Here is a 57,671-nt window from a genome sequence, read left to right on the forward strand (position 1 = left end):
GCTTGTCGCCGTCATGCGCAAAATCATTGTAAGGGCAAACGCAAGGATGCGCATATATCATGCAGCGGTCCTTGACACTTAACACCGCTGCATTTTTTGTGCCCGGATTTCATCAACGCCCACCGCCTTTGAACAGGCGCGACAGATCCTGTGTGAACTACCGCACATTTTACCCAAAATAGTGAGCGAAATTACAAACATAACAGCCTGAATTTGCTGCGGCGCAGCAACGTCAAATTCCGCCTATAATATTGATATCATTGCACAATCACCGTCCCTCACGAACTGGCCCGCGGCTTGCTGATTACGGCACAGCACCAAACGGCGTTTTAGAACGACGCCAAAAAGGCGCGCTAATGGGAAAACAGATTTAATCAATCAAGGGAGACGTATTGATGCGTCCTATCAGCAAAAGCATTCTTGCTGCCGGCGTTGCTGCCGCAGCACTTCTGGGGTCCAACCTTGCCGCTTCCGCACAGGAAGTCATCAAGTTTGCGCACGTTGTTGCGCCGAATACCCCAAAGGGCCAGGGTGCGGATTACTTCAAGAAACGCGCCGAAGAAATTCTGGGCGACAAGGTCAAGATCGAGATTTATCCGAACTCGCAGCTGTTTGATGACAGCAAGGTTCTTGCCGCCATCCTGCGCGGCGACGTTCAGTTCGGCGCACCGTCGCTTGCGAAATTCGGCAAATGGACCAAACAGCTTCAAGTCTATGACCTTCCGTTCCTGTTCAAGGACATGGATGCGGTTTCCTGCTTCCAGAACGGTGAAAAAGGCCAGGAACTTCTTGGTGCCATGGCGTCCAAAGGCCTGACCGGCGTTGGCTACTGGCACAACGGTCTGAAACAGCTTTCCGCCAACAAGCCGCTGCGCATGCCGAGCGATGCCGAAGGCCTGAAATTCCGTATTCAGTCGTCTGACGTGATCGCTGCCCAGTTCGAAGCTGTCGATGCCGTTCCGCAGAAAATGGCGTTCTCGGAAACCTATTCCGCGCTTCAGACCGGCGTTGTTGATGGTCAGGAAAACACCTGGTCGAACATCTATTCCAAGAAGTTCTTCGAAGTTCAGGACTATATCAGCGAGTCCAACCATGGCCTGCTCGACTATATGGTCGTGACCTCGACCAAGTGGTGGGAAGGTCTGGATCCGGAAATCCGCGAAGGACTGGCACAGGCGATGAACGAAGCATCCGAATATGCCAACAACCTGTCGGCGGATCTGACCGCAGAACAGCGTCAGGCGGTGATTGATTCCGGTGAAACCGAAGTTCTGCAGCTGTCTGATGCCGAGTTTGCCGCATGGCGTGACGCCGTCAAACCGGTCTGGGAAGAATTCGCAGACGATATCGGTCAGGACATCATCGACGCTGCTGCGGCGTGTAACTGATACCGCACCGCTTCCAATCCAACATTATCGGAAAAGGACCGTTTACGATGATCTCAACGGTCGTTAACCGGCTGGAGGAGGGCATTATTGCCCTCCTGCTCGCCGCCATGACGTCGCTTACCTTTGTAAACGTCATCATGCGTTATGTTTTCAATTCCGGCCTGACCTGGGCGCTGGAAATCACCGAATTCCTGTTTGCCTGGCTGATCCTGTTTGGCATGTCCTATGGGGTCAAGGTCGGCTCGCACATCGGTGTTGATGCGCTTGTTCGCCTGTTCCCCAAAAATGTCCAGCGCGTCATTGGCCTGATCGTGGTCGCGGCCGGCATCCTTTATTCAAGCTGGCTGATCATTGGCGGGTGGGAGCTTGTCAGCTTCAACCACATGCTTGAAATGGAAGCCGAAGACAGCCCGGTCATGCTGTGGTTCGTCTATCTGATCATGCCCGTGGGCGCGGCCTTGCTGGCGTTCCGCCTGGCCCAGGTTGGCTGGCGCATCATTACCGGCAAACAGGTCGGCTTCAATCTGGCAGACGAAGCCCGCGAAGCCATCGATCAGCTTGGCGCGAGCACCGCGGATGACGACAAGTCCGCCACCGCTTCGACGCAAAAATCATAAGCCGGACGGGGGAGACATTTAAATGACGATTGCATTCCTGTTTATCCTGCTGTTTGGCCTGATGGCATTTGGCGCGCCGATCGCGATCTCGCTCGGTGTCGCATCGCTTTCGACTATTCTTCTGTTTGGCGATGACAGCCTGGCCACACTGGCAGAGAAACTTTTTGGCGGCATGGAGCATTACACCCTGCTTGCCATTCCCTATTTCATTCTGGCATCGGCGTTTCTGTCGACCGGCGGCGTTGCGCGGCGTCTGATCCGCTTTGCCATTGATACCGTCGGCTGGTTCCCCGGTGGCCTTGCCATGGCATCGGTTCTGGCCTGCATGCTGTTTGCCGCTGTGTCGGGTTCCAGCCCGGCGACGGTTGTTGCCATCGGCTCCATCGTGATTGCCGGTATGGTGCGCGCGGGCTACCCGCAAAGCTTTGCCGCCGGTGTGATCTGTAATGCCGGTACGCTTGGCATCCTGATCCCGCCATCGATTGTCATGGTTGTTTATGCTGCCGCGACCGAGGTGTCGGTGGGCCGCATGTTCCTGGGCGGCGTTATTCCGGGCATCATGGTCGGCCTGATGCTGATGACCGCGATCTATATCGTCGCCCGCATCAAGAAACTGCCAAGCCAGCCGCGCCCGACCCTTGGCGAATGGGGTGGTGCACTGTTTTCCGCATCGGGTGGGTTGTTGCTTGTCATCCTGATCATGGGCGGCATTTATGGCGGTGTATTCACCCCGACCGAGGCCGCGGCTGTGGCGGCCTTCTATGCCATGTTTGTCGCGGTCCTGTTTTACCGTGACATGGGCCCGATCAAGGAACTGTCCTGGGTACCGGAAAGCGGCAACACATCCATCGGCAGCCTGATCGCACATAACGTGCCGCAAATGGGCAAGGCACTTGCTTTGCTGCCGTTTGACAAGGAAATCCGTCACGTCCTTTTGGATGCCGGCAAAGTCACGATCATGCTGATGTTCATCATCGCCAATGCGATGCTGTTTGCCCATGTTCTGACCTCGGAACGCATCCCGCACACCATTGCCGAAACCATCATCGGCTGGGGACTTCCGGCGTGGGGTTTCCTGATTGTTGTGAACATTGTCTTGCTGATTGCCGGCAACTTCATGGAACCAAGCGCGATCCTTTTGATCATGGCGCCGATCCTGTTCCCGATTGCCATGCAGTTGGGCATTGATCCGATCCATCTGGGCATCATAATGGTGGTCAATATGGAAATCGGCATGATCACGCCGCCGGTCGGATTGAACCTGTTTGTGACATCGGGGATTACGGGAATGCCGTTGCTCAAGGTCGTCAAGGCCGCCTTGCCGTGGCTGATGATCCTGCTGGGCTTCCTGGTGCTGATCACCTATGTGCCAGCGATATCGACCTGGCTTCCGACGACCCTGATGGGGCCGGAACGGATCATGACCCACTAACGGGTCTGCATCGAAAACCAGCATCACGACCAAGGGCGGCATTCAAACGGATGCCGCCCTTGATCTATTTCAGTGATGCAGCTCGTCACACGCGGTAGTATTATACATCGCCAAAACAACCAAAAAGAACGCAAGCCAAATGCGTCCTGCAAAGGAGTGGTATCGATATGTCCAAGATGAACTTCAACGACTATGGCCGCTGCATGGCGACCTATAACAGCTGGCAGAATGGCGTGCTGTTTGATCTGTGTGAACAGATCGGTGATGTCGAACGACGTCTGGATCGCGGCATGTTCTTTGGCTCCATCCACAACACGCTGAACCATATTCTCTATGTCGATCTGCGCATTCTGACCATTTTGCGCACCGGCGAAGCAGGCCCGTTTCAGCCGACCTCAATCGTCGCCGATGACTTCGAAACCCTCAAAGCCATGCGTGATGAAGTCGACGCCGAAATCATCGAATTCGTCGAAGGTACGGATCACAGCTGGCAGGATGAAATTCGCGAACTGCCATTTCCCGATGGCGTGACCCGTAAACTGCCGCGCCAACTGTTTCTCGTGCAGCTGTTTAACCATCAAACCCATCATCGTTCGCAGATCACAAGCGAACTGCACAAGATGGGCTTTGATTACGGCAATACGGACGTGCCCTACACGCCCGACCTACCGCTTTACTAGGAAGCGACCTTGGAAACGCTCCGGAAAATCTGGCGCAAGCAACAGCTGGAAGAAGCCTGAATTTTATGGATAATATGGGGACCGGGATCGTATCATCCCCATCCACGCACGCCTGCCCCTTGATCGCTTAATGCACCAGTATCATGTGCAAACCTGATATCCTGTGGCCGTCATTCCGCCCCCGCCGCCAAACACTGAACGGAATTTATTGCGCATGTCCACGCCCCAGCCCGGTGCGTCGCTTAACCCGAAAAAGCTTGCCATTTTGCTTGCTGCATTGGTTGCGACCGCGCCGTTCGCGATTGATACCTATCTGCCAGCGATTCCGGCGATGGCACGCGACTTCGGCGAAGCCACCCATGCTGTTGAAGTTTCCGTCAGCACCTTCTTGATCGGATTTGCATTAGGACAGTTAATCGGCGGACCTCTGTCCGATCGGGTTGGTCGACGCCCCATCGCATTGTTGGGTTTGACAATCTACATCATTACCAGTGCGATCATCACGACAGTCGACAGCGCCCTGTCACTCAATGTCATGCGATTTATCCAGGCAATTGGTGGCGGATTTTCGATTGTGATTGTCGGGGCATCCGTTCGCGATCTGTTTGATGGCAAGGAAGCAGCGCGCATGTTTGCGCTGGTTGCGGTGATCATGATGATCGCACCGCTTGTCGCACCAACCATCGGCTCAGCCTTGCTGGTCTGGTCAACATGGCAATCAATCTTTGTCCTGCTGATTGTCTATGGCAGCGTGATGCTTGCCATCGTTTACCTGAAACTGCCCGAAACAACCGCGATGCGTCGTCGCCATCCCGGGCCGGTACGCCGTGTGTGGTGGACCTATCTGGAAGTGCTGCGCACGCGCAAGGCGGTTGGCTTTATGCTCACCCATGCCGGCGCCAGTGCGGTGATGTTCAGTTTCGTAACCGACAGCCCGTTTATGTATATCGATTTCTTCGGTGTTCCAGAGGCATATTTCCCCTATCTGTTCGGGGCCAATGTTGCGGTGATTATCATCTGCAACCGGCTCAACAATCCGTTGCTCAAACGACTGGAATGTCATCAGATTCTAAAAATTGGCACCGGCATTCAACTGGTCGCCACCATCGGCTTGTTCATTGCAATAAATGTCTTTGAGCCAAGCTTGTGGACGGTGGTGCCTTTCATCATGTTTTCCGTCGGATTGATCGGACTGACCGCGCCCAATGCCACGGCGTCCTTCATGCAGTATTTCCCATATATCGGCGGCACGGCGACGGCCCTTTTGGGGACGATCCAGTTTGCCACCGGCGCGGTTGCCGGTATGGTCATCAGTCATTTTCATGACAACACATTGTTGCCATTGACCATTTCGATGCTGGGCTTTGCAATTTTTGCCAATCTGATGGTTCATTTCATCGCCGAAGCCAAACAAACAGAAACCACTGCCTGATCAGGCGCCGAGTTCTGCACGCAGCCAGTCAACAAGCGCTTCGGTCGCCGGGTCGGACACCTGTCCGCGCAACCCTCTGAACACCGATATGCCTGCCGGATGGAAAACCTGCTCTGCGCAGGGGCGTATCAAGATCCCCTGATCGAGCATCTGCTCCACGGTTCTTTGCCAGCCAAGGGCGATGCCCTGCCCGGCAACGGCCGCCTGCAAGACCAGCGGATAGCTATCGAAATCCTTGGTTTTTAGATGGGCAATATCGGTCGCGCCCACCTCATCAAGCCACCCGTCCCAATCAAGCCAATCCTGCGGTACCACCCGGTGCGATAACAAAACATGACCGGGCAGGTTTTCCAGCGCCAAGGGCGCCTGATCCGGCCCAAGATAATTCGGACTACAAACCGGGAAAACAGCATCGGACGCCGTAAAGGCCAACGGATAGGAACCGTGTCTGCGCCCGGTGGTTTGCAACGCGACATCAAAGGGTTGGTCGGCATCGACAATCGGCGTGACCGAACTTTTGACCCTAAGTTCGATCTCGGGATGTTGATGATGAAAATCCGACAGGCGTGGCATCAACCAATAAAACGCTTCGCACAGCTGACAGAACAAAACGATCTCGCCAGATGATCCGGACTTGCGCAAAAAAGTGGCCTCCTGGGAAATATCGCCCAGTGCCAATCCAACAATCCGGCCGAAACGACGCCCCTCCTCGGTCAGGAAGACGGCCCGGTTGCGACGTTCAAACAACACGGTGCCCAAATCCTTTTCCAGAATTCGGATCTGCTTGCTGATCGCGGCCTGCGTCAGACCAAGCTCGTCAGCGGCCAACGTAAAGCTTTCATGCCGCGCGGCCGCCTCAAACGGCAAAAGCGATGTCAGGGGCGGCAAGTTTCGCTGCCATTTTTCCATAACCAAAACTCATGAAAAATAGATCAGAAGTCGTTTCAGACTGACGGCATTTGGCGATAGATACAACCCCATGCACTCAAAGATGGGTAAATTCATGGAAAACATTATTTCACGCAACACTACATTCCTTGGGGTTATCCTGATTACGTCTGCAGTGTGCCTGCTTTCGCTCTCTGACGCGCTGGTGAAACTGCACAATGACCGGTTCAGCATTGCCCAACTGATTTTTCTGCGCTCGGCACTGGCCTGCGTCTTCCTGCTTGTGATCTGGCGTTTCAGAAAACGCGGCACCAAATCGCTTCTGAGGCCGACGCGCTGGGTCATCGTGCGTAGCCTGCTGCTCTGTGCGATGTGGTTGCTTTATTATTGCGGCCTGCCCGACATGTCATTTGCTGTCGCCGCGGCGGCACTTTACACCGCCCCGCTCTTCATGGCGGTATTTGCCCGCCTGATAATCGGCACACCGATTGACCTTCCCGATCAGGCCGCCTTGGGCGCAGGCTTGATCGGGGTTGTCATGGCCGTTCAACCAAGCCCCGAAAATCTTTCACCAAGCTTGCTGCTGCCCTTCGGGGCGGCCGCGTGTTACGCGATGGCGGCGGTTTTAACCCGGGCCCATTGCCGCAACGAGACATCGCTTGGCATGGCGATCAACCTTAATCTGTGCCTGGCTGTTGGTGGCGGCATCGCGCTGATGGGGCTTGAATGGATGGGCCCGACGACGTCGACAGCGACCACCACACCGTCATTCCTGATGGATGGCTGGCGCGCCCTGTCCCTGGTGGATTTCAGTATTGTCTGCCTTCTAGCCGTCTTCATGACCTATATCGCGATCGCCGTCGCACAGGCCTATAAGACATCGACCTCGGTCACTGTCGGTCTGTTTGACAACGCCTATCTGGTTTTCGCAGTCATCTGGAGCATCCTGTTTTTTGATGATCTGCCCAATATCATGAGCTTGGCGGGAATTACCTTACTGACGGGGGCTGCGGTTGCGTCCGCACTCCCACGCCGCAACATGCGACTGAAAACGCTGTAAAGCCACATATACCGTAATCGGGGCGCCTATTTGCCGGTAAAGACCGCTTTGCGCTTTTCAAGGAACGCGGTGTAGCCTTCCTTGAAATCGGCACTTTCAAAGGCACGGTAGCCTTCATCAAATTCACGCGCATCAATCGCCCCGCCCTGGCGCAGGCGATTGAGCATGTTTTTATGCGCACGCTGCGTCAGCGGTGCCCCGCCGGCTATGCGCTTGCCGGTTTTGGCGACTTCCTCGTCAAACGACTCAACGGCAACATGACGGGCGATAAAACCGATCTCACGCGCCCGGGCGACATCAAAGACCTGCCCTTCCAGCAGGATTTCAAAAAGTGCTGCCTCACCGAGCAGATCAAGCATGATCTCAAGTTCCGGATAGCCCAGCGTCGCACCCAACTTCATCGGCGGCACGGCAAATTTTGCGTTATCGGCCGCAATCCGCAGATCACAGGACGCCGCCAACACAAAGGACGCCCCCATGCACGGACCATCAATCGCGGCGATCACCGGATGGGTGCAATTTTGAATGGTTTGAAGCGCTTCGGCATGGAGCATCCCGTAATCACGTGCTTTCTCGAACCTGGATCGCTCGCGCACAAATTCATGGATATCGGCCCCGGCGCCAAACCCGGCCCCCTCGCCGCCGCGAATGATCACGCAGCGCAGATCCAGATTGTCCGACAATTCCTGAACAATCCTCGCAAGCTCGCCCCACATCGGTTTGGTCAGGGCGTTTTTGCGCTCTGGCTGACAGATGGAGATGGTGGCAACTTGATCATCAAGGGTGACATTCAGTCCGGTCTGCTCAGACATGGCATTTCCTCTGGGGCTTACTTGCTTTTGGGGCTTGCTGTTTGGGCACAGCTTAAATCGGTATAACTATACCGAATAAACCCAAAAGACGGTTTTGCCAATGACTTCTGTTATTTGCCCTTGGCAGCCGGTGGCGCCAGACTGCCTGTTGGTGCGCGAAAGCGGGTCTGCAACCGGTTGGGCACCCGGAACGCAAAAATCGCAATGACAAAAGTGGCCCCGGCGACCAGCCATAGCGCCTTCTGCCCGATCTCAAGTGTCAAAAGCCCGCCGATGACGGCGCCCAGCACCATGCCGGTCCACGGCACGATCTGAATGATCCAGTCGCTGCGGCGATCACCGGTCAACCAGCGTCCGATGCCCCGGCCAAACCGCGACAATGCCCCGGTCACATAGGTCAAACCGATGGGAAGGCCTTCGATATGCTCGACCGTGGCATTGATCATGCCCATGCACAAAACCACAAGAAAGAAGGCAGGTGATCCGCGCATCTCGATTGGCAAAATGGCCGCCAGACACAACAACACCGCCACCACGCCCAGCAATCCCGCCAGACGCTTGCGAAACCAGCCGGCCACCACAACGCCCAGCGCATTGCCAATAATAAAGAACCCAACTGCACCGATCAGAATGGCTGCGACGGGCCAATTCCCGCGCCCAATCGCAAGGGCGGCACGCGTGGTATTGCCCGACATGAACGACACGAAATCACCGGCCATCAAAAGGCCGATGGCATCGGTCATGCCGGCAATCATCGAAATCGCCATCACCAGCACAAGCCCGATCCCCTTGCGGCGGGCCATAATCAAACGGCGGCGTCTTTGTTGGCTCATAACAGACTGTCCTGACAGAAAACTTTGGCCTGATTAAACAGCATTTCCGGTTTGGAATGCCAGCGCTGTTCACAAAGAGCGGATGCGCGCCGATTCCTGACCAAATGGTCAGCGGCTTTTCTTTGCGCTTTTCGGCCAAAAGCGTTAAGAGGTGCGCAAATATTCGATCCGGAAAAGGTACAGCTGCCATGACCACTGAAAAACCGACCGCGCATTGCACCTACGCTGCCAAGACTGTCGCCAAGATTTTGCTTGATATCGGGGCTGTCAATTTCCGCCCGGAAGAGGCCTATATCCTGACGTCTGGCTGGGCCAGCCCGGTTTATATCGACTGCCGCAAACTGATTTCCTTCCCGCGTGCGCGCCGCAAGGTCATCGAACTCGCCGCCCGTCAGGTTTCTGATGCAGCTGGCTACGAGGCGTTTGACGCCGTCGCCGGTGGTGAAACGGCCGGTATCCCCTATTCCGCATGGCTTGCCGATGCGCTTGACCTGCCGATGCAGTATGTCCGCAAAAAGCCCAAGGGCTTTGGCCGCAAGGCCCGCATCGAAGGCGACATCCATGAAGGCCAGCGCGTTCTTCTTGTCGAAGATCTTGCCACCGACGGCGCCTCGAAAGTCAATTTCGTCAATGCCATCCGCGAAGCGGGTGCTGAATGCAAACACGCCTTTGTCGTCTTCTTCTATGACATTTTCGAAGGCGCGCTTGATGAGTTGCGCAAGGACGACATCGAAATGCATTACTTGGCAACCTGGGCCGATGTTCTCGCCGTTGCCGAAGAAGGCGAATATTTCAGCAAGGATGCCATCGAAGGCGTGCGTTCCTTCCTGAAAGACCCGATTGGCTGGTCTAAGGCCAATGGCGGCAAGCACGACTAAAGCCCTTCCACGCGGCCTGTGACTACTATAATTTCCCAAAACGCCTGCCGGTCCTCGGCGGGCGTTTTGCGTATTGGCGAATGTCATCGGGCCTTTTCTGGACAGATCAGGCAAGTCGGTTCAATATGTGAGCCATAGAACCTAAATAGAAGCAAAAGCAAAGTCATAGCAGCAACTGTTACAAAGTTCGGGACAACAAACTGACGTGACCACGGCGCGCCCGCCACCGGTCGGAGGAGCAACGCATGTCGATGTGCAAGATTGCCAAATGCCTGCCTGCACTTGCCTTGGGGCTTGCCCTGTCTGGCTGCATGGCCCCGGTCGAGGAACCGGTCACGATTTCCAACAGTTCCGACACAATTGTCACCCCATGGGGGGCACCATCCCAGAATACGCGCCCGGCCCCCACGAGCACGACCGCGACCGTGACCGCGATGCCGACATCTGCGCCGGAAAATGACAATCTGGTCATAATGGAAGACCCGGATATAAAGGCGATGAATGACATCCAGCAAAAGCAGATTAACGAAGCGCGGATCGCCCTTGGCATTCTTGATCGTATGGCACAGCGTTGCGTTCAATCCGGTGATGCAGCGGCTTGCACAACGCTTCAAACCAATTGGAGCACCTTGTCACAGCAACTGCACAAGACGCTTTCGATGATGTCGAATGACGCGATGCAGATGCCAACCGACATCCCGGCGGACGATCCGGCGATGCCCGCCATGGATGACAGTGCGCCAACGACACCGGCACCGGTCACGCAACCGATACCGACAATGGCCCCGGCAAACGGTCAAATGCCAACCATGGAAAAAACCATCCCGATGACAGAACCGGGCGCAGACGGTTAAAAAAGTCTTTTTTATAACGACCAAGCCCCGCTTTGCTTCAAGCAAAAGCTAGTAGCGACAGGCGGACAAAATGTACGCCTGTCGCACCGTATCAGGACGACGGCATGCGCCCATGATCCAACTCTGAAATACCTGCACTCAAGTTATCCAAAAGATATTCTCTAGGTTCTTCATGACCAGAAAGTGGGATGGATTTCAGTTTCAAGAAGTATTCTATACCCTGGCCTCCGGAGAACTCACCATGAGCGTGCGCCACGACGCTAGAAGACCTTTTGGTATAGCCGTCGGTATTGATAATGCCATGCTTATAGCATTCATCGAATACGTTCTGGATTGGAATAAAGTAAAGGTGATGGTCCCCTGATCCAGAACTATATTTTACACGATCATTGAACCAAACAGCCACCCAACCAGTAAGGGGAGTGGAAGCAATAAATGGTGTCTTGTACTGTGCCGTGTTCAATACATACGTCGCTTCTAGATTTGTATACGGCGCACATTTCGCTTCTTGATCTATTTTAAACTCCTCCATAATTGAAGAACTCTCTTCTGTAGTTTCCGATAAGGAAATATTCTTCTCAAAAGTTGCGCTTCCTTCAAAGAACCCTGGTTTTCCTACCTTTATGGTTACACTCACGCCAATGCTCTCGGCTTCAGTAACAGACCAAAGAAGTTTAGCTTCAGATCCTACAGTTCTGCTGAACCTTGTAGTCTGCTCAATGCCAGTATCGTTATCGAAAGTTCCATAAGTATAGTACGATTTTCCAGGCAGCACCGATCTCTGTCCCTTTAAGTATTCAATCGTGCTATTACCAACCTGAACTTGATACCGGTGATAATTATTGAGTTGACCGTGCGGTCCGTAATTTGTGCTTGCTGTGAAGGACAAACCGGTATTTAGCTGCCCTGCCTTCCAGTCCCCCCAAGTATCTGTAATAGTTTGTAGTGGTTGTGCCATTTCGCTCTCCATTAGGTTTCGGTTACATTCATATGACGCAAGAATCAGATGGACGTGAAAAACTATCCCGATATCAGAACTGGGCGCAGACGGTTAACACCAAAACCTCACGGTAATATCTTGAAAATTCCGCGCTGTAGCGCGCTGTTTGAGATAGAGCAAAGAAACCATCACGCGACGACGATATGTTTGCCCATGACGCTAAGGTCCGGAACAATTGATTGAAACATTCCGGATGTGCGCCATGGCCCCTACCGAATGGAGATCGGATTATGTATCGGGATATTCTTGTCCATATCGACACCTCAGCAGCCTGTAAGGAACGCCTGAATGTAGCCTTGAAAGTTGCCAAGGCGCAGGACGCGCACCTTACCGGTCTTTTCCTGCTGCCTTATCCTGAAATTCCGCGCTTCATGGAAGTCCAGATCACCGAAGAAATCATCAATCAGCAGCGCGAAGCGATGGCCGAAACCGCCAAGGCGGCGCGCACCGATTTCGAAGCCGCCTGTAATGAAGCCGGTGTTGCGTTCAGTTGGCAGGAAACTTCGTGCCCGGCATCTGAAATTGCCGATACCACCGCGATGTATGCCCGCCACCATGACCTGACGGTTCTGGGGCAGCACAATCCGGACAGCTCCGATCCGTGCTCTGTCTCGGAAATGCCCGACAAGGCCATTCTGACCTCTGGCGCACCGGTTCTGGTCGTGCCGTATGTCGGCAAGTTCGAAACCATTGGCGAACGCGTCATGGTTGCCTGGAAGCCCTATCGTGAAGCGGTGCGTGCGATGAATGACAGCATGCCGTTCCTTGAGGCCGCAAAATCAGCGCTGGTTCTGTGTGCCGACCCGAACAAAGGTGCGCGTGACACCATGCCGGTTCCCGGTGTTGATATCGGCGCACGCCTGAAATGCCATGGCGTGAACGCCAAGAAAGAAACCATGAACGCATCTGGCATCAGTGTCGGTGATCTTCTGCTGTCACGTGCCGCCGATGAAAGCATCGATCTGATCGTCTGCGGCGCCTATGGCCGCCCGCGTCTGCGCGAACTGATGCTTGGCGGTGTGACCCAGCACCTCCTGCGCCACATGACCGTCCCAGTCCTGATGTCGCACTAAAAAACATAGACTTCCAATCTGCAAAACCGGCTGGAATTTCCAGCCGGTTTTTCTTTGTCAATCAGCTATCTAGCTGTGAAAGCACCCACAAAAATCCCGACGAGAAGCTTGCGCTGCGGATACAACTTCCAAAATTTGGCATTGAATTTATGTGATCATGATCATGAATACATATTGAAAATCATATGTAATTTCTGTCATGATTGATTTTTCCAATGGATGAGAACGATTTAATTGTGGCGCAAAAGTTGTTCGAATCCTTGCCAAATGGAACCAATCGGGCCAAATTGGGTCTTACCGCAAAACGGGGCGTGCTCCGAAAAGAGATCGACACAAGAGAGATGGATCGCCTTCTCTGATCTGATGGTTCCTAAGAAGACTGGAATCGCTTTAATTTTTGACAAGGGTCAATGCCATATCGATCCGCATGGTCGATAAGGAAGCCATAAAGACCCGGTCAGGCCGGAGGATATGTCCAGCACAGCAATTCGCTGATCTGGACGAGACCAGAGCTTTGTGATGCCACCGCTGTTTTGAACTTGCGTGACACTGCAAAGAGACAGGCGAAAGAAACAAGTATGAATTACAACACCTTCTTCAAAGATGCGTTGGCAGGCCTCAAAGCTGAAGGCCGGTATCGTGTATTCGCCAATCTCGAACGTATTGTCGGAAAATTCCCCAAGGCGCTTTATCACCCCGATAACGGCGAAGCCCCGCGTGAAATCACCGTGTGGTGCTCCAACGATTATCTTGGCATGGGCCAACACCCCAAGGTGCTTGAGGCCATGCAAACGGCCATCACCGGTCAGGGTGGCGGTGCCGGTGGAACACGTAACATTTCGGGGTCCAACCATCTGCACGTCGCGCTTGAGCGTGAGCTCGCCGATCTGCATGGCAAGGAATCCGCCCTTCTGATGACATCGGGCTATGTCGCAAACTGGACCACGCTGTCGACCCTGGGCTCAAAGCTCCCTGATTGCGTGATCATTTCCGACTCCGAAAACCACAATTCCATGATCGAAGGCATGCGCCACTCCAAGGCGGAACGCCGAATCTGGAAACATAACGACGTTGCCCATCTTGAAGAAATCCTCAAGGAACTTGGGCCGCAGCGCGCCAAGATCGTCGCGTTCGAGTCCGTTTATTCGATGGATGGCGATATCGCCCCGATCGGTCAGATCCTTGATCTTTGCGAAAAATATAACGCCATTTCCTATCTCGACGAAGTACACGCGGTGGGCATGTATGGCCCGCGCGGCGGCGGTGTTGCCGAACGCGATGGCGTCATGGACCGCGTTGACATCATCCAGGGCACCCTTGCCAAGGCCTTTGGCGTGATTGGTGGCTATATTGCCGCAAAACCGGAAATCGTCGATTTCGTGCGCAGCTTCGGCAATGGCTTCATCTTCACCAGCTCCCAGCCGCCGAGCATTGCGGCCGGTGCGCTGGCCTCTGTGCGTCACCTTAAGGAAAGCAATGTCGAACGCATTGCCCAGAAGGAACGCGCCGATACCCTGCGTGCCCGCATGCGCGAAGCCGACCTTCCGGTCATGGATGCACCAAGCCACATCGTCCCGCTGATGGTGGGCGACCCGGCCATGTGCAAGGAAGCCAGCGACCGCTTGCTGTTCGAACATGACATCTATGTCCAGCCGATCAACTACCCGACCGTTCCGCGCGGGACTGAGCGCCTGCGCTTTACGCCAGGCCCGCTGCATAATGACGAGCTGATTGATCACTTGATCGACTCGCTTCTCACGGTCTGGAGCAAATTGGGCATTTCCAAGGTCGCCTGAGACTCAAGCCATCACAAAATCAAAAGGCCGGTGGCAACTATTGCGCCGGCCTTTTTGCTGATCCACGCCACATATCCGCCCGTATCCGAAGGCAATGATGTTCCGACATTTGCTTTCGCCGGGCTGCGTTCTATATTGAGGCTGTCTTTCCGGTTTTCGCCGGTATCGATAAACGTTTGCAATTAAGAACCGTTCGCGTTAACGTCGGGCCTGTCATCAAACAGGGACCGCTTATGTATTCGGATAGAACCTTGCTTCCCAAAGAATGTCTCCGCCTTTGTGCGCTTGGCACCCTCGCCCTTTCCGACAAGCCGATCAGCTATGGCGATCTGGCCAATGCCGTGCGCCATTTCATGTCCCACATCATGGGACCGTCGCTCGACATGATGGGAAGTTCGCTTCAGCTCCTGAAGCTTGAAGGACTGGTCAAGGAAGACACCGCAAGCGGTGCGTTCTCTGACGCGCAGCTCTGCCTGACCGATGCCGGGCATGAGAAGTTCATCGAGCTGATGCAGGGCAATCTGCGCGATACATCCGGTGAGCTTTCGCGCCTGATCATGGCGCTCAAGATGCGGTTTTTGCATCTGCTTGATGATGACATCCGCACCGAACAGATCGAAATCCTGCAAGACGTCTGCGAACTTGATCTTGAACGTGTGCTGGCCCTGCGTGAAGAACACGCAGACGAGGCCGAAAACTTCACCGGCTGGCTTGAAATGGAAGTCAAACGGCTAGAGCAAAAGCGCGACTGGCTTAAAAGCCTTTTGGCCTAAGGCATTTTCCCGTTATAGTCGTGATCGATGGCTTACAGGAAGTAGGCCCAACGTCACAGGCAGGGACGGAAAATGTTAATTCGTGAAGAAACCGAACACGACATTACGGCGATTCACGCGTTGCTGGATGGGGCCTTTGCAACCGCCCCCCACAGTCAGCAGACCGAACATCTGATCGTCGATGCGCTCAGAAAAAGTGGTCACCTTACCCTTTCGCTGGTCGCGGAACAGGACGATGAAATCGTCGGTTGTATCGCGTTTTCACCGGTCAAAATCAACAATGAAGCCTGTGGCTGGTTCGGTCTCGGGCCGGTTGCGGTTACGCCTGATCGTCAGGGCATGGGCATCGGTTCCGAACTGATCCAAAGCGGCATCCGTCATCTGCGCGCCGATGATGCCCTTGGCTGCGTCGTGCTGGGCGAACCCGATTATTATGGCCGGTTCGGCTTTGCCCCCCTGCCTGATCTAAAACTCAAAGGCGTGCCCGATGAATATTTCATGGCACGCCCATTGGTTGATGAAATCCCGCAAGGCCTGGTCGATTACGATCCGGCCTTTTATATTGCGCCTGATAAACAGGATTGATGCAGTCGCCCGGCTTCGGACAATTCCGCCTGACCTTTCCGATCAGTAGAGATGCTGCCCACCGGTGACAAAGATCTCCGTGCCGGTAACGTATGTGCTGTCGTCACCCACCAGATAATGCACGGCCGCCGCCACGTCTTCGGGTGTGCCCATGCGGTTCATGGGGATGCGCGGCACAAGTGCCTCATATTCCGGGGAAATCATGTCTGTCTTGATCTCGCCCGGTGCAACGGCATTGACCCGAACGCCCAGCTCGGCAAACTCAACCGCCATTTCGCGGGTCAGGCCGGAAAGGGCCGCCTTTGATGTCGAATAGGCCGATCCGGCAAACGGATGAACATAGTGGCCGGCGATCGAGGTGATATTGCAAATCGCCCCTTTCCCCCGATGCAATGCAGAGGCAAAGCCGCGTGCCAGCGTCAGCGGGGTAAAGAAGTTCAATTCAAACACATCGCGCCACGCCGAAAGATCACCATTCAGACTGCCCAGACGCTCCTTGTAAGGGGTCTTGGGCGACACACCGGCATTGTTAACCAGTGCATGCAGCGGATCATCACCAAGAACCTCGTTGGCCTCATTGATGAAGGCTTCGACTTCTGCCGGTTTGGAAAGGTCCGCACGAATATGAATACCTTGTGCCGGATCGCGCGGGCAGCTTGGCGGCGGCGCTTCGCGTGAACAGCAAATCACCCGCCAGCCGCGTTTGGCAAAATATCCGACCGTAACATGGCCGATGCCACGGCTGGCACCTGTCAGGACGACTGTTTTCGGGGCATTGCTGCTCATTGGATCTACTCACTTCACGAGATATGCGCGCAAACAGAATTTTGCGGACTTTCTTATAGCATCCAAGGCCTTCGCCATCGAAGGAAAAGCCTTGCCCTGCATGATTTTTCTGCAATCACCACTGCGATATAGGCTGCCCTGTCGACATTTGGCAAGGCATGCGAAACAGGCTATGTTTTTAGCGAGTTTACAATAGGCAAAAACATGTGCAGCCGCTTTGATCTGAACAGTGATATCCGCGCCTTTCAGGTCCAGCTTGGCCTGGAGATGGAAGACATCATTCGCATGCCCCTGACTGATGGCACCGGCGATACTGATGGCGGTCAGGACGAAGAAGAAGAAGCGGCCTTTGACAGCCTGACAGGCACGCGCCGCCCGACCGACGCGATTGCCGTCATACTGCCGCATCGCAAAGCTGGCATTCGCTATTGGGGACTGGGTGTGCCGGGTTTAAACAGCCCGATGATCAATGCGCGGGCTGAAACATTGGGCGAAAAGCCGACCTTCCGCCCGCTTTTAAACCGCCGTTGCCTGATCCCGGCCAGCGGATGGTATGAATGGCGCAAGGATGGCGCATCCAAGCACAAGAACCGCATCACCCTGCCCGATCATCAACCGTTTCTGTTTGCCGGTCTTGAAAACGGGCGCGAGGCAACAATCATCACCTGCGCACCATCAGGCGCGATTGCCCACATACACAACCGGATGCCGGCCGTAATTGGCCCCAACCATCTCGCTGACTGGCTTGATCCACAAATTGATTTTACGGATCTGGGATACATGCTGGGCCCGCTGCCCGATCATGTCCTGTCCTGGCAGGAAGAAAAATCCGACCCGGCCAAAGCCGATCAGACGAAAAATCAGATTGATCTGTTTTCAAAGTAAAACATGCCATACGCCCCGGCCTGACCGACCGGGATCTTTATGGGCTTATTCGCTTTCGACGTCGTTTGCAGCGCACGGTGTTGCACCGCACGCACGCATTGCACCGCCAAGACCGGTATGACCGGCGACCACTGCGCCAAGGTCCGGCAGGCCAACATTCGGATTGTTGAGTTCCTGAGCCAGATCTTCGGACATGGAAGCGAAATCAATAATATCGCGCAAAGACAACATGGGACTTCCCCTGTCAGAAGTTTCTTTTCCTCTGTGCGAAACGCCTCGTTTCCAGGGTCAGGACTGACTAATTTGGTTTAAATGGTTCACCGAATTTGTGCGGATACGCGGAGCAAAACCGCAGGAAGATACAAATCTTTCAAGGTTTTGCGACAAAGTAGCCCGTGCAAATCTGGTTAATCCGAAGGACAGACGTTATATTTGCAAACTCCCGCGTCAAATCCTTTGGTCGGGATACCAGCCCGCCCTGCAGGCTTTTCCTCGGATTTCACAAATATAACGTCTGCCATTCAAATCAAATTAGTGAGTCCTGCCCCTAGGGGGTTTCATCACTTTCTTATTTCCGTAACCCTCTCGCGATTTGTTCGCGAGTGCAACAAAAAAAGGCGTACAAAAGTACGCCTTTTCAGCAATATACCATCAGATAGGTAATTTAATTTCGCGATTTCAGACGCTTAAGCTGACCCAAGCGTTAATGCATTATCCAAAGCGGCAAAGCACATTTTGACAGCATATCCTGCGTCACCCCGCCAAGGATCATTTCCTTGAACCGAGAATGGCTGTACGCACCCAGAACAATGGTATCAGCACCGCACTTTTCCGCCTCGGAAATCAAGGTATTAGCGATCTGCCCATTCTCGGCACTTTCAACAACCTTGGCATCGACTCCATGCCAGCTGAATTGTTCGGCCAATGCCTTGGCACATGCCCGGCCATAGGGTACCTCGCCGACACTGACAATCGTGACTTCCTTGGCGGCACGTAGCATCGGCATGGCCGACGTTACCGCCCGGGCGGCTTCAATCCCGCCATTCCAGGCGATCATGACTTTCTCGCCGATTGTCGCAGGGGTGCGTTCCGGCGCCACAAGGATCGGGCGCCCGGTTTCCATAAGGGCTGCATCAAAGGTCAGCGACGCCGAGGCTTCCTTGGGATCACGGCCAATCACGACCAGATCAAAAAGGCGCCCGCGACGCGCAACCGTTTCATCCTCGCGCCCGCTATCCTTGCGCCAGGTGCAAGTCGGTTTGGCTTCTGGCGGCGGAGTGTTGGTTTCAGTAACCGCGGAATTTTTGACTGCGGTTTGAAACGCAATCTTGCCGCTGGCTTCGCGCTTTTCGGTTTCGGTTGCCGCAGCCTGGATCATTTCCTCGATAATCAGGCCCGACATGCCTTCGCCGACAATCGGAATAGCGTCCTGCGGCTCGGCAGCAACGAACAGCGCTTCAAGATGAGCATCAAATGTCTTGGCCAGTTTGAAGGCCGTTGCCATCACACGCTCGTCAATCGCCGTGCCTGCCACCGGTGCCAAAATTGTGCGAATTGCCATTTTAATTACTCCCGCCTGTCCGCCAGGTCATTGAACCTGCTCGAAATCCGGACTGATGATTACCATATACACGAGCAGCTTGAGGATTTTTACCTCGACAATCTTTGTTCAAGATCAAAATTTTGCGAAAGTTATTATTATTCTTATATTTTGTTGGTGCCGGTCCGGTTTTCTCACTCAACCGCGCATAAAATGATTGTAACATGAATACCAGCGATTACGATGGCGCTCTGGAGATCGGGACGATTATTCTCTTGGGTAGGATACCGGGCGTACAAGACTGACAATCAACTTGGCGTGCGGACATAAGAACGGGGTTACTCGCGGATGGACTATAACGCACTACACGAGAATGCACGCGAAGCGGCGGAATTTCTCAAGACGCTCGGCAACGAGTGGCGGCTGCTTATTCTGTGCTCTCTCGGAGATACCGAAAAATCGGTCGGCACCCTGGAAAATGAGCTGGGCATCAAACAATCAGCTCTGTCGCAACATCTTGCGCGACTGCGTCGTGAAGGGCTTGTAAAAACCCGCCGCGATGCACAGACGATCTACTATTCTCTGGCCAATCCGGACATCATGAAGATCATTGCAGTCTTGCAGGATACCTTCTGCCCGCCGGAACCTGTTGCCTGAAAAGACTGATACTACTCCCATGAAAAAGCGCACATGGCTTTTCTGCCCTGTGCGCTTTTTTATGTGCAATATTTCCCTACCCTTACGGAAACAGCTTCTGGGTATCCCAGCCGTTGTCAGTATCATCGCGGGTAAACAGCTTGCGGTCATGCAGGCGGAATTTTCCTTCTGCCCAGAACTCGATCCGGTCAGGCACAAGGCGGAAACCGCCCCAGTGATCCGGGCGGGGCACTTTGCCCAGTCCGAACTTGGCGGTAAATTCGGCCACCCGTTTTTCCAGGTCAAACCGGCCACTCATCGGGCGCGACTGGATGGATGCCCAGGCGCCCAACTGGCTGCCCCGCGCCCGTGAAGCGAAATATTCATCAGACTCGGCGGCATCGACCTTCGCAACCTTGCCTTCGATGCGCACACATTTTTCAAGCGTCTTCCAGTGGAAGCAAAGTGCGGCAAAGCCGTTCTCGGCCAACTGGTCACCCTTGCGGCTTTCATAGTTGGTGTAGAAAACAAATCCGCGCGGATCGAAATCCTTGAGCAGCACAATACGTGCCGACGGGCGGCCTTGCGCATCGGCAGTCGCCAGCGTCATCGCATCCGGATATGCCGATTCCGCCTTTTTGGCGTCCGAAAACCATGTTTCGAACATCTCGAACGGGGCATCGTGGGGTTCATGCCCCATTTTTGGCGCATTTTTTTCGTTCATTGCGAAAGGAATTCCTTTAGCTGATTGGTTTTGTTGCCGAGAAATCCATTTATTTCGGAACTACGGTGGCAGCAACAACGTTGGATCAGTATATATATGCAAAGCATATCGGTTGGGACTGTAAAGACAAGATGGGCAATTTAAACATGAAATTCCGTCAGATCGTTATTCCGGTCATCATGACCGCCTTCATCGCCGGCTGTGCCCAGGATCAGGGCCAGAAACAAACGGCCGGTACGCTTCTCGGTGCCGTTGGTGGTGCCGTCGCAGGTGCGCAGTTCGGTAAGGGCAGCGGCCAGCTTGTTGGTGTCGCGCTTGGTACGCTTGCCGGGGCCTTCATCGGCAGCGAAGTCGGCAAATCACTTGATAATGCTGATCGCGCCATCATGGCACAAAGCACCCAGCGCACCCTTGAAGCAACGCCGACAGGCCAGACCACCACTTGGCAGAACCCCGATACCGGTGTTCAGGGTACGGTCACCCCGACCCGCACCTATCAGGAACCGAAAACTCAGGACTACTGCCGTGAATACCAGCAGACGGTCATGATTGGCGGCCAGGAAGAAACCGCCTATGGCACCGCCTGCCGTCAGCCGGATGGCAGCTGGAAAGTCGTGAACTAAGCGTCTTTTAAAAATCTGAAATGACAGGCGGTGCGGTCCTTGCGATCGGCGCCGCCTTTTCATATCTGCACATTGGTTTGGGTGATCAGAGCCCCCACACCCTGTCACCCACCATTTTCCATTGTTTCGGATCATCTGCGGCAAAATGGTTCATCTTTTGCCCCGCATGATCTAATAATGAACACAACGTGCTTATAGTTTCTGGAACCGGTCAGTAAATGCAGGATCCCTACAAGACTCTTGGCGTCGCCAAAACCGCCAGTCAGGACGAAATCAAAAAGGCCTATCGCAAACTGGCGCGCGAACTTCATCCCGATGTGAATCCGGGCGATGCCAAAATCGAAGAACGCTTCAAAAAGGTATCAAGCGCCTATCACCTGTTGGGCGATGCAGAACGCCGCAAAAAGTTCGACAATGGTGAAATAGACGCCGATGGTCGCGAAACCAGCCCATTTGCCCGGGGTGGCAGCGGACATGCGGGCGGCGGAGACCCATTTGGCGGCTTCTCGGGTGCCAATGCCGAAGACATCTTTGACGAGATTTTCGGCAAGGGACGCGCCCGTGGTGGCGGCAGTGGTTTCGGTGGCTTTGGCGGGGAACGCAAACCCAAAAAGGTCAAGGGCCCGAACATCTCCTATGAGCTCAGCCTTGATTTTTCCGAAGCCATCCTTGGCACGACCAAACGCATCAACCTTGCCAGTGGCAAAAGCCTTGAAGTCCGCATTCCGCCCGGAAGCGAAAATGAACAGACGCTCCGCCTGAAGGGTCAGGGCATGGCGGGCATGAATGGCGGTGAAGCGGGTGATGCGCTGATCAAGTTGCATGTTCATCCCGATAAAACCTTCCGCCGTGAAGGCAATGACATCCATTGCGATCTAGCGATCAGCCTGTCAGAAGCCATCCTTGGCGGATCAATCGAAGTGCCGATTGTCGATGGCAAGGTCAATATGAAGCTGCCTGCCAACGCCAATAGCGGCACCAAGCTGCGCCTGCGCGGTAAGGGGGCGCCTTATGACCGGGGCAACAAGCGCGGTGATCAATATGTTCACCTGACGGTCAAGCTGCCCGAAGAACGCGATGATGAATTGATCGAGTTCATCAAGGACTGGTCTGAAAAGCACCCTTACGAAACACGCTGACCCATCAAACCAAAGCCGGCACATGCCGGCTTTTTTCGTGGGCAGACACCACCCAGCAACGATCCAGTTCACAGCGCCCGTCTTCAAGCTGCCTGTTAATCGCGTTTCGTGTTACCATATTGTTTTAACGGGATTTGTCACAAAACCTCGAAATAAGTATCAGGGACAAAATGGAACAACTCAGCAATCCGGACATCTATCTGCAATGGCTTGAACAGGCGATCGCCTGGCTATCTGCAAATGTCCTGCTGGTGCCGATCCTGATCCAGATTGCCGCCTGTATTCTTGCCACCATCCCGGCCTTTTTGCTGCGCGGGCGGTTGGCGTCCCTGCTATCAAAATTGCAGGACTGGAAGCCGCTTCTCCCCTATGCCGGTTTCCGACGCTTTGCGCTGGTTCTGCCTGACCTTGCCTTCCCGCTGATCTTTGTCGTCACCATCTGGCTGCTGGACGCCATCGCCATTCAGGCAGGCTATCGCCACAATGTGATCCGGCTGGTGGCAAGCCTGCTGAATGCGTGGATTGTCATTCGCCTGGCGGCTGCCATCGTCAATGATCCGGTCTGGTCGCGCACCATTGCCACCGTGGCCTGGACCTTGGCCGCGCTCAACATCGTTGGCTGGCTCGAACCGGGCATCGAAATCCTTGAGGGGCTGGCGGTTGAAGTCGGCGAATTCCGCGTGTCGGTCTATGGCATTATCAAGGCCGTCTTGTCGCTTGCAGTGTTGCTGTGGGTAGCGTCCTTTGCCTCGCGCCTGTTTGAACAACGCATCCGCAAGGTACAGCGTCTGACACCGTCGGTTCAGGTGCTGATGGCCAAGCTGCTCAAACTCGTGCTGCTGTCAGTCGCGGTTCTGTTTGCCCTGTCGACGATTGGCGTTGATCTGACCGCCCTTGCCGTCTTTGGTGGTGCAGTTGGTGTCGGGATCGGTCTTGGCCTGCAGCGCATTGTCGCCAACCTGATCAGTGGCGTGATCCTGTTACTTGATCGCTCGATCAAGCCAGGTGATGTCATTGCCATTGGCGAGACGTTTGGCTGGATACAATCACTTGGCGCGCGTTACACCGCCGTTCGCACCCGCGATGGCACCGAATTCCTGATCCCCAACGAAGACCTGATCACAACCCAGGTCGAAAACTGGAGCCACTCGGACGTCAAGCTGCGCCTGAAAATCCCGGTCGGCATTGCCTATAGCTGCGATCCGCATCTGGCGATCAAACTGTGTAACGCGGCGGCGGCAAAATGCCCGCGCGTACTGGACAATCCCGGCCCGAACACCCTGATGCGCGGCTTTGGCGATAATTCCGTCGATCTGGAAATCCGTTTCTGGATCAACGATCCACAAAACGGACGCGGCAATATCATGAGCGAGATTTTGCTCAATGTCTGGGATGCCTTTATCGAACACAATATCGAAATCCCGTTCCCGCAACGCGACCTGCATTTGCGCAGCGGCGATGCTCCGATCCGGGTGGAGATGAGCAACGCCAAATCCCCCCGCGCGACCGACTAGGCCGTGCCGACCTAATTGATCGTATCGGTCATCTCATTTTGATCAATGTCCGATGCCTTGTCGTCATCCGGGTCTTTCTTGATCTGCTCGGGAATTTTGTCTTCCGCGCGCGGGGTATCAAGCAACTCACCGACCTTCACATCAAGAACCGTCTCGCGCTTTTTCTCAAGCTCGATCAGGCGCTCGCGCATGGCGACCGGCCAGCCACCATCGGTTTGCACAACCAGCAATCGGTCATAATCAAGAAACAGCCCCAGCCGCGTCATCAGCTCCATCAACGAAATCCGCGACAAATCGCCTGACAACAGCCAGCGATGCTTATCAGATCGTTCAATCAATTTTTGCCGCCGCAATGCTGCCAGTGCCCAGTTCAGATCCCGCCCACCCAGCTTCACATCGCGCATCATCTTGCGATAGGTCGGCGGGGTGGCCGCCTCGTGGAAACGCGTTTGCAGATATTCCAGAACACGCAGAACCGCGATGATGCGTTCCATGTGGCCTGGCACCGCCCCGCGCGGATCGGGGATCAAACCGGCCGCACGCGCTGCCCGCCACTCGGAACGCCCTGCGGCAACCTGTGCGCCGAGCAAGATCACGATCCAGGTCAGATACATCCACAACAGGAAGATCGGGACAATCGCCACCGCCCCGTAAATCGTCTGATAGGTCGGAAAGGTCGTGACATAAAACGCAAAACCCTTTTTCAGGGTTTCAAACAAAACGGCTGCCACAACGCCACCCGCCAGACCATCAATAATCTCGACCGAGCGGTTCGGCATACCGATAAACAGCAATGAAAAGGCAATCGCTGACAAAATAAACGGCGCAAGAAATGTAAGCTGGCCGATCTGCGCGCCAAGCGCCTCGCCGCCGACCAGATGACGCATGGCAAAGATGTAGGACGCCAGTGACAGGCTCAAGCCCAGCAACATCGGCCCCACGGTCAGAAGCGTCCAGAACACCACCAGGCGCGAAAGCAGTTTACGCGGGCTGGTGACACGAAACACATCATTCATCGCCCCTTCGATGGATGACAGCAACATCACCGCGGTCAGACCCAGCACAATCGTCCCGATGGCCGTCATCTGCCCGGTATTTTGCAGGAAATTGCCCAGATAGTCGGTCACCTGCGCGCCGGTCTCGGGCAGGAAATTGTTCAGGACCACATCCATGATCTGGTCCTTGAACTGATCAAACACCGGAAAAGCCGACAGCACGGTCAGAGCAATGGCCAGAAACGGCACCATCGCCAGAAGCGTTGTATAGGAAAGCCCGGCCGCGCGTTGCACGGATTTGTCATGGACAAAGCGCATAAAGGCATAGCGCCAGAACGCCGTTCGATCAGCGAGCAATTTCTGAATTTCGGCCATTAAACGCTTATCCCCACGCATTTTCCGGTTATACTGCACCTGATCAACAGGATAGCGCGCCTGCACGCGTTATGACAGGCCAGATTGACCTTGGCCGTGCTTTGTGTAGGATGCGCCAAATGTCTAATGCCTTCTGGGCCGGTCGCGGCTTTTTTTGAATGCCTCTACCTGCCGGAGAGAGATCGTGGGAACGAGAGGAAATATGAGCCTGTCCACCGACAATATTTCGGGCCTGATGGCCGGTAAACGCGGCCTGATCATGGGCGTCGCCAACGACAAATCCATTGCCTGGGGCATCGCCCGCGCAGCCGCTGCTGCCGGTGCTGAGATCGCCTTTACCTATCAGGGCGAGGCCCTTGAAAAGCGTGTCCGCCCGCTTGCAGAATCTGTTGGCAGCGACACCGTTCTGCCATGTGATGTGTCTGATGCGGCCAGCATGGATGCCGTGTTCGAGACGCTTAAGGAAAAGTGGGGCAAACTGGACTTCGTCGTGCACGCCATCGGCTATTCCGACAAAAATGAACTCCGCGGTCGCTATGTCGACACCTCGCCGGAAAACTTCGCGATGTCGATGAATATCTCGGTGTATTCCTTTACCGCGATTGCCCAGCGCGCTGAAAAGCTGATGTCTGCGGGCGGTTCGATGCTGACCCTGTCCTATTACGGCGCAGAAAAGGTCATGCCGCATTACAATGTCATGGGTGTTGCCAAGGCCGCCCTTGAAGCCAGCGTCAAATATCTCGCCAACGATCTCGGCCCGGATGGCATCCGTGTTAATGCGATCTCAGCGGGTCCGATGAAAACGCTTGCGGCGTCCGGTATCGGCGATTTCCGCTATATCCTGAAATGGAACGAATACAACTCGCCGATGCGCCGCAATGTCACCCTTGATGACGTTGGTGGCTCGGGCCTGTATTTCCTGTCCGATCTTTCGACCGGTGTCACCGGTGAAACCCACCATGTCGATTGCGGCTATCACACCGTTGGCATGAAACAGGTGGATGCGCCGGATATCTCCGTCGTCAAAGGCTGATCGGCAAAATCGCTTATTTCCGGGCCGCCTAGGGTCAGGACCCATTAATTTGATTTGAATGGCAGACGTTATATTTGTGAAATCCAAGAAAAAGCCTGCCGGGCGGGCTGGCATCCCGGCCAAAGGGTTTGACGCCGGAGTTCGCAAATATAACGTCTGTCCTTCGGATTTACCGGATTTGCACGGGCTACTTTGTCGTAAAACATTGAAAGATAATTATCTTCCTGCAGTTTTACTCCGCGTATCCGCACAAATCCGGTAAACCATTCGAACCAAATTAATGAGTCCTGACCCTGAATCCTTTAAAGATCGGGCGGCCCTATTTGTCTCTGACCCCTGGAACTCTGGAACTCGGTAATGGCTGGCAACAGTTTTGGAACACTTTTCCGCTTCACCACCTTTGGCGAAAGCCACGGCCCGGCCATTGGCTGCGTCGTTGATGGTGTGCCGCCCCTGCTTGAACTGACCGAGTCCGACATTCAGGATTTCCTTGAAAAACGCAAACCCGGTCAGTCGCGCTTTACCACCCAGCGCCGCGAACCTGATCAGGTCAAAATCCTTTCAGGCGTGTTCGAAGGCAAAACCACCGGCACCCCGATCGGACTTCTGATCGAAAATGTCGATCAGCGTTCCAAGGATTACGGCGAAATCAAAAACCAGTTCCGCCCGGGCCATGCCGACTACACCTATTGGGAAAAATACGGCACCCGCGATTATCGTGGCGGCGGGCGTTCTTCGGCCCGTGAAACCGCCATGCGCGTTGCTGCTGGCGCCATTGCCCGCAAGGTGCTGGGTGAGGACATCAAAATCCGCGCAGCCCTGGTCAAAATGGGCACCAAGGAAATCAACCGCGCCAACTGGGACTGGGATGAGGTCGATAACAACCCGTTCTTCTGCCCCGATCCCGAAGCCGTGCCAATGTTTGAGGAATATCTCGATGGCTTGCGCAAGGATGGCTCATCGGTTGGTGCGGTGATCGAGGTTGTCTGTTCCGGCGTTCCGGTTGGTCTGGGCGATCCGGTCTATGACAAGCTGGATGCGGATCTCGCCAAGGCAATGATGACGATCAATGCCGTCAAGGGTGTTGAAATCGGCAACGGCTTTGAGGCCGCCGAACTGACCGGCATTGAAAATGCCGATGAAATGCGCCTGGGCGAAGATGGCAAACCGGTCTTTGGCTCCAACCATGCCGGTGGGATTCTTGGCGGGATTTCCTCGGGTCAGGACATCGTCATCCGCTTTGCCGTCAAACCGACCAGCTCGATCCTTACCCCGCGCAAAAGCCTTGATATCTATGGCAAGGAAGTCGATGTCGTGACCAAGGGCCGCCATGACCCTTGCGTGGGTATCCGCGGCGTTCCGGTCGGCGAAGCCATGGCGGCGATCACGCTGGCAGACCACCTTCTGCGCCACCGCGCACAGTGCGATGGCTGGAACACGGACAAGCATTTTCCGAGCTAATTTCGCGGCGTCACCAAACCGCACGAATTTCGCATCACAAACGGGTTTATGCCGCGTCAATGGGGCATGAACCCGATATTGCTCAAAACCCTGATTTCACTTGCTGCGTCAAACAAGAAACCCGCCCCTGACGGGTCGGTTGGCAGTGACGCGCAGCTTAAAAACCGTATCGTCCTGTTCGCGGACGAAACGGTCGATCTGCCTGACTGGGGCATTTCGGGGCTTCCCGCAATGATCCTGGGGGCCGCCCCGCAAACCTGTTTGTTTGTCAGTGACCTCAATGTCGATGGCGCCCCGGAAACCGATGGCACCACAAAGACCGAGGATGCGGACAAGGACACCACATCCGATGCCGGGTCATCCGATGCCGGGTCATCCGGCACGGTCTCATTCTCACTGACCATCAAAAGCCCCCCTGCCCCGGAAAGCACCCTTCAGGCCCGCACCATCGTCTGGAAACTGTCACTACCGATTGCCGGCTATCGCGATGTGCAAACCGGCGCAAGCAGTGCGGCCGTGCACGCCCCCGTGATCAAATCGCGGCTCAGCCTCGGCGGGGTTGCCCGTGATGTTGAAATCGGCCTTCTGGAAATGGGCGGCCTTGAACAGCCACTTTTGATCGGCAAGGACACGCTGGCCGATAAATTCCTGATCCGCCCCGACCGACCCGAAGACCAGAAAGCCCCGGCATCGCCGTCGGTCGACCTTACCCCGAAACCTGCAAAACCCGCTGAAACAAAACCCGCTTCTGAGACGTCTGACACATCCGCGACCAAACCGGACGCAGCACCAACGACCGATAGCAAACCCGAAACCCCGGCGCCTGCGAAAACCGGCAACGAAGACACGCCTGCCGACAGCACATCACCGAGCGCGCCACAGGCGGACACGCCCGATACACCGGCAACCGATCAGGCCCAAGACAGCCAGACGCCCGACACGAAACAAGATGATCCGGCGCAACAACCAGCGGCCCCGTCCACTGCGGACACGAATACCGATACAACCTCAGCACCGAACACAGCAGACACCCCCGACAAGGCCGCCAGTCCTGATAGCCCGAGCAAACCGGCAGAAGACAGCAACACGCCTGCCTCACCAACACCTTCGCAGACTGAGAGCGACACAGCCAACCCGCCTGAGCGCGAAACCCAACCGGCCTGACCGACCCTTAACTTGAAGCCCCTGACTTCCCCTGCGCCGCCCTTTAACGGGTGGCGCTTTTTTTGATGGATCGGGGTCATTTTTCTGTCGGTCTGATCTTGTAGTTTCCCGATGCGACCACATCTGTATCCCATAACAAAAAACGACCCAAAATGCGGTTGGGAAAAGGCAAGACCAATGACATCATCTCTGGATTTATCCAGCCTGTCGCGCAGATCTGCGCTCAAGGGCTGGTTCGCCGCAGGCTCGGCGCTTGTCGGCAATACCATTCTGGCACCAATCGCCGATGCCAGCGACAGAACCCTTCCGGCCACCCCGGCCTGTGGGGAAGATACCGGACCGACGCGCTCCATGACCGAAGGCCCGTTCTATAGCGACAATCCCCCGGAAAAACGCAACTTCCGCACGGATGCCGGTGGTACGCCGGTCACCCTGATCGGCTATGTGTTAAGCGCGACCTGCGCCCCGATCGCCAACGCGATTGTCGATCTGTGGCATGCGGATTCTGATGGGCGCTATGACAATCAGGGTTTCAATATGCGCGGCTATCAACGCACCGACGCCCAGGGGCGCTATTATTTCGACACCATCCGTCCGGCCGAATATGCCGGCCGCACCCCGCACTATCACGTCAAGATCACCCCACCTGATGGCAGAACGCTGACCACACAGCTCTATTTCCCGGAAGAACCGCGCAATGAGCTTGATCATCTGTTTGACAGCGCGCTTCTGATGAACATGCAGCCCGCCAGTGACGGTGAAATCGGCCGGTTTGATTTCGTGCTGGCCTGACCTGACCACCCCGGACACACCACCGATCCCCGCCGATATTTTAAAACCAGGCCTGCCAGAAAAGCGTGATTTTTGGTCTTGCGTCGACGCATGCCTGGCTTTAATGTTAACAAAGTTAACATAAGAAAATCGAGATACGCGCAAATGGCCAAATATCACCATGGTGATGTCCGAAACGTCCTCCTGCAACAAGCTGAAAACATCCTGATCGACGAAGGCCCGTCCGGGCTGTCATTGCGGCGCCTGGCACGGCTGACCGGTGTGTCCGAAGCCGCCCCCTATCGCCATTTTGACGGCAAGGATGGCATTTTGGCGGCAGTTGCGATTTCTGCCTTTGAACGCTTTGCTGAGCAACTTGAAACTGCTGCTGCCAGCACGGAAAACCATGAAGAACGCATCATGGCGCTGGGGGCGGCCTATGTGCAGTTCGCGGTTGAAAACCCGCAGCATTTCCGCCTGATCTTTGGCCGCGAACGCCCGCCACTGGATCAATATCCCGAATTGCGGGATGCCGCTGATAACGCCTTTGACGTTTTGCAGCGCGCGGTCACATCGGTTGATCGCAAGGCCGAGATGACCCTGACCGAGGCCGCCACCGCCTATAACCGGGCCCTTGCCGCCTGGAGCCGCGCGCACGGCATCGCCATGCTGGTGATTGATGGCATGATCGTGCCGCCTGCTGATCAGGAACTTTCAAACTTTGTTCTCGGTCTTCTGGCCGAAGATCTGACCATCCCGGCCAGCACGTAGAACACAACAATACTTCCGCATCCATTATTGGCATCTGCCTGCAACCAACCGGAATTTCAGATGGAATATTCAACCGTCAAACTCATTCACGTTCTTGGCGCCATCCTGTTTTTGGGCAACATCATCGTGTCCGCCGTCTGGAAAATCCAGGCAGACCGCACCAATGACCCGGTCGTGATCGCCTTTGCATGTCGCCTGATCAACATCACCGATCTGGCCTTCACCACCCTTGGCTCGGTCCTGATTATCATTGGTGGCATCGGGCTGTTTCATGCCACGGGCATCGCACTTTCCGATGCGCCCTATCTGATTTATGGCATCGGCCTGTTTGCCATGGCAGCCATGCTGTGGCTGGCGGGGCTTTTGCCGCTTCAGATCTATATGTCAAAGATCGCAGCCAAAACCGTGGCCAACGGCGAAACCGAAATGCCGGAAAGTTATGAGAAATCTCGCCGCCTTTGGAACATGGTCGGCCGGATCGCCATCCTGTTTCCGCTGGGCGCCCTTTATCTCATGATCATGCGCCCGGATTTCTGAGCCACGCTTTCGCGTGCCCCGTCTTCCACCATACGGAAAGCCGTTTTATCTGATTGATCGGCTTTTGGCGCAGCCCGTAATATGCCGCCAGTTAAAATAAACACCCGGGAGAAGTCCGATGCTGACCATCAAACGCCTGTCCATTGAGGATGCCTATATCCTGATCGAAGGGGCGCGCAACCGTGCCAATGAAATCGGGGTTCCGATGTGCATTGCCATCACCGATGAATCCGGTGTGCTGATCGCGTTCGAACGCATGGATGGCGGCAAGGTCACCAGCACCACCATCGCCCAGGACAAATCCTTTACCGCATCGGGCGCGCGCAAGGGCACGCATGAATATGCCGCCGCCGCCCAGCCGGGCAAACCGGCCTATGGTATTGATTCGGAAATCGGCGGTCGCCTGTCGATTGTCGCCGGCGGCCTGCCGGTGTTTGTCGATGGCGAATGTGTGGGTGGCATCGGCGTCAGCTCCGGCACCCCGCCGCAGGATCAGGACTGCGCCCAAGCCGGCCTTGATTTCTTCCTGAAGAAAATCGGCAAATGATCTGATGATTGTAGGCGGAAGACAGGCTTGCTGATCAGGCCGTTTTCCGCCCGCAAATCAGGAATTCGACATTGCCCTCGGGACCGGTGATCGGACTTTTGGTAATACCCAGCACCTCCCAGCCCGGAAGGTTCGCCAGCCAGTCGGAAATGGTATCGCAGACTTCCTGATGCAGTTCCGGTTCGCGGACGACGCCCTTCTTCCCGACCCGTTCCTTGCCGACTTCAAATTGCGGTTTGATCAGCGCGATCAGATAACCGCCATCCTTGACCCGTTCCATGCTGGCCGGAAGCACGGTGCGCAGCCCGATAAAGCTGGCATCGCAAACAACGATATCGATGGCATCGGGGATTTGTTCTTCGGTCAGGTGGCGCGCATTGGTCTTTTCCATAACCACAACGCGGTCATCATTGCGAAGCTTCCAATCAAGCTGCCCCTGCCCGACATCAACGGCATAAACCTTCGCCGCCCCATTCTGAAGCAACACATCGGTAAAGCCCCCGGTCGAGGATCCGACATCAACACCGATAAAGCCGGTAACATCGACGTCGAATTCGGCAAGCCCCTTTTCAAGCTTGAGCCCGCCACGTGACACCCACGGATGGGGCTGCCCGCGCAGCGTAATGGAAATGTCTTCCTTGCACGGCATGCCTGGCTTATCGAGCCGTTGCTCGCCGCTAAAGACATTGCCTGCCATGATGAAAGCCTGTGCCTTGGACCGGGTTTCCACCAGCCCACGTTCCACAAGCAACTGATCCAAACGTTTCTTTGCCATGAGCGCGTTTTAACCCACCCACCGCAAAAGGTCACGCATTTGGTCGCATCAATATATGCCGATCAGATCGGGAATTAGCTCGCCAGCGGCTCCAGATAGCCGCGTGGCACGATGGCAAGAAGATCATTAAGCGATTCGCCCTGAACGGCCACGTGCTGCTGCATGAGCTTGCCGGCCGTTTCCGCCTCGCCATTGGCAATCGCGCTCAGGATATCGGCATGTTCGTTATTGGATGTTTTCAGACGCCCCGGGCGGTGCAACTGCAAGCGGCGATAGGGTGCGAGGCGGTTACGGACATTCTTGGTCTGACGTTCAAGGAAGCTGTTGCGACATCCGGCATAGATTGCCTCGTGGAAGCGGACATTGGCCTCGTAATAGGCATCGGCATCCGCATGATCCTTAAGCGCGTTGCATTCATCAGAAAGCGCAATCAGATTGTCGATGTCAACGCGTGGCATACGCCGTGCCGCCAGACGTGCACACATGGCTTCAAGCTCCGCCATGACTTCAAACATCTCGATCAATTCGGCAACTGTGATGGACGCCACAATCGTGCCCCGGCGCGGCATGGTCGCCACCAGCCCCGACCCGGCAAGGGTTTGAAGGGCCTCGCGCACCGGCGTGCGGGAAACGCCAAAACGCTCGCTTAGGGAACGCTCGTCCAGTTTGTCGCCGGGCTTGAGCACACCGGTCACGATATCGCGTTCAAGTTTCTGAACCAGATCAGTGGCAAGCTTTCCGTTTTGCGACATGTGCGCCCTCATTCATCATCCCTTACTGGTATACCAGAACACATATTCTGGTACCAATCAAAGCCTTTTCCATGCTGCTTTGCGAAGTTTTCCTGCTGCGACGCAAAAGTTCATCCGCAGTTTTCCTGTATTTTGACGCAGACACTGGGGCGCGGATTTGTGGCACTGCAAAATGCCCTTCTGGTATACAAAATTGCATGGACAGCATGCCAGAAATCTGTAACGCTTTTCACCAATGCGAAAACCGCATCAATAAAAAGACGCGCAAAAGCCGTCACAATGCATTCAAAACGCATGCTTCATCCGGGAGGAAAAGATGAAGATTTTCAAAAAGACTCTTACGGCGTCCGTCGCCGCCATCTCCATGTCTGTTGCCGCCTTTGGCATGTCCGCATCGGCTGGTGCCGAGACTCTCAAGCTGTCTCACCAGTGGTCGACCAGCGACATCCGCCACAAGGTTGCAGAGATCATTGCAAACGAAGTCAAAGCTGCTGACGTTGATCTGGAAATCCAGATCTTCCCGTCCGGCTCCCTGTTCAAGGCGAAGGAACAGTGGACCCCGATGACACGCGGCCAGCTTGACATGATTGTTTATCCGCTGGCCTATGCCGGTGGTCGTGTTCCAGCGGCAAACCTGACCCTGATGCCGGCACTGGTTAAGAACCATGACCATGCCAACCGCATCAACGAATCCCCGTTCATGGCTAAAATCGAAGAGCTCCTGAACGACGAAGGCGTTGTAACGGTTGCCAAAGGCTGGCTTGCAGGTGGTTTTGCTTCCACCCAGGGCTGCATCAAACAGCCGGACGATGTCAAAGGCCTGCAGATCCGTGCAGCTGGCAAGTCGTTCGAGCAGATGCTTCAGGGTGCTGGCGGCTCCATCGCCGCAATGCCGAGCTCGGAAATCTATCCGGCCATGCAGACCGGCGTTCTGGATGCGGCAAACACCAGCTCGTCGAGCTTTGTGTCCTATCGTATCTACGAGCAGGTCAAATGCTACACCCCGGCCGCTGGCAATGCCCTGTGGTTCATGTATCAGCCGGTCCTGATGTCCAAGCGCAGCTATGACAAGCTCAATGATGCGCAGAAAGACGCACTGGCAGCGGCCGCAAAGGTTGCAGAAGAATACTACACCACCGAAGGCCGCAAGCAGGACTCCGACAGTGTCGCAGTCTTCAAGGAAAACGGTGTTGAGATCGCTGATCTCTCTGACGAGGACTTTGCAGCATGGCAGGCGATCGCCATGAAAACGTCCTATGCCAAGTTCGTGGAAGAAACCCCGAACGGTCAGGAACTTCTCGACATGGCACTCGCTGTCGAGTGATCCGTGCCTGAATGATCTGTTGGTGGTGCCGGGCATCCGGCACCACCCTGATTTTCCCAACACGACCAGACCATAACACCACGGTTCCGTCAGAGGAGTACGCGCGTGTCCAACGCCATGTCCCCGCACCCATTGCCCATTGATCTGCCCGATGACTTCGCGCAGACCCCAAGTGCGTCGCATTCCGTTAAATCCGATATGCCGCCCCCGCCTGATGTCGAACCGCTCGACGATCACGCCGCACAGGCAGACCGCAACGGCCATCATCCAAAGGGACCGATTGATGGCGTGATTGCGGCCATCCATTTCCTGTCGCGCGTGTGTGGCGTTGCCTCGGCCTCGATGTTTGCGATTGCCATGCTGATCATCTGCCAGTTGGTCTTCATGCGCTATGTGCTCAATGATTCCACGGTCTGGCAGACCGAAGCCGTCATCTTCCTGATGATCGGCGCGACCCTTGTCGGCCTGCCCTATGTCCAGTTGCTGCGCGGTCACGTCAATGTTGACCTGCTGCCGCTCTATCTCAAACGTGGCGCGCGCATGACGCTTGCCATCGTCACCTTGCTGTGCGGCATGGGCATCTCGGCCATGTTTGCCTTTTACGGTCTGGAACTGGTGATCGAAGCCTTTGAAGGCGGCTGGTTGTCCGAGACCATCTGGGCTGTTCCGCTTTGGAAACCGTTCATGGCCCTTCCGGTTGGCTTTGGCCTGCTGTTCTTGCAGTTCGTTGCTGATTTCCTTTCCCTCATCACCCGCAGATCGACCCCGTTCGATATTCGCGAAGGCGCATTTTAAGGAGGCCGCACCATGGATCCCTTGCTTCTTGCGGCCATTGTTGGCATCGCGACCACAGTTGTTCTTTTCTCCGGCATTCCGGTCGGTATGGGCCTGATTTTGGTCAGCATCGGTTTTATCGTCATCTTTGATGGCACCGGATCGCTGCCGCTTCTGCCCGAAATCCTGTTTGGCAAACTCGAAAGTTTCGAAGTCCTCGCCATTCCGATGTTCATCCTGATGGGGGCGGTTGTTGCCTCATCGCGCGCCGGTGGTGACCTTTATTCGGTGCTTGATCGCTGGCTGACGCGTGTTCCGGGCGGGCTTGTGATTTCGAACCTTGGTGCCTGCGCGATCTTTTCCGCCCTGTCGGGTTCGTCACCGGCCACCTGTGCCGCGATTGGCAAGATGGGCATTCCGGCGATGCGCGAACGCGGCTTCCCCGATACGGTTGCTTCCGGCTCGATTGCGGCGGGCGGTACGCTTGGCATTCTGATCCCGCCAAGTGTCACCATGATTGTCTATGGCATCTCGACCGAAACCTCGATCGGGCGTCTGTTCCTGGCCGGCCTGCTGCCGGGTCTGCTGGTGACAGTGCTGTTCATGGCCTGGTCGCTCTATTCGACCTGGCGTCAGGGCAATGCCCAGGCCGCCCTTGGCGTGATCAAATACAGCTGGAAGGAAAAGTTTGAAATCCTTCCGCGTGTCCTGCCCTTCCTTGTGATCATTGGTGCGGTTCTCTTCGCCCTTTATGGCGGTGTTGCCACCCCGTCCGAAACAGCCGGCGTTGGTGCGCTGTTCTGTTTGGTGACGGCGATGATTGTCTATCGCATGTGGAAACCGGGGCAACTTTGGAATGTCATGCGCGACACCACCAAGGAATCGGTGATGATCCTGCTGATCATCGGGGCGGCGGGCCTGTTTAGCTACATGTTGTCATCGCTTCTGGTCACCCAGTCGATTGCACAGTGGATCTCCGCACTTGAGGTCAATCGCTGGGTTCTGATGGGCTTCATCAATCTGTTCCTGCTGATCAGTGGCTTCTTCCTGCCGCCGGTCGCCGTGATCCTGATGAGCGCGCCGATCCTGCTGCCGGTGATCGTCAATGCCGGTTTCGACCCTTACTGGTTTGCCGTGATCCTGACGATCAACATGGAAATCGGTCTGATCACCCCGCCGGTTGGTTTGAACCTGTATGTCATCAATGGCATCGCCCCGGACATCCGTTTGCAAAGCATCCTCAAGGGCGCATTCCCCTATGTGCTGTGCATGATCCTGGCAATCATCATTCTGTGCTTCTTCCCCGAAATCGCCACCTGGCTTCCGGAAAAGGTTATTGGAGGACGCTAATGTCAGGAATGTCTGTCAAAAGCTGGCTTTCAAGCATTGCCGACCGTGGTCGTGAACTGCTTGATCTGCCAATCTCGACCCCGCAGGAGCCGCTCAAGCAGCTCGGTGCCATGTGCAAGGACCTTGTCTCGCAGAAAGGTGAGGCACGTGGCACCGCGGTTGCACGCGAAGTGGTCCGTCTTTGGGAAAACCTGCCGGAAGAAGACCATCTGGCCTTCTTTCAGATGATGCAAAACGACTTCAGCGCCGACCGCGCCAAGGTCACCAAGGCGGTAGAGGCTTTTGCCAAGGACCCGTCCGAGGCCAACCTGGCCGTTCTGACCCAAACGTCCGAACCGGTTCGCCAGCAGCTTCTGCGCAAGATCAACATGGCACCGGGCGGCACGCGCGCGATTGTCGATATGCGTGAAACCCTGATCGGGCTTCTCAAAGGCAATCGCGATCTTGAACCGCTCAATGCCGATATGCAGCACCTGCTGACCAGCTGGTTCAACCGTGGTTTCCTTGAACTGCGCCATATTGACTGGGATACCTCGGCGGCCATCCTTGAAAAACTGATCCGCTATGAAGCGGTGCATGAAATTCAGGGCTGGGAAGATTTGCGTCGTCGTTTGGCGACGGATCGGAAGTGCTTTGCCTTCTTCCATCCGGCCATCCCCGACGATCCATTGATCTTTGTCGAGGTTGCTTTGGTCCATGGTCTGGCCGACAGCGTTCAGGCGCTTTTGGCCCCGGAAATTGATGAAAAGGCCCCGGAAACAGCCAACACCGCGATCTTCTATTCGATCAGCAACTGTCAGGCCGGGCTTAAGGGGATTTCCTTTGGCAACTTCCTGATCAAACAGGTGGTCGAGGAACTCAAACGCGAATTCCCGCAACTCAAACAATTCGCCACCCTGTCGCCCATTCCGGGCTTCATGGGCTGGCTGCGCACCCGCCAGAAAAGCAAAGCGGATGATGCCGAGCTCGCCGGTCAGGTTCTTGAAGGGCTCAGCGAAGATGACTGGGTCAATGATCCGATCAAGGTCGCAAAGCTGAAAAAGCCGACGTTGGGCCTGTGCGCGACCTATCTTGCCACGTGCAAGCGCGGCAAATCCCCGCTGGACCCCACCGCGCGGTTCCATCTTGGCAATGGTGCACAGCTTGAACGCCTCAACTGGCTTGGCGACACGTCCGACAAGGGCCTGCGTCAGGCGGGTGGCATGATGGTGAATTACGCCTATCACCTTGATGATATCGAGAAAAACCACGAAGCACTGATGAATGACGGAAAGATTGCCACATCGAAATCCGTCGCACAGCTTGCCGGAATTTAAACAGGTATGACCATGTCAGATAATCTTCTTCAAACATTTCTGGACCGTTTTCCGGCCGATAAATCCCGCACCTTCCTGATCGAACGCGATGGGACGGAGCGCAGCTTCGCCTGGCTTCTTGATCGCACCGGGCGTTATGCATCCGTCCTTGCCGCCCATGGCGTGGTCAAGGGCGACCGAGTGGCTGCACAGGTCGACAAATCATCAGATGTGATCGCGCTCTATCTTGCCTGCCTGCAGCTTGGTGCCATTCACCTGCCGCTCAATACTGCCTATACCGGGGACGAGATCGCCTATTTCCTCGGCGATGCCGCCCCGCGCGCCTTTGTCTGCCGTCCGGCCCATATCGACGCGGCCAAGGAACTCGGTGACAAAAATGACGTCGCCGCTGTCCTGTCGCTGGGAACAAAGGGCGATGGCAGCCTCAATGACGAGGCCGCCAATGCCACCGCCATGACCGACATCGTCGCCGCCGAGAAGGATGACGTTGCCGCAATCCTGTATACTTCGGGCACGACGGGCCGGTCCAAGGGCGCGATGCTGACCCACAACAATCTGGGTTCAAACGCCAAGACCCTGCATCAGGCCTGGGGTTTCCAGCCGGGCGACACGCTTTTGCATGCCCTGCCGCTGTTCCATACCCATGGTCTGTTTGTCGCCATCAACATCATGCTGATGAATGGCGGCAAGGTGATCCTGCTTCCGAAATTCGATGCGGATGACGTGATTGAACGTCTGCCGCAATCAACCGTCCTGATGGGGGTTCCGACCTTCTATACCCGCTTGCTCGCTCATCCGCAGTTTAACAAGGATGTTACCGCTAACATGCGTCTGTTCGTGTCGGGCTCTGCGCCGCTTCTGGCCGAAACCCATGACGCGTTCTTTGAACGTACCGGGCACAAGATCCTTGAACGCTATGGCATGACCGAAACCTGCATGAACACGTCAAACCCGTTCGATGGTGAACGCCGTCCGGGTGCGGTTGGCCCGACCCTGCCGGGGATCGAGGCACGCGTGTGTGACAAGGATGGCAATATCCTTGGTGCCGGTGAAATCGGAGTTTTGGAAGTCCGCGGCCCGAACGTCTTTTCCGGATACTGGCAGATGCCCGAAAAAACCGCGTCCGAGTTCCGCCAAGATGGGTTCTTTATCACCGGCGACCTCGCCACCATCGGTGAAGACGGCTATGTCACCATCGTTGGGCGCGACAAGGATCTGATCATTTCCGGTGGCTTTAATGTCTATCCCAAGGAAGTCGAAGAAGTCATTGCCGAATATGATGAAGTCGATGAGGTCGCGATCTTTGGCCTGCCCCATCCCGATTTCGGCGAAGCCGTTGCCGGTGTGATTGTAGCAGCTAATGGCGATCAACCTGATACCGACGCCCTGATCAAACGCACCCAGGACAAGCTGGCCAAATTCAAAGTACCCAAGCGCATCTGGGTGATCAAGGAACTGCCGCGCAACACCATGGGCAAAATCCAGAAGGCCCAGTTGCGCAAAGAATACGAGGATACCTTTACCTCCCCCACTGCATAAACGTTGCAGTCCCATACTCCCGCTGCCAAGAGGCTGCTTCCCCAAAGGAACAGCCTCCCCGTAGCACCCATCGGGTCTTTGACCCAACTTTCCGGCCGGATTTATCTGGCCGGATTTTTTTTGTCCATCACGCAAACCTGATGACCCCGCTGCCTAACGTTATGCAATTATTAGGGAATAACAGCAGAAGATGTTAAATTAGAAAAACAATATCGAGCAATCTGCAGGCTTGTCCAAAAGTGCCAGAACGAAAGTAACTGGGATTGATGACCAAGCTTGACGACGCCATAGACCGCATTTCGCGTAACATCGCCCAAACCGGCGCCCTCACCACAGAGGCATCGCGTCGCTATGACCAGATGTTTGCCGACTTCCGTATCGAGCTCGACCACACCCTTGATGCGGCCGACACACTTGCCGATGCGGCCAATGCCACCATGGCCCTGCTTGAACAGGCATCCACCCTTCTGCGTGAAAGCTTCCCCAATCCCGCGCCGCGCGCGTGTCGTGATCAATGCAGTGCGTGCTGCCACCTGTTCGTCAGCGTCCCGCCCGGCGTCACCGACCTGATCGCCGCCCACATCACCGCGACCTTTAACCCGCCCGAACAACAGGCCCTGTTGATCCGTCTGCGCACTGTCGCACACGAAATCGAACAATTCACCAGGACTAGCGACGTGCGCGCCCGCTGCCCGCTGCTTGATGAAAATGAACGCTGCAGCATCTATACCGTCCGCCCCCTGACCTGCCGCGCCTTTACCTCTTCGGACGCCGGTCTATGTCACGCCATGGTCTTTGGTGACAGTGCGCAGCAAACCACCCGCATTGATCAGGATCCGGGCCATTACCGCCTGCATATCGAAGCCACCGAAGCCCTGCAAAACCTTGCTGCCCGGCGCGGTCTAGAGGGACGTCAGGAAGGTTTCGTCCACGGGCTGCTGGACCGGCTTGAAAACAGACTGACATCCGCCTGATCAGGCCGGCTTGCAATTTTGCGGAAACAAGACCATTTCCCCTACGTTCCTGAATGGTCGGGCCTTCACCCGACACCTGCAATCAACCATATGGGGCAGACATGCAAAACCCGTCAGCACAAGCACCGCGCGTGGCCTTTGTCACCGGCGGCGCCCAGGGATTGGGCCTTGGGATATCAAAGCATCTTCTGGGTCTTGGCTGGAAGGTGGCGATGTTTGATCTTGATGCTGATGCGGGCAAGGAAGCCCTTGAAAGTCTGACGGACGCAGAACGCGACCGCACCCTGTTTCTCCAAGGCGACGTCGCCAATGAGGGCGACATCAAGCTCTGCATTCAGCAATGCTTTGACCGATTTGGCCGCATTGATGGCCTGATCAATAATGCCGGCATCGCCGATCCCCGCGCCCCAAACATCGAGGACCTTGAATGGGATCAATGGCAACGGGTGATCAACGTCAATCTCGGGGGCGTCTTCCTGGCGACCAAACACGCCACGCAACATCTGCGTGAAACCGGCGGCGCGATTGTCAATATCGCCTCCAGCCGCGCCTTTCAGTCCGAAGCCAATACCGAACCCTACGCCGCCTCCAAGGGCGGCATCGTTGCCCTGACCCATGCGCTGGCAGTAAGCCTTGCCTCTGACATCCGGGTCAATGCGATTGCGCCCGGCTGGATCGAAGTCGGTGACTGGCAAAAACAGGCCAACAAGACCACACCCGATCACAGCGACATGGACAAATCCCAACACCCCGTCGGTCGGGTCGGCACACCCGATGACATCGCACACGCCGTTTCCTTCCTGCTTGATGGCGACAAATCCGGTTTCATGACCGGCGAAACCATGCGCATTGATGGCGGCATGACGCACAAGATGATTTATGTCGATTAAACCAGCCAAAGAATGCAAAAGACCGGTCTGTCATTTCTGACGACCGGTCTTTTGTTTTTCTGAAAGTCTTCGCTTATGCCCGCGCTTTACTTTCGCTCATGCCAAGCGCGCCAAGGGCGGTCTTGACGATGGCCTTGGCATCAAGTCCGGCTTTCTCGTACTGGATTTCCGGCTTGTCGTGATCGACCAGCGCATCCGGCAATGCCATGGTGCGGATTTTAAGGCCGTTATCAAGCAATCCCTGCCCTGCCATATGCTGCAGAACCATTGCACCAAAGCCGTTGATCGATCCTTCTTCGATGGTGATCAGGACTTCATGATTGCGCGCCAGATCAGCAATCAGTTCATGATCAAGCGGCTTGGCAAAACGCGCATCGGCCACCGTCGCCGGCAAGCCCCGTGCAGCCAAGTCTTCGGCCGCTATCAGCGCTTCGGCCAGACGCGTGCCATAGGACAGAATGGCAATCTTGCCGCCTTCACGCAGGATACGGCCCTTACCGATTTCAAGAACCTGGCCCTCGGACGGCATTTCAACGCCAACACCCTCACCGCGCGGATAGCGGAACGCAGATGGCCGATCATCAATCGCCCAGGCGGTCGTCGTCATATGCACCAGTTCCGCCTCATCTGCAGCCGCCATCAGAACAAAGTTCGGCAAGCAGCCGAGATAAGCAATGTCATAGGCCCCGGCATGGGTCGCCCCGTCCGCACCAACCAGACCGGCCCGGTCCATCGCGAAACGCACCGGCAGGTTCTGGATCGCGACATCATGCACAACCTGGTCATAGCCACGCTGCAGGAAGGTCGAATAGAGCGTGCAGAACGGTTTGTATCCCTCGCACGCCATCCCGGCAGCAAAGGTCACCGCATGCTGCTCGGCAATCCCGACGTCAAAGGCACGATCGGGGAAATGATCGGCAAAGATATTGACCCCCGTGCCCGACGGCATGGCAGCCGTGATGGCGGTGACTTTTTCGTCCTTCTCGGCCAGCTTGACCAGCGTTTCGCCATACACCTTGGTGTAGCTTGGCGCATTCGGGGTCGGCTTGGCCTGCTTGCCCGTCACAACATCAAACTTGGCAACGCCATGGTATTTGTCGGCGGCATTTTCCGCCGGGCCATAGCCCTTGCCTTTCTGCGTGACCGCATGGATCAGGATCGGGCCATCAACATCGGCATCGCGAACGTTTTTGAGGACCGGCAACAGATGATCCATGTTGTGACCATCAATCGGCCCGACATAGAAGAAACCCATTTCTTCAAACAGCGTCCCGCCGGTCACCATGCCACGGGTATATTCTTCAAGCTTGCGCGCCGCTTCTTCGATCTGACGCGGCAGATGCTTGGTCAGGCCCTTGGCCGCATTGCGCAAACCCTGATAGCCTTTGCCGGAAATCAGGCGCGACAAATAACCCGACATCGATCCCACCGGCGGGGCAATCGACATGTCATTGTCATTGAGGATCACGATCAAGCGTTGATCGGTGGCGGCGGCATTGTTCATCGCCTCATAGGCCATGCCCGCACTCATCGATCCGTCACCAATCACCGCAATGACGTTCTTGCGTTTGTCATCCGATAGCTGGTTGGCGACCGCCATACCAAGCCCTGCCGAGATCGAGGTGGAGCTATGCCCCGCCCCGAACGGATCATATTCAGACTCGGAACGCTTGGTGAAACCCGACAATCCGCCGCCCTGACGGATCGTACGGATACGATCACGCCGCCCGGTCAGGATTTTATGCGGATAGCACTGATGCCCCACATCCCAGATCAGACGATCACGGGGCGTATCAAACAGGTAATGGATCGCAACGGTCAGCTCGACCACGCCAAGCCCGGCGCCAAGATGGCCGCCGGTGACCGATACGGCATCAATCACCTCGGCGCGCAATTCGTCAGCCACCTGCTTCATCTGGGCAGGCTGCAATGTGCGCAGCTCGTCAGGGGTGTTGATGGTATCCAGCAGCGGGGTCTTGGAGGTCGTGCTCATTCCGATCTCGATTTTCAATTTTTTATATGGCGTTAATTTGGGCCTGAACCCTGCAACAGGGTGACGGTTATATCGCCATGTTGCAAGCTGCGTAAAATAGCGGGGTTCGACCGAATTAGCGACCCTGAATTTCACCTGATTTTACACGCTCGAGAAACCGGTGGATCACCTGTTCGACCGTGCGGTGAATGGTGTCGCGATCCTGTCCGAAATCCCGACAGAGATAACCAAAGTTCTCGGCAATATATGGGGTGCATTTCGGCAAGAAGGAATAGTGCCCAGCTCCCTTGACCTTCACGAACTTCGCCCGCCCGCGCAACAGATTGCGAAAGTGTGCGGCGTTAACATGGTCATGCAGGATTTCGTCTGTATCGGCCTCGACAAACAGCATCGGGATATCAATATCGCCAAGCCCTTCGTCGGTGGCCGCAACCCCAAAGGCCGGCGCAATCGCGATAATCGCGGTAATCCGGTCATCCCGCTCGGACACAACCGGCCCGCCATAAACGTTGTGCAACCGATCAATGTGATCGTCGCTGGGTGCGTGCTGGCAAATCACGCGATCACTCTCGGCATTGATTTCGCAGTAATCCTGCCACGCCTGGGCATCAAAGTCCCACCCGGCCAGTTTCAGAACCGTCGCCCCGCCGGCCGAATGTCCCAGGGCATAGATTTTGGCTTGGTCAATCTGAGGCCCGATCTCGTCATGCGCCAACAACAGATCAAGCGCCAATCGCATTTCCTGCGGGCGACGTTCAATGATTGCCAACTGCCGGGCTTCGGACGCATCCAAGTAGTTATCGCCATGATGCTGCGGGGCCGCAACGATATAGCCGCGGCGGGCCAGATATTCCCCCAACCAGAACTGATTGAACCGATGCCCTTCCGAGCCATGGGAAAACAAAACCATCGGAAACGGACCATCACCGGCAAAATCCGCCCCACGCGCTGCACCGGATGCCACGCCCATATGGCGCACGGAACTTTCCGGCTCTGTTGCCGGATACCAGATGGCAAGCGGAAACGGATCCTTGTCAAACAGCCGGTCGCGAAAACCGGCTGTATATGGGGGATAGTCGGTCATTTCTAAAACCGCAAACGATCAGCGGTCACGTTCAACGACGAAACGGGCCACAGCACGCAGCGGTTCGGCCTCGCCGTCAAAGCAGTTCAGGTGATTGATCGCCTGATCGCACAGCATGCTGGCCTGCTCACGTGCCTGATCCAGACCAAGCAATTTCACGAAGGTCGACTTTTCCTGATCGGCATCCTTACCCGCCGTCTTGCCAAGCTCCTCGCTGCTTGCCTCAACATCAAGGATGTCATCCTTAATCTGAAACGCCAGCCCCATGTCATGGGCATAGGATCGCAGGGCCAGTCGAATGCTTTTGGGCGCCTTGCCAAGGATCGCACCGGCTTCGCAGGCAAAGGCAAACATCCGTCCGGTTTTGAGCAAATGCAGATGGGTCACCTGTGCCTGATCAAAACTCTGCCCTTCGCCCGCCAGATCGATCATCTGACCACCAACCATGCCATACGGCCCGGCCGCCCGGGCAAGCGCACGCACCAGATCGGTGCAAACACGCGGGTCTGGATGGGTATCTTCGTCGGCCAGCACTTCAAACGCCTGGGTCAGAAGCGCATCACCGGCCAAAATCGCCGTCGCCTCGTCATATTGCTTATGACAGCTGGGCTTGCCGCGACGCAGATCATCATCATCCATCGCCGGCAAATCGTCATGGATCAGCGAATAGCTGTGCACCATCTCGACCGCGGCCGCGACGCGAAGGGCCGAGCGACGTGAAACCTTGAACAAGCCGGCAGAGCTCAGCACCAGAAACGGACGCAGGCGTTTGCCATCGCCCAGCGTCGAATAACGCATCGCCTGATACAGGCGCTGCTCGATCTGGCCATTGGCGCGGGGCAGAATCCCGTCAAGCGTCTCGCCCAGATCAGCAGACGCCGCACTCAGTCCGGCAAGCAAGTCGTAACTCACGACGGTCTCCGATTATTCAATATCTGGTTGTTCGATTTATTCGATTTCGGTCGGGGTTGCCGACGGGCGGCCATCCGCATTGAGCGTAATTTTTTCGATGCGCTCTTCGGCCGCACGCAGCTTGTCCGCGCAATGGCGCTTAAGTGCCGCACCGCGTTCATAGGACGCAATGGCATCATCAAGACCGACCTGCCCCTGTTCAAGCTGACGCACAAGGGTTTCAAGCTGCCCAAGCGCCTCTTCGAAACTCAGTTTCGCGATATCTTCAGGAATTGTGGGAGATGCAGTAGCCTCGGACATGTAAGCTCCATTTCTTTGATCGGCGCGGAGTTTACGCGCAAGTTTTGATCAGGGCAACCGGACAGAACGCAATTTCGTCTGGCTGAAACGCTTTTGACGACCAACAGGACACGCGCGCTGTACTGCGCTTAATGCGCGCCCATCAAGGTCCGGACATGCTGCACGGCACTGGTGGCAAGCGATGGCAGATCATAGCCCCCTTCAAGCAGCGATACGACCCGACCGCCACACTGTTCCTCGGCCAGGGTCATCAACTGCTTGGTCATCCAGACAAAATCATCCGCAACAAAGCACAGCCCGGCCAGCGGATCATTCTTGTGGGCATCAAACCCCGCCGAAATGATCAGAAGTTCGGGCTTGAAGGCGGCAATGCCGGGCAGAACAGTCGAATTGAAAGCTTCCTGAAGCTCTGTCGTGCCCGCCCCGGCCGGAAGGCCGACATTGAGGATATTGTTCGCACAACCACGTTCGGTTTCAGCCCCCGTACCGGGATAAAGCGGCCATTGATGGGTCGAGCAATAAAACAGATCCGCATCGTTATAAAACAGGTCCTGCGTGCCATTGCCATGATGGACATCGAAATCCATCACCGCCACGCGCTTGATGCCAAATTTCTTGCGTGCATGATGGGCGGCGATCGCTGCATTGTTAAACAGGCAAAACCCCATCGCCCGGTCATATTCCGCGTGATGGCCCGGCGGTCTGGTGGCGACAAAGGCGTTCTTTTCATGCCCTTCCATCACCGCATCAACCGCAATGCATGCACCACCGGCCGCACGCAGGGCCGCATTGCCCGATCCGGGCGAAACATAGGTATCACCATCAAGCGATACGATGCCCTCATCGGGGATGGTGGCCATCAACTTGTCGACATAGGCCGGGTCATGGACGGCCTTGATCAGCTCGATCTCGGCCAGTGGCGCTTCTTCGCGATGCAGGAACATGAATTCCTCGGCCTCGAACACGCGCTGAACAACGCGCAGTCGGTCGGCACATTCCGGATGTCCGGGGCCGGTATCATGATCAATGCAATCGTGGTGAGACACGAACAAAGTCGCCATTTTTCTGGATCACCTTCCTGAAAGGTCAAACACGGATCAATTCCGGGCATATGTCCGGAACCCGGGTTTGCGTTAACCGCGTCCCTTTTTTATGTCCTTCTTGAATCGTTTTAGCGCAAAACGATTTCCTTTTCTTTGTTCTAAATCAGCATATCAAACGACGTGCGCGCAAGCTCTTTGGCCTTCGACAAAAGCATCATCCGGCACACCGCATTTTACCACTATTACTTTCACAGTTTTGCCGTTTTCTCGGGTTTGTATATGCAGTGTTCGAAAATGTTGCCGGTCCAACCCCGGAAACACAGCCGAACAGAAACCAACCCTTACGGTTAAACATTGCCCGTCAGAATTGCTGTTGGGCCGTCACGCCAAAGGGGCAAAATCGCGACCATCAGAGACCAATCTGGTGCAAAGAAGGAAGCTCGACAGGCCGTTTTCCGGCAAAAACACCGTAAGTTGCATGTTACGTCGGAGGAAACACGCTCTTGACAGATTTGTAATATACGTGAGAATGAGTCCACCAACCAATTCCAGTAATTAGTTGGTGGCAAAAGCCGCTATACTATAGGTATTATTACCTAAAGCCGCTTTGATCCAGCCGGGCAATAGCCACCCTATGGCTCTGGCTGGTGAAAATGTCGAATTTTCGTTGGGACAATGACCGCTTGCGGTCAGGCTCATAAGGAAGCCAAATGGAACTTAACAATCTAGAAGAAAAGGCCGAACAGGCGAGCACCCTGTTAAAGGCCATGAGCAATCAGAGCAGACTGCTTATCCTTTGCCAACTTAATGAAGGCGAAAAGTCGGTTGGCGAACTCGAACGTATCGTTGGACTAAGCCAGTCCGCCCTCTCGCAGCATCTCGCCCGCCTGCGTCGTGACAAGCTCGTTCAGACTCGTCGCGAAGCACAGACCATATACTATTCTTTGAATGGTGATGACGCTCTGCGCGTGATCGAGACACTTCACGGACTTTATTGCAACGCCTCGCGCAAGTCCGCTGCTGCCTAACATCAGGGGCGCTCCCCATTAAAAAAGCCTGCCTTTTTTAAGGCAGGCTTTTTTATGTCAAAACGCCAAAAGCAAACTTACTGCGGGCCGCATTCCGGCATCGGCAACCGGCTGACCTTATCAAGCGTGCCCAGAACTTCGAACTCGCCATAATCAAACCGCATCCCGTGCGCGACACCGTTTTCGGCGAAATCCACAGCCATCTCGGTCGACGGCCCGTTCTCAGCAGCGCCTAGCGGATAGAAGGCCAGGTTCATGCGGTGAAACGCACTGCTTGCAATGCCATCGGGATCATCAGCCGCATTATCAGCGTCCTTGCGATCTGAAATCACCACCGCGACCCGGTTGGTCGGCGCATCGCCGCTGCCATCGAACACCAGATCGTTGGCAAACCGCTCCCCGTCTTGTGCTCGTTTAAGCAACATCAGCGAATGCTGGGTCGGGAACAGGGTATCTGCGGCCAATTCTTCTTCGACTTCGACCGGCACTTCATAGGTCACCTTGACCATGTCATCGTCGCGGATGGCCTTGCCGACGATCTCATCGACCTTGGTGCCATCAAGATAATCGCGCATGCGAAAACGGTACTCGTTGCTGGCGAAATCTTCCCACTGTGTCATGGAATAGGCCGAATTGATCGGCGTGCCTTCCGACCCTTGCAGGATCATGATCTGCTGCATTTCGGTGACCCAGCCATCGCACATTCTCTCAAAGCGATAGCCAAGCACACCGGACGCATCCACGATCGAGCTCCCCGCCTCAGCGCGGGTCATCTTGAAGTGATATTCCGCGACATGCGGCACGATGGCATCTTCAATGACCGCCACATTCCCCGCCTGCGCGGCACAGCCACCAAGACCAAGGCCCAAACAAAAGATCAGCGTTCCTTTCAGGGAACGCTGACGTTGCTTCATTTCTGAAAAAATCCCAGACAACATCACTCTCCGGTGGCGGTAACTCCGACAATCCAGGGATTCTCAATCCCCTTTTTGGTAGCAAGAAGGCGCAGATCACGTGCATGCTCTGCCGAAAGCGGCCCGACCGCAACGCGCAGGTAAGGTGTACCCTTTACATCCGCATTCAAAAGACGTGGCTGGTATTCCGCATAGATGCCAAGTGCCTTCTGTGCACGGGCTTCATCAGCAAAGCTTGCCAATACCACATAATCACCGGGCAGCGGCGCGGCAAGATCATCGCCCGCAAGCGCCTCGCCATCCACGGTCGGCTCAATCGATTTCACAATCGCATCGACGCCGTCTTCCATCGTGGTCGCGTCAGCCAGGGCGGCGGTCACAGTTTCCTTTGGTGCCTCAACTTCCGGCAGGCGCTTGTCTTCGACATAGCCGGCCACGGCCGCATCGGCTTCGACCTGCGGGTCAATCGGCCCCAAATCGCCAAGCGCGACCGGAACGTCTTCAGCTTCGATCTGATCACGTGCAGAAGCCACCTCTACCGGCGCATCCACATCCACGTCCGGTGTAAGCTTGGCGGCAACAACCGCATCATCAGATGTGTCTTTTTCAGGCAGTGGCGGCAGGTTGGTCGTGACAATCGCGTTGGAGCGCATGGCGGTTGCGCTGGGTTCCGACCAATCTTCTGCCGGGGCATTCACTGCATAGATTTCCGGGCGTGCCGCACGGATTTCCTGTTTGATTTCGGGTTCGCCCATCACCGCAAGGGCCGCGGCCTCTTCTGCCAGGATGGTTTCTTCATCCTTGCAGATATCCTGTTCCAAAAGCGGGCGATGCAGCGCGCAATCCTGTTTGGCAACAAACGATACCGCATGGTCGGTCGTGCTTTTGCCAGTCGACACATAGCTGATCAAATCACCGGCCAGCTTGGCAACGGTCAGTTCAATCGGACCACCGCACGCGCTCAGCGCCAACGGCGCTGCCACAACTAGAATTTTTCTCAACAGGCCATCCCCCGAAGGATCAAATGTTCTTTTCCCCCGCTACACTGGCCCATAGCCCGTTAATATTAGGTAACGATCAGCAATCAAATACGCCCAAAAGAAAACGGCCCGGAACATGTCCGGGCCGCTTGATCGATCACTGTTTCGGGCAACCCCGCAAAACAGGTCAGTCTTTTTTCGCCTTCGGCGGCATCTGAACACGCAGATGCAGTTCCTTGAGCTGCTTGTCTTCGACTTCTGCCGGGGCATTCATCATCAGATCCTGTGCCTGCTGGTTCAGCGGGAAGGCAATGACTTCGCGAATGTTCGGCTCGTCGGCCAGCAGCATGACGATACGGTCAACACCCGGGGCCGAACCACCGTGCGGCGGGGCGCCGAATTTGAACGCGTTAAGCATACCGCCAAACTGTTCTTCGACCACGTCCTTGCCGTAACCGGCAATTTCGAACGCACGATACATGATGTCCGGGCGATGGTTACGAATGGCACCGGACGACAGCTCGATACCGTTACAAACGATGTCATACTGCCACGCCTTGATATCAAGCGGGTCCATGTTTTCGAGCGCTTCAAGGCCGCCCTGCGGCATCGAGAACGGGTTGTGGCTGAATTCGATCTTGCCGTCGTCATCTTCCTCATACATCGGGAAATCAACGATCCAGCAGAACTTGAACATGCCTTCTTCGCGCAGTTCCAGCTCGTCACAAACCTTGTCACGGACCTTACCGGCGAACTTGGCAGCTGCCAGTTCCTTGTCACAGGCAAAGAACACCGCATCGCCATCGGCAACGCCGGTGATTTCCTTGATCTGTGCGATACGTTCAGAGTCAAGGTTCTTGGCAATCGGGCCTTTTGCTTCGCCGTCTTCACCGTAAACGATGTAACCAAGACCCGCCGCACCTTCATCACGCGCCCAGTTATTCAGCTTGTCAAAGAAGCTGCGCGGGCGCGATGCGGCACCGGTTGCCGGGATCGCACGAACCACCGAACCCTTTTCGATGTTGGATGCAAAGATACCAAAGCTCGACCCACGGAACGGCTCGGTCACGTCCGAGATGATCAGCGGGTTACGCAGATCCGGCTTGTCGGACCCGTATTTCGCCATCGACTCATCGAACGGAATGCGCGGGAACGGATACGGGGTCACATCACGACCACCGCCGAACTCGACAAAGATGTCATGCAGGACCGGCTCGATCGACGCAAACACGTCTTCCTGCGTGGCAAAGGCCATCTCGAAGTCGAGCTGATAAAACTCACCCGGCGAACGGTCGGCACGGGCGTCTTCATCACGGAAGCACGGTGCGATCTGGAAATATTTGTCAAAGCCCGAAACCATCAGCAGCTGTTTGAACTGCTGCGGTGCCTGCGGCAGGGCATAGAACTGACCCGGATGCATGCGCGACGGCACCAGGAAGTCACGCGCCCCTTCCGGCGAGCTCGCCGTCAGGATCGGCGTCTGGATTTCCAGGAAGCCCTGTGCGGTCATTTTCTGGCGCATGGCCGAAATGACCTGGGAACGCAGAACGATGTTCGAATGCACGCTTTCACGGCGCAGGTCGAGATAACGGTGACGCAGGCGAACTTCCTCGCCATATTCGACATCGCCAAAGACCGGCATCGGCAGAACTTCGGCCGACGACTGAACTTCGATGTTCGATGCGTAAACTTCGATCTCGCCGGTCGGCAAGTTCGGGTTGATGGTCTCGGCCGTACGTTTGACAACCTTGCCATCGACCGTGATCACGCTTTCGGCGCGCGCTTTATCAAGCGTCTCGAACAGCGGGCTCGAAATGTCGATCACGACCTGGGTGATGCCGTAATGGTCGCGCAAGTCTACGAACAGAAGGTTGCCGTGGTCACGTTTACGGTGAATCCAGCCAGACAGGCGAACTTCCGCGTCGGCGTCAGTCGCGCGCAGCGCATTACAATTGTGTGAGCGAAAAGGATGCATTGTCATTCCAGGTTGCTTTATTTCTTGGGCCGCAAATTTGGCCGCAAAGGTGCATGCCAGACCCGCGCTGTCAAACAAAAAACGCACCACAGCATGCCCACCACGGTACTATCCGCAGTGCTTATGCGTGATGTTTCCCGCCCAACGGACGCGGTATCTCAAAATTTCAGCGGTATAAAACGCGCACAGGCCGCCTTCGTCAAGTGCCAGTAATGCAGATCAGTCAACGCAGATCAGCAAATCATTTGGCGATTGGTTCCGGACCGATCTTGATCGCCTGCAGGTCCTTGACCTTGATGAAATCGATCAGGCGGCCGGTTCCGGGCGCAATTCCCCCCCAATGATCGACATCGAATTCGAAATGCGCCAGACCACAGGTCGGATATTTGCGCGCCATGACGTCGAAGGCCTTTGCATTCCCCCCGCCATAAAGCGACTGGGCGAACACCTCGATCCCGGGATTGTGGCCGACCACCATCACATGCTTCGCGTCTTCGTGGGTATGATGCAGGTTTTCAAGCAACACCCGCTCGCTCGCCATATAAAGGTCTTCGTGATAGATCACATCCGCATCGGTGGCGAAATCGCGCCCCAAAAGGCCAAGGGTCTGAACCGCACGCGCTGCTGTTGAACACCAGATCAGATCGGGCACCAGTTCATGCTGGCGCAAATAGCGCCCCATGAATGGGGCTGCCTTTTCCCCGCGCCGGTTCAGTTCGCGGTCATGGTCGGCGCGACCCGGGTCCGCCCAGCTTGATTTGGCATGCCGAAGCAATAGCAGCGTTTTCATGTCTTCGTCTGTTTGGCAGTCGCGAATAATGATCAAACGGTGTTCTTGCATGCCATATCGCGGGCCGGGATGCCATCAGAAAAACTGACATATAAATTTAAGAAAATTGCACCCACCCAAGCAGTTATCCTATACTTCATTTGCAACCGGGAACTGTCGCATAAATTCAAAGACGGTCCCTCAATCCGCAGGAGGCATAGCGTGACACACGCCGCTGCAGTTCAATCAAGCGCGATCACCATTGATTCGGAAAGCCGCTTCATTAACCGCGAATTATCGTGGCTGGCATTCAACAATCGCGTTCTTGAAGAAGCCCAGAACAAGGGCCACCCGCTGCTTGAAAGACTTCGCTTCCTGTCGATTTCGGCCAGCAACCTTGATGAATTTTACATGGTGCGCGTCGCCGGCCTGGTCGGTCAGGTCCGTGCAGGCATGACCAAGGTCAGCCAGGATGGCATGAGCCCGTCCGAACAGCTGCGCGCCATTACCTTTGATGCCAACCAGTTGATGCAGGATCAGCAACGCGTCTGGCGCCAGCTCAGCAGCGAGATGGAAAAACAGGGCATCTCGGTCATCGACAAGACCGACCTGACCCAGACGGACCGCAAATGGCTTGATGGCTATTTCATGCGCGAAATCTTCCCGACGCTGACCCCGCTTGCCATTGATCCGTCGCATCCCTTCCCGTTCATTCCGAACCTTGGCTTTGCCATCGTCATGCAGCTGTTTGATCCGGCGGACGGGCACAATATGCGCGGGCTGATCCCGGTACCGCAAAAAATCGGCCGCTTCCTGCGCCTGCCGGGCCGGACTGAACGTTATTTGCCGGTCGAACAGGCAATCCTGCTGTATCTCGGCAAACTGTTCCCGGGGTTCGATATGATCGAGCACGGTTTCTTCCGCGTCATTCGTGACTCGGATGTGGAAATCGAAGAAGAAGCCGAAGATCTGGTACGTGTTTTCAAAACCGCGCTCAAACGTCGCCGTCGCGGCAGCATCATCCGCCTCAAGGTCAATGCGGCGATGCCCGAAGACATGCTTGATTTCGTCATTGATGAACTTGATGTCGCGCTTGAAGAAGTCGTCAAGGTTGATGGCCTGCTTGGCGTGGTCGATGTCAAACAGCTGATCGATTCCGATCTGCATCATGACCTTCTGTTTTCGCCCTATGCCGCGCGCTATCCGGAACGCGTGCGTGACTTTGGCGGCGATTGCTTCGCCGCGATCAGTAAAAAGGATCTGGTTGTTCATCACCCGTTCGAAGATTTCGATGTGGTGGTCCAGTTCCTTTTGCAGGCTGCCCGCGACCCGGATGTGGTCACCATCAAACAGACGCTTTATCGCACCTCGGAAAACAGCCCGATCGTCAAGGCCCTGATCGCCGCGGCCGAGGCGGGTAAATCCGTCACTGCCATGGTCGAGCTCAAGGCCCGCTTTGACGAAGAAGCCAACCTGCGCTGGGCGGCTGATCTGGAACGTGCCGGATGTCAGGTGGTTTATGGCTTCCTGGATTGGAAAACCCACGCCAAGATCTCGCTGGTGGTCCGCCGTGAAACCCACGGCCTTAAGACCTATACCCACTTCGGGACGGGCAACTATCACCCGATCACCGCGAAGTTCTATACCGATATCTCGTTCTTCTCGTGCGATCCGGCATTGGGGCGTGATGCGGCCAATATCTTTAACTTCATGACCGGCTATGCCACGCCGCGCTCGCTTGAAAAAATCGCCATCGCGCCGCATACCCTGCGCCCGACGCTTCTCACCCACATCGATCAGGAAATCGAAAACTGCAAGGCCGGCAAGCCATCTGGCATCTGGGCCAAGATGAACAGTCTGGTCGATCCGGTGGTGATTGATGCGCTTTATCGCGCCAGCCAGGCCGGTGTGCACATTGAACTCGTCGTGCGGGGTATTTGTTGCCTGCGTCCGGGTGTACCGGGGCTTTCGGAAAACATTCGCGTTAAATCGATTGTCGGACGCTTCCTTGAACATTCGCGCATTGTCGTCTTTGCCAACGGGGCAAAGCTTCCCTCGCGCAAGGCCAAGGCGTTTATTTCCTCGGCCGACTGGATGCCACGCAACCTGAACCGCCGTGTTGAAACGCTGGTGCCGGTTGAAAACCCGACCTGTCAGCAACAGATTGTTGAACAGATCATGATTGCCAACCTCAAGGATAACGCACAGGCATGGCATCTGCAGGCCGACGGTTCGTACGAACGTTGCGAGGCAGATGAAAAAGCATTCTCATCGCACAAATATTTCATGACCAATCCGTCGCTTTCGGGCCGCGGAAGTGCGCTGGATCAAGCCGACCCGAATGTTCCCGTGCTAGAGCTTGATGACTAGATAGGGTTAGGACCTATTAATTTGATTAGAATGGCAGAGCTTATATTTGTGAAATACAAGGAAAAGCCCGCTGAGCGGGTCGGCATCCCGCGCAAGGGATTTGACGCAGGAGTTCGCAAATATAAGCTCTGTCCTTCGGATCGCTCAGATTTGCACGGCCTACTTTGTCGCAAAACCTTGAAAGATATCTATCTGCCTGCGGTTTAGCTCCGCGTATCCGCACAAATCTGAGCGACCATTCAAACCAAATTAGTAGGTCCTAACCCTACAGACGACCAACAGGTGCCAACACCCTATGCTGACTGACCAACGGGCTTCCAACCGCATCGCGATCATAGATGTTGGCTCCAACTCTGTGCGGCTTGTCATTTTTGATGGCATGACCCGCGCGCCCATGCCGATCTTCAATGAAAAGGTCATGTGCGGCCTTGGCCGTGACCCCGACAATACCGGCAAGCTCAATCCCGAGGGGGTCGAGCTTGCCGTTGTCGCCATGCAGCGCTTTGCCACCCTGCTGCGCGCCATGAAGGTCACCCATGTCGATGTACTGGCCACCGCGGCTGTGCGCGCCGCCACCGACGGCAAGGAATTCTGTGACCGCGTCACCACCGAAACCGGCTTGACCGTCAAGGTCATTGACGGTCTTGAAGAAGCCCGCCTGTCGGCCCTTGGCATCATTTCAGGGGATCCGCTGGCATCGGGCATCATGGGTGATATCGGGGGTGGTTCGCTCGAACTGGTCCTGCTTGACAAGGGCGAGATCAAAAAACGCGTCAGCCTGCCGCTCGGTGCAATGCGCCTGCATACGGTGTTTGGCTCCGACCGCAGTCGCCTGACGGCTGAAATCAACAAGCATCTTGATACGGTCGATTGGCTTTCAGATGCCAAGGGGCAGCAACTTTATGCCGTTGGCGGGTCCTGGCGCTCGATCGCCAAGCTGTTCATTGCCCAGGAAAACTATCCGATTTCGGTGGTTCACAACCTTGCCATGCCGCAATCGGAAATGGCTGAACTGACCCACATCATCTCGCAGCAAAGCCGGGTGTCGCTTGAAAAGATCGGTGGTGTCTCCAAACGCCGTATCGACAGCCTGCCGCATGCATCACTTGTCATGAACATGTTGATGAAGCGTATGCAACCAAACGAGGTGGTCTTTTCCGGCCATGGGCTGCGCGAAGGCTGGATGTATGAAGTTCTGCCCGAAGATCTGCGTCAACGCGACCCGGTGCTCGAAGCCTGCTTCAGCTTTGCCGAAGACGGCGAACGCTTCCATCAGCACGGCGAAGAAGTTGCGCAATGGTGCGCGCCGATCTTCGCCGACCTGCCGGTCAATATCGAACGCCTGCGACTGGCAGCCTGCATCATCGGTGATATCGGCTGGAACGAACATCCCGATTACCGCGCGGTACAAAGCTATCACCGCATTTTGCGCCACCCCTATATTGATCTGAACCATCATGACCGGGTGTTCCTCGCCTACACCATCGGCTCGCGCTATGCCGGCAACTTCAAGGGTGACGAGGCCATTGATCGCATCCTCAGCGATGAGGATCGCCTGACCGGGCGCCTGTTTGGCCATGCCATTCGTCTGGGCCATACGCTTTCAGGCGGGGTCGAGGGCATATTGCCGCAAACGAAACTGCTGCTCGAAGACGGTAAGCTCGTCTTGCAGTTTGAAAAGAAGGCCAGCACGCTGTACGGCGAAGTCGTCGAACAGCGTTTTTCCAAACTGGCCAAGCTGATGAACCGAGAAAGTGAAGTCCGCCTCGCCGGATAAGCCCCAAAAGACACACACTCAAAACGCGCATTTCGTTGACGAAACACACCAAAACCGGCAGGATTACGGCCCCTTTGCTGAAAAGGAGTGCCTTTTCATGACGGACACACAGCAGCCCTCCGATCACACCCCGCCAGACATCGTAACCACACTGGCGCACATGCCCTTTCAAAGCCTGTGTCAGGCAATCATCACCCTCCCCGACAGCGACGAAGACATCGAAAAGCTCCGCACCGCTGCAGGCGATGAAGAAAGGTCACGCATAGACCTGCTGATCGCACTCAGAAGTACCCGACTGGGCGAGATCGCCCCGCTCTTTGCCACCGCCGATGACGATCCGGGCAACACCACCCTCCGCTCAACCGATGTCCCCGACACCATGCTCTCACTGCTAACTGCGCTCAACGCAGTCAAAGGCCCGCAATGAAACCACTCGATACCCAAGCCACCCTGCACCTGCGCTGCGGCTCCGACATTCGTGATGGCCTGAAGGCAGCCGGCTTTATGGGCGATTTTCTCGAATTTTCCGATCCGTTCTGTCAGGGCCCGGTGCCCGATCTGCCGCGGGGGACCTTCATTGAAACCCGCGCAGGTTTCATCGCCGGGTCTTATGACATGGCAAAGAACGCGATCCTTGAACGGTTACGGGGTGAATATGATGCTCTGGATCGGCTGGGGGATTATGATCATGTCGTGCTCTGGTTCGAACATGACAGCTACGATCAGTTGATTCTCGCCTTCCTGATGGATGCCATCGCAACCACACGGCCCGAAACAAGTATCGAGGTCATCTCGGTCGACCACGCCCCGGACTCCGAAGGCCTTGATCGCTTCATCGGCGTCGGACAGCTCTCCACCGATGGCCTGATCTGGTGCTGGGAAAATCACCGCATGCCGTTAACCGACGATATGCTGACTTTCGGTCGCAAGGTCTGGGATGCGCTCCGCGCAACCGACCCGACTGACCTGATGGCACTCGCAGGAACCCAAAATGCGCCCCTGCCCCACATGCCAGCCGCCCTCAAACGCCACCTCGCCGAACTGCCCGACCCGCAAACGGGCCTGAGCCTGACACAGAAACTGACCCTGCAAATCATCACCGATCACGGCCCGCTTCCGGTTGGTAAGGTCTTCGGCCACCTGACACGAACCTACGATCCGCTGCCCTATCTCGGCGATCTGATGTTCTGGCGCGAACTCGAATGGATGATGGACACCAAGGCCCCTCTC

General features: G+C 55.7%; 56 protein-coding genes (1 of these 56 running past the window's edge). 36 read left to right on the plus strand and 20 right to left on the minus strand.

The features are described 5' to 3' along the window. Positions 1–395: 395 nt before the first annotated feature. From ACXAIA_RS04075 to ACXAIA_RS04095, 5 genes are all read left to right on the plus strand, one after another. Positions 396–1,388 carry a TRAP transporter substrate-binding protein gene (locus ACXAIA_RS04075; RefSeq protein WP_475348236.1) on the plus strand — a complete coding sequence of 331 codons (993 nt, stop codon included), beginning with the start codon at positions 396–398 and terminating at the stop codon, positions 1,386–1,388. Positions 1,389–1,435: 47 nt separating this feature from the next. Then, the gene (locus ACXAIA_RS04080) at positions 1,436–2,005 is read left to right on the plus strand and encodes a TRAP transporter small permease (protein ID WP_475348237.1); all 570 of its coding nucleotides are present in this window, start codon (positions 1,436–1,438) and stop codon (positions 2,003–2,005) included. Between the two features lie 22 nt (positions 2,006–2,027). Further along, positions 2,028–3,437 carry a TRAP transporter large permease gene (locus tag ACXAIA_RS04085; protein ID WP_475348238.1) on the plus strand — a complete coding sequence of 470 codons (1,410 nt, stop codon included), beginning with the start codon at positions 2,028–2,030 and terminating at the stop codon, positions 3,435–3,437. Positions 3,438–3,604: 167 nt separating this feature from the next. After that, positions 3,605–4,117, plus strand: coding sequence for a DinB family protein (locus ACXAIA_RS04090; protein ID WP_475348239.1), 513 nt, complete (start codon positions 3,605–3,607; stop codon positions 4,115–4,117). Positions 4,118–4,331: 214 nt separating this feature from the next. Then, positions 4,332–5,549, plus strand: a complete 1,218-nt coding sequence (locus tag ACXAIA_RS04095; RefSeq protein WP_475348240.1) for a Bcr/CflA family multidrug efflux MFS transporter — start codon at positions 4,332–4,334, stop codon at positions 5,547–5,549. Here ACXAIA_RS04095 and ACXAIA_RS04100 read toward each other — a convergent pair whose 3' ends face one another. After that, entirely contained in the window at positions 5,550–6,458 is a 909-nt protein-coding gene (locus tag ACXAIA_RS04100) for a LysR substrate-binding domain-containing protein (protein ID WP_475348241.1), read from the minus strand. A 94-nt stretch (positions 6,459–6,552) separates the two neighbouring features. Between ACXAIA_RS04100 and ACXAIA_RS04105 the strand changes: the two genes are divergently transcribed. After that, positions 6,553–7,497, plus strand: a complete 945-nt coding sequence (locus tag ACXAIA_RS04105) for a DMT family transporter (RefSeq protein ID WP_475348242.1) — start codon at positions 6,553–6,555, stop codon at positions 7,495–7,497. A 26-nt stretch (positions 7,498–7,523) separates the two neighbouring features. Here ACXAIA_RS04105 and ACXAIA_RS04110 read toward each other — a convergent pair whose 3' ends face one another. Further along, the gene (locus tag ACXAIA_RS04110; protein WP_475348243.1) at positions 7,524–8,309 is read right to left on the minus strand and encodes an enoyl-CoA hydratase/isomerase family protein; all 786 of its coding nucleotides are present in this window, start codon (positions 8,307–8,309) and stop codon (positions 7,524–7,526) included. 110 nt (positions 8,310–8,419) lie between these two features. Next, positions 8,420–9,142, minus strand: a complete 723-nt coding sequence (locus tag ACXAIA_RS04115; protein WP_475348244.1) for a YoaK family protein — start codon at positions 9,140–9,142, stop codon at positions 8,420–8,422. A gap of 188 nt (positions 9,143–9,330) precedes the next feature. On the opposite strand from ACXAIA_RS04115, the gene ACXAIA_RS04120 reads away from it, so the two are divergent. Continuing rightward, complete coding sequence (locus tag ACXAIA_RS04120) at positions 9,331–10,020, plus strand: orotate phosphoribosyltransferase (protein WP_063087144.1); 690 nt, start codon at positions 9,331–9,333, stop codon at positions 10,018–10,020. Positions 10,021–10,265: 245 nt separating this feature from the next. Then, complete coding sequence (locus ACXAIA_RS04125) at positions 10,266–10,874, plus strand: hypothetical protein (RefSeq protein WP_475348245.1); 609 nt, start codon at positions 10,266–10,268, stop codon at positions 10,872–10,874. 91 nt (positions 10,875–10,965) lie between these two features. On the opposite strand, the gene ACXAIA_RS04130 is transcribed toward ACXAIA_RS04125, so the two are convergent. Continuing rightward, a complete protein-coding gene (locus ACXAIA_RS04130; RefSeq protein WP_475348246.1) occupies positions 10,966–11,832 on the minus strand; it encodes a hypothetical protein in 867 nt (288 codons plus the stop codon). A gap of 272 nt (positions 11,833–12,104) precedes the next feature. On the opposite strand from ACXAIA_RS04130, the gene ACXAIA_RS04135 reads away from it, so the two are divergent. The 4 genes from ACXAIA_RS04135 to ACXAIA_RS04150 all read left to right on the plus strand — a co-directional run bounded on the left by ACXAIA_RS04135 (position 12,105) and on the right by ACXAIA_RS04150 (position 16,101). Beyond that, positions 12,105–12,947, plus strand: coding sequence for a universal stress protein (locus tag ACXAIA_RS04135; protein WP_475346389.1), 843 nt, complete (start codon positions 12,105–12,107; stop codon positions 12,945–12,947). 578 nt (positions 12,948–13,525) lie between these two features. Next, entirely contained in the window at positions 13,526–14,743 is a 1,218-nt protein-coding gene (gene hemA / locus ACXAIA_RS04140; RefSeq protein WP_475348247.1) for a 5-aminolevulinate synthase, read from the plus strand. A gap of 233 nt (positions 14,744–14,976) precedes the next feature. After that, the gene (locus ACXAIA_RS04145; protein ID WP_475348248.1) at positions 14,977–15,516 is read left to right on the plus strand and encodes a hypothetical protein; all 540 of its coding nucleotides are present in this window, start codon (positions 14,977–14,979) and stop codon (positions 15,514–15,516) included. Between the two features lie 72 nt (positions 15,517–15,588). Continuing rightward, positions 15,589–16,101, plus strand: coding sequence for a GNAT family N-acetyltransferase (locus ACXAIA_RS04150; RefSeq protein WP_475348249.1), 513 nt, complete (start codon positions 15,589–15,591; stop codon positions 16,099–16,101). Between the two features lie 42 nt (positions 16,102–16,143). On the opposite strand, the gene ACXAIA_RS04155 is transcribed toward ACXAIA_RS04150, so the two are convergent. Next, a complete protein-coding gene (locus ACXAIA_RS04155; RefSeq protein WP_475348250.1) occupies positions 16,144–16,887 on the minus strand; it encodes an SDR family NAD(P)-dependent oxidoreductase in 744 nt (247 codons plus the stop codon). A 204-nt stretch (positions 16,888–17,091) separates the two neighbouring features. Here ACXAIA_RS04155 and ACXAIA_RS04160 point away from each other — a divergent pair, with 204 nt between their 5' ends. Continuing rightward, entirely contained in the window at positions 17,092–17,772 is a 681-nt protein-coding gene (locus ACXAIA_RS04160; RefSeq protein WP_475348251.1) for an SOS response-associated peptidase, read from the plus strand. Positions 17,773–17,817: 45 nt separating this feature from the next. Here ACXAIA_RS04160 and ACXAIA_RS04165 read toward each other — a convergent pair whose 3' ends face one another. Next, positions 17,818–18,003, minus strand: a complete 186-nt coding sequence (locus tag ACXAIA_RS04165; protein WP_475348252.1) for a hypothetical protein — start codon at positions 18,001–18,003, stop codon at positions 17,818–17,820. 472 nt (positions 18,004–18,475) lie between these two features. Next, positions 18,476–19,333, minus strand: coding sequence for a universal stress protein (locus ACXAIA_RS04170; RefSeq protein WP_475348253.1), 858 nt, complete (start codon positions 19,331–19,333; stop codon positions 18,476–18,478). Positions 19,334–19,660: 327 nt separating this feature from the next. Here ACXAIA_RS04170 and ACXAIA_RS04175 point away from each other — a divergent pair, with 327 nt between their 5' ends. Beyond that, positions 19,661–19,969, plus strand: a complete 309-nt coding sequence (locus tag ACXAIA_RS04175; protein ID WP_475346398.1) for an ArsR/SmtB family transcription factor — start codon at positions 19,661–19,663, stop codon at positions 19,967–19,969. Between the two features lie 82 nt (positions 19,970–20,051). Here ACXAIA_RS04175 and pdxH read toward each other — a convergent pair whose 3' ends face one another. Continuing rightward, positions 20,052–20,672: a pyridoxamine 5'-phosphate oxidase gene (gene pdxH / locus ACXAIA_RS04180; protein WP_475348254.1), complete on the minus strand. Its 621-nt coding sequence runs from the start codon at positions 20,670–20,672 to the stop codon at positions 20,052–20,054. A 146-nt stretch (positions 20,673–20,818) separates the two neighbouring features. On the opposite strand from pdxH, the gene ACXAIA_RS04185 reads away from it, so the two are divergent. The 3 genes from ACXAIA_RS04185 to ACXAIA_RS04195 all read left to right on the plus strand — a co-directional run bounded on the left by ACXAIA_RS04185 (position 20,819) and on the right by ACXAIA_RS04195 (position 23,948). Continuing rightward, complete coding sequence (locus tag ACXAIA_RS04185; protein WP_475346400.1) at positions 20,819–21,295, plus strand: RT0821/Lpp0805 family surface protein; 477 nt, start codon at positions 20,819–20,821, stop codon at positions 21,293–21,295. A 218-nt stretch (positions 21,296–21,513) separates the two neighbouring features. Further along, positions 21,514–22,434 carry a DnaJ C-terminal domain-containing protein gene (locus tag ACXAIA_RS04190; protein ID WP_475348255.1) on the plus strand — a complete coding sequence of 307 codons (921 nt, stop codon included), beginning with the start codon at positions 21,514–21,516 and terminating at the stop codon, positions 22,432–22,434. Positions 22,435–22,604: 170 nt separating this feature from the next. Continuing rightward, positions 22,605–23,948 carry a mechanosensitive ion channel family protein gene (locus ACXAIA_RS04195; protein WP_475348256.1) on the plus strand — a complete coding sequence of 448 codons (1,344 nt, stop codon included), beginning with the start codon at positions 22,605–22,607 and terminating at the stop codon, positions 23,946–23,948. Between the two features lie 11 nt (positions 23,949–23,959). On the opposite strand, the gene ACXAIA_RS04200 is transcribed toward ACXAIA_RS04195, so the two are convergent. Further along, entirely contained in the window at positions 23,960–25,318 is a 1,359-nt protein-coding gene (locus tag ACXAIA_RS04200) for a YihY family inner membrane protein (protein WP_475348257.1), read from the minus strand. 202 nt (positions 25,319–25,520) lie between these two features. Here ACXAIA_RS04200 and fabI point away from each other — a divergent pair, with 202 nt between their 5' ends. From fabI to ACXAIA_RS04235, 7 genes are all read left to right on the plus strand, one after another. After that, complete coding sequence (gene fabI, locus ACXAIA_RS04205) at positions 25,521–26,351, plus strand: enoyl-ACP reductase FabI (protein ID WP_475346404.1); 831 nt, start codon at positions 25,521–25,523, stop codon at positions 26,349–26,351. Positions 26,352–26,708: 357 nt separating this feature from the next. After that, positions 26,709–27,812: a chorismate synthase gene (gene aroC / locus ACXAIA_RS04210; RefSeq protein WP_475348258.1), complete on the plus strand. Its 1,104-nt coding sequence runs from the start codon at positions 26,709–26,711 to the stop codon at positions 27,810–27,812. A gap of 48 nt (positions 27,813–27,860) precedes the next feature. Further along, positions 27,861–28,976 carry a hypothetical protein gene (locus ACXAIA_RS04215; protein ID WP_475348259.1) on the plus strand — a complete coding sequence of 372 codons (1,116 nt, stop codon included), beginning with the start codon at positions 27,861–27,863 and terminating at the stop codon, positions 28,974–28,976. Positions 28,977–29,153: 177 nt separating this feature from the next. Continuing rightward, positions 29,154–29,768, plus strand: a complete 615-nt coding sequence (locus ACXAIA_RS04220) for a dioxygenase family protein (RefSeq protein WP_475348260.1) — start codon at positions 29,154–29,156, stop codon at positions 29,766–29,768. Between the two features lie 144 nt (positions 29,769–29,912). Next, the gene (locus ACXAIA_RS04225) at positions 29,913–30,518 is read left to right on the plus strand and encodes a TetR/AcrR family transcriptional regulator (protein WP_475348261.1); all 606 of its coding nucleotides are present in this window, start codon (positions 29,913–29,915) and stop codon (positions 30,516–30,518) included. 60 nt (positions 30,519–30,578) lie between these two features. Then, positions 30,579–31,055, plus strand: coding sequence for a DUF2269 family protein (locus ACXAIA_RS04230; RefSeq protein ID WP_475348262.1), 477 nt, complete (start codon positions 30,579–30,581; stop codon positions 31,053–31,055). A 118-nt stretch (positions 31,056–31,173) separates the two neighbouring features. After that, complete coding sequence (locus ACXAIA_RS04235) at positions 31,174–31,602, plus strand: GlcG/HbpS family heme-binding protein (protein WP_044828513.1); 429 nt, start codon at positions 31,174–31,176, stop codon at positions 31,600–31,602. Positions 31,603–31,636: 34 nt separating this feature from the next. On the opposite strand, the gene ACXAIA_RS04240 is transcribed toward ACXAIA_RS04235, so the two are convergent. After that, positions 31,637–32,377: a TlyA family RNA methyltransferase gene (locus ACXAIA_RS04240; protein WP_475348263.1), complete on the minus strand. Its 741-nt coding sequence runs from the start codon at positions 32,375–32,377 to the stop codon at positions 31,637–31,639. A 74-nt stretch (positions 32,378–32,451) separates the two neighbouring features. Further along, positions 32,452–33,129 carry a GntR family transcriptional regulator gene (locus ACXAIA_RS04245; RefSeq protein ID WP_475348264.1) on the minus strand — a complete coding sequence of 226 codons (678 nt, stop codon included), beginning with the start codon at positions 33,127–33,129 and terminating at the stop codon, positions 32,452–32,454. Between the two features lie 316 nt (positions 33,130–33,445). Between ACXAIA_RS04245 and dctP the strand changes: the two genes are divergently transcribed. The 7 genes from dctP (at position 33,446) to ACXAIA_RS04280 (ending at position 41,296) form a co-directional block, all read left to right on the plus strand. Then, positions 33,446–34,453, plus strand: coding sequence for a TRAP transporter substrate-binding protein DctP (gene dctP / locus ACXAIA_RS04250; RefSeq protein WP_475346414.1), 1,008 nt, complete (start codon positions 33,446–33,448; stop codon positions 34,451–34,453). Positions 34,454–34,558: 105 nt separating this feature from the next. Continuing rightward, on the plus strand, positions 34,559–35,248 hold the full coding sequence (locus tag ACXAIA_RS04255; RefSeq protein ID WP_475348265.1) for a TRAP transporter small permease: 690 nt from the start codon (positions 34,559–34,561) through the stop codon (positions 35,246–35,248). A gap of 12 nt (positions 35,249–35,260) precedes the next feature. Then, a complete protein-coding gene (locus ACXAIA_RS04260; protein ID WP_475348266.1) occupies positions 35,261–36,577 on the plus strand; it encodes a TRAP transporter large permease in 1,317 nt (438 codons plus the stop codon). Next, positions 36,577–37,893 (plus strand): malonyl-CoA decarboxylase, encoded by a 1,317-nt coding sequence (locus ACXAIA_RS04265; protein ID WP_475348267.1) that lies wholly within the window; start codon positions 36,577–36,579, stop codon positions 37,891–37,893. Before ACXAIA_RS04260 ends, ACXAIA_RS04265 begins: the two co-directional genes overlap by 1 nt. Positions 37,894–37,905: 12 nt before the next feature. After that, positions 37,906–39,432, plus strand: a complete 1,527-nt coding sequence (locus ACXAIA_RS04270) for a malonate--CoA ligase (protein ID WP_475348268.1) — start codon at positions 37,906–37,908, stop codon at positions 39,430–39,432. A gap of 266 nt (positions 39,433–39,698) precedes the next feature. Then, positions 39,699–40,406 (plus strand): YkgJ family cysteine cluster protein, encoded by a 708-nt coding sequence (locus ACXAIA_RS04275; RefSeq protein ID WP_475348269.1) that lies wholly within the window; start codon positions 39,699–39,701, stop codon positions 40,404–40,406. Between the two features lie 101 nt (positions 40,407–40,507). Continuing rightward, positions 40,508–41,296: an SDR family oxidoreductase gene (locus tag ACXAIA_RS04280; protein ID WP_475348270.1), complete on the plus strand. Its 789-nt coding sequence runs from the start codon at positions 40,508–40,510 to the stop codon at positions 41,294–41,296. Between the two features lie 73 nt (positions 41,297–41,369). Here the strand turns inward: ACXAIA_RS04280 and dxs are convergent, their stop codons facing one another. The 5 genes from dxs to ACXAIA_RS04305 form a co-directional block, all read right to left on the minus strand. Then, on the minus strand, positions 41,370–43,289 hold the full coding sequence (gene dxs / locus ACXAIA_RS04285) for a 1-deoxy-D-xylulose-5-phosphate synthase (RefSeq protein ID WP_475348271.1): 1,920 nt from the start codon (positions 43,287–43,289) through the stop codon (positions 41,370–41,372). 115 nt (positions 43,290–43,404) lie between these two features. Next, the gene (locus ACXAIA_RS04290; protein WP_475348272.1) at positions 43,405–44,373 is read right to left on the minus strand and encodes an alpha/beta hydrolase family protein; all 969 of its coding nucleotides are present in this window, start codon (positions 44,371–44,373) and stop codon (positions 43,405–43,407) included. Between the two features lie 18 nt (positions 44,374–44,391). Further along, entirely contained in the window at positions 44,392–45,285 is an 894-nt protein-coding gene (locus ACXAIA_RS04295; protein WP_475346425.1) for a polyprenyl synthetase family protein, read from the minus strand. A gap of 36 nt (positions 45,286–45,321) precedes the next feature. Beyond that, entirely contained in the window at positions 45,322–45,585 is a 264-nt protein-coding gene (locus ACXAIA_RS04300) for an exodeoxyribonuclease VII small subunit (protein WP_475348273.1), read from the minus strand. A 128-nt stretch (positions 45,586–45,713) separates the two neighbouring features. Further along, the gene (locus ACXAIA_RS04305) at positions 45,714–46,646 is read right to left on the minus strand and encodes a histone deacetylase family protein (protein WP_475348274.1); all 933 of its coding nucleotides are present in this window, start codon (positions 46,644–46,646) and stop codon (positions 45,714–45,716) included. Positions 46,647–47,338: 692 nt separating this feature from the next. On the opposite strand from ACXAIA_RS04305, the gene ACXAIA_RS04310 reads away from it, so the two are divergent. After that, positions 47,339–47,656 (plus strand): ArsR/SmtB family transcription factor, encoded by a 318-nt coding sequence (locus ACXAIA_RS04310; RefSeq protein WP_475346427.1) that lies wholly within the window; start codon positions 47,339–47,341, stop codon positions 47,654–47,656. A 77-nt stretch (positions 47,657–47,733) separates the two neighbouring features. Here ACXAIA_RS04310 and ACXAIA_RS04315 read toward each other — a convergent pair whose 3' ends face one another. The 4 genes from ACXAIA_RS04315 to ACXAIA_RS04330 all read right to left on the minus strand — a co-directional run bounded on the left by ACXAIA_RS04315 (position 47,734) and on the right by ACXAIA_RS04330 (position 52,315). After that, complete coding sequence (locus ACXAIA_RS04315) at positions 47,734–48,570, minus strand: EipB family protein (protein ID WP_475348275.1); 837 nt, start codon at positions 48,568–48,570, stop codon at positions 47,734–47,736. A 23-nt stretch (positions 48,571–48,593) separates the two neighbouring features. Then, the gene (locus ACXAIA_RS04320) at positions 48,594–49,571 is read right to left on the minus strand and encodes an SPOR domain-containing protein (RefSeq protein WP_475348276.1); all 978 of its coding nucleotides are present in this window, start codon (positions 49,569–49,571) and stop codon (positions 48,594–48,596) included. A 166-nt stretch (positions 49,572–49,737) separates the two neighbouring features. Then, positions 49,738–51,525 carry an aspartate--tRNA ligase gene (gene aspS, locus ACXAIA_RS04325; protein ID WP_475348277.1) on the minus strand — a complete coding sequence of 596 codons (1,788 nt, stop codon included), beginning with the start codon at positions 51,523–51,525 and terminating at the stop codon, positions 49,738–49,740. Positions 51,526–51,766: 241 nt separating this feature from the next. Then, complete coding sequence (locus tag ACXAIA_RS04330; protein WP_475348278.1) at positions 51,767–52,315, minus strand: SixA phosphatase family protein; 549 nt, start codon at positions 52,313–52,315, stop codon at positions 51,767–51,769. 201 nt (positions 52,316–52,516) lie between these two features. Between ACXAIA_RS04330 and ACXAIA_RS04335 the strand changes: the two genes are divergently transcribed. From ACXAIA_RS04335 to ACXAIA_RS04350, 4 genes are all read left to right on the plus strand, one after another. Next, complete coding sequence (locus tag ACXAIA_RS04335; protein ID WP_475348279.1) at positions 52,517–54,664, plus strand: RNA degradosome polyphosphate kinase; 2,148 nt, start codon at positions 52,517–52,519, stop codon at positions 54,662–54,664. A 295-nt stretch (positions 54,665–54,959) separates the two neighbouring features. Beyond that, positions 54,960–56,441 (plus strand): exopolyphosphatase, encoded by a 1,482-nt coding sequence (gene ppx, locus ACXAIA_RS04340; protein WP_475348280.1) that lies wholly within the window; start codon positions 54,960–54,962, stop codon positions 56,439–56,441. Between the two features lie 97 nt (positions 56,442–56,538). Continuing rightward, entirely contained in the window at positions 56,539–56,868 is a 330-nt protein-coding gene (locus ACXAIA_RS04345) for a hypothetical protein (protein WP_475348281.1), read from the plus strand. After that, a protein-coding gene (locus tag ACXAIA_RS04350) for a DUF1835 domain-containing protein (RefSeq protein ID WP_475348282.1) crosses the window boundary here: on the plus strand, positions 56,865–57,671 show its 5' portion. Its footprint extends 165 nt past the window's final position; 807 of the gene's 972 nt are visible here — the first part of the coding sequence; its start codon is at positions 56,865–56,867; its stop codon lies off the right edge, out of view. The genes ACXAIA_RS04345 and ACXAIA_RS04350 overlap by 4 nt, the downstream gene beginning before the upstream one ends.

It is taken from the genome of Thalassospira sp. ABL2_045 (assembly GCF_056161285.1).

Coding starts and splice junctions, on each gene's coding strand:
- ACXAIA_RS04225 (WP_475348261.1), top strand. CDS start 29,913: ATGGCCAAATATCACCATGGTGATGTCCGAAACGTCCTCCTGCAACAA.
- ACXAIA_RS04075 (WP_475348236.1), top strand. CDS start 396: ATGCGTCCTATCAGCAAAAGCATTCTTGCTGCCGGCGTTGCTGCCGCA.
- ACXAIA_RS04310 (WP_475346427.1), top strand. CDS start 47,339: ATGGAACTTAACAATCTAGAAGAAAAGGCCGAACAGGCGAGCACCCTG.
- fabI (WP_475346404.1), top strand. CDS start 25,521: ATGAGCCTGTCCACCGACAATATTTCGGGCCTGATGGCCGGTAAACGC.
- ACXAIA_RS04130 (WP_475348246.1), bottom strand. CDS start 11,832: ATGGCACAACCACTACAAACTATTACAGATACTTGGGGGGACTGGAAG.
- pdxH (WP_475348254.1), bottom strand. CDS start 20,672: ATGAACGAAAAAAATGCGCCAAAAATGGGGCATGAACCCCACGATGCC.
- ACXAIA_RS04245 (WP_475348264.1), bottom strand. CDS start 33,129: ATGTCGCAAAACGGAAAGCTTGCCACTGATCTGGTTCAGAAACTTGAA.
- ACXAIA_RS04185 (WP_475346400.1), top strand. CDS start 20,819: ATGAAATTCCGTCAGATCGTTATTCCGGTCATCATGACCGCCTTCATC.
- ACXAIA_RS04260 (WP_475348266.1), top strand. CDS start 35,261: ATGGATCCCTTGCTTCTTGCGGCCATTGTTGGCATCGCGACCACAGTT.
- ACXAIA_RS04275 (WP_475348269.1), top strand. CDS start 39,699: ATGACCAAGCTTGACGACGCCATAGACCGCATTTCGCGTAACATCGCC.
- ACXAIA_RS04235 (WP_044828513.1), top strand. CDS start 31,174: ATGCTGACCATCAAACGCCTGTCCATTGAGGATGCCTATATCCTGATC.
- ACXAIA_RS04135 (WP_475346389.1), top strand. CDS start 12,105: ATGTATCGGGATATTCTTGTCCATATCGACACCTCAGCAGCCTGTAAG.
- ACXAIA_RS04345 (WP_475348281.1), top strand. CDS start 56,539: ATGACGGACACACAGCAGCCCTCCGATCACACCCCGCCAGACATCGTA.
- ppx (WP_475348280.1), top strand. CDS start 54,960: ATGCTGACTGACCAACGGGCTTCCAACCGCATCGCGATCATAGATGTT.
- ACXAIA_RS04215 (WP_475348259.1), top strand. CDS start 27,861: ATGCCGCGTCAATGGGGCATGAACCCGATATTGCTCAAAACCCTGATT.
- ACXAIA_RS04150 (WP_475348249.1), top strand. CDS start 15,589: ATGTTAATTCGTGAAGAAACCGAACACGACATTACGGCGATTCACGCG.
- ACXAIA_RS04195 (WP_475348256.1), top strand. CDS start 22,605: ATGGAACAACTCAGCAATCCGGACATCTATCTGCAATGGCTTGAACAG.
- ACXAIA_RS04155 (WP_475348250.1), bottom strand. CDS start 16,887: ATGAGCAGCAATGCCCCGAAAACAGTCGTCCTGACAGGTGCCAGCCGT.
- ACXAIA_RS04080 (WP_475348237.1), top strand. CDS start 1,436: ATGATCTCAACGGTCGTTAACCGGCTGGAGGAGGGCATTATTGCCCTC.
- ACXAIA_RS04105 (WP_475348242.1), top strand. CDS start 6,553: ATGGAAAACATTATTTCACGCAACACTACATTCCTTGGGGTTATCCTG.
- ACXAIA_RS04220 (WP_475348260.1), top strand. CDS start 29,154: ATGACATCATCTCTGGATTTATCCAGCCTGTCGCGCAGATCTGCGCTC.
- ACXAIA_RS04270 (WP_475348268.1), top strand. CDS start 37,906: ATGTCAGATAATCTTCTTCAAACATTTCTGGACCGTTTTCCGGCCGAT.
- ACXAIA_RS04160 (WP_475348251.1), top strand. CDS start 17,092: ATGTGCAGCCGCTTTGATCTGAACAGTGATATCCGCGCCTTTCAGGTC.
- ACXAIA_RS04300 (WP_475348273.1), bottom strand. CDS start 45,585: ATGTCCGAGGCTACTGCATCTCCCACAATTCCTGAAGATATCGCGAAA.
- ACXAIA_RS04200 (WP_475348257.1), bottom strand. CDS start 25,318: ATGGCCGAAATTCAGAAATTGCTCGCTGATCGAACGGCGTTCTGGCGC.
- ACXAIA_RS04120 (WP_063087144.1), top strand. CDS start 9,331: ATGACCACTGAAAAACCGACCGCGCATTGCACCTACGCTGCCAAGACT.
- ACXAIA_RS04265 (WP_475348267.1), top strand. CDS start 36,577: ATGTCAGGAATGTCTGTCAAAAGCTGGCTTTCAAGCATTGCCGACCGT.
- aspS (WP_475348277.1), bottom strand. CDS start 51,525: ATGCATCCTTTTCGCTCACACAATTGTAATGCGCTGCGCGCGACTGAC.
- ACXAIA_RS04330 (WP_475348278.1), bottom strand. CDS start 52,315: ATGAAAACGCTGCTATTGCTTCGGCATGCCAAATCAAGCTGGGCGGAC.
- hemA (WP_475348247.1), top strand. CDS start 13,526: ATGAATTACAACACCTTCTTCAAAGATGCGTTGGCAGGCCTCAAAGCT.
- ACXAIA_RS04125 (WP_475348245.1), top strand. CDS start 10,266: ATGTCGATGTGCAAGATTGCCAAATGCCTGCCTGCACTTGCCTTGGGG.
- ACXAIA_RS04305 (WP_475348274.1), bottom strand. CDS start 46,646: ATGGCGACTTTGTTCGTGTCTCACCACGATTGCATTGATCATGATACC.
- ACXAIA_RS04115 (WP_475348244.1), bottom strand. CDS start 9,142: ATGAGCCAACAAAGACGCCGCCGTTTGATTATGGCCCGCCGCAAGGGG.
- ACXAIA_RS04230 (WP_475348262.1), top strand. CDS start 30,579: ATGGAATATTCAACCGTCAAACTCATTCACGTTCTTGGCGCCATCCTG.
- ACXAIA_RS04290 (WP_475348272.1), bottom strand. CDS start 44,373: ATGACCGACTATCCCCCATATACAGCCGGTTTTCGCGACCGGCTGTTT.
- ACXAIA_RS04145 (WP_475348248.1), top strand. CDS start 14,977: ATGTATTCGGATAGAACCTTGCTTCCCAAAGAATGTCTCCGCCTTTGT.
- ACXAIA_RS04095 (WP_475348240.1), top strand. CDS start 4,332: ATGTCCACGCCCCAGCCCGGTGCGTCGCTTAACCCGAAAAAGCTTGCC.
- ACXAIA_RS04090 (WP_475348239.1), top strand. CDS start 3,605: ATGTCCAAGATGAACTTCAACGACTATGGCCGCTGCATGGCGACCTAT.
- ACXAIA_RS04190 (WP_475348255.1), top strand. CDS start 21,514: ATGCAGGATCCCTACAAGACTCTTGGCGTCGCCAAAACCGCCAGTCAG.
- aroC (WP_475348258.1), top strand. CDS start 26,709: ATGGCTGGCAACAGTTTTGGAACACTTTTCCGCTTCACCACCTTTGGC.
- dxs (WP_475348271.1), bottom strand. CDS start 43,289: ATGAGCACGACCTCCAAGACCCCGCTGCTGGATACCATCAACACCCCT.
- ACXAIA_RS04165 (WP_475348252.1), bottom strand. CDS start 18,003: ATGTTGTCTTTGCGCGATATTATTGATTTCGCTTCCATGTCCGAAGAT.
- ACXAIA_RS04240 (WP_475348263.1), bottom strand. CDS start 32,377: ATGGCAAAGAAACGTTTGGATCAGTTGCTTGTGGAACGTGGGCTGGTG.
- ACXAIA_RS04170 (WP_475348253.1), bottom strand. CDS start 19,333: ATGGCAATTCGCACAATTTTGGCACCGGTGGCAGGCACGGCGATTGAC.
- ACXAIA_RS04085 (WP_475348238.1), top strand. CDS start 2,028: ATGACGATTGCATTCCTGTTTATCCTGCTGTTTGGCCTGATGGCATTT.
- dctP (WP_475346414.1), top strand. CDS start 33,446: ATGAAGATTTTCAAAAAGACTCTTACGGCGTCCGTCGCCGCCATCTCC.
- ACXAIA_RS04175 (WP_475346398.1), top strand. CDS start 19,661: ATGGACTATAACGCACTACACGAGAATGCACGCGAAGCGGCGGAATTT.
- ACXAIA_RS04315 (WP_475348275.1), bottom strand. CDS start 48,570: ATGAAGCAACGTCAGCGTTCCCTGAAAGGAACGCTGATCTTTTGTTTG.
- ACXAIA_RS04100 (WP_475348241.1), bottom strand. CDS start 6,458: ATGGAAAAATGGCAGCGAAACTTGCCGCCCCTGACATCGCTTTTGCCG.
- ACXAIA_RS04280 (WP_475348270.1), top strand. CDS start 40,508: ATGCAAAACCCGTCAGCACAAGCACCGCGCGTGGCCTTTGTCACCGGC.
- ACXAIA_RS04110 (WP_475348243.1), bottom strand. CDS start 8,309: ATGTCTGAGCAGACCGGACTGAATGTCACCCTTGATGATCAAGTTGCC.